Raw genomic sequence first — 57671 nt, 5'->3', positions numbered from 1 at the left:
CAATAGAAATAATCCAAACTGCTAAAAGTGTATATTTTGTAATGTTTCCAATTGATTTCAAGTTTGGAGACAACAATTTAAATCCTAAAAGCGTTAAGAAGAAAAATGGGATTCCAACAGCAAAGAACATTAATAAACCAAATGACCAAAGAGGATATTCTGTAAAGTTTCCTGCTTCAACAAAATTCTGCCAAGGAAAATCAATAAAGATGTTAGTGCCTAAAGTAAAAACCCCAATCAATAACATTATTAAGGTAGAAATTCCTGAAATGATTAGAACAACTCCTAAAAATTTAGCAAAAATTTTAAAAACCGTCATAACAAAGTCTCCAAATGAACTACTTATTCTCCCAGCTCCCGACTTTACTTGGTTTCCCATTTTGTCATAATCTGCATTTTTGAATTTATCAGATAATGATTCAATTTCTTCGCGAACTTTTTTTTCGATGTTCGAAATTGTTACCGGTTCTCCTGTCATCTCTAATTTTTCTGTAGTTGTAACTGCTTCAGGAGTTACAATCCAAAGAACGAAATAAGCTAAAATTCCAGTTCCAAAACCTGCAAAAACGAAGATCAAGAATATGATTTTGATCCAAACAGCTTCAATTCCAAAATAATGTCCTAAACCTGTAGCGACACCACCAATCATACCTTTTTCTTTATCGCGGTATAATTTTTTGTGTTTTCTAGTTCCAAAATCATTATGAGATTGATTGGTGTTTTCCTCGTCTTCAATTCGGTAATCTTCTGGTTGTCCCATCACCGTAATCACTTCGTCAACATCTTTCAGTCCAACAACATGTTTTTCGCTTTTTTGTTTTTCTGTTAATAATTCAGAAACACGCATTTCGATATCTTTAATAATTTCATCTTGTCCAGAAGAGTTGTTTAGAGATCGTTTTATTGCGTCAAAGTAGCGTGTCAATTTTAAGTATGCATCTTCATCGATATGAAAAAACATTCCGCCTAAGTTAATATTTACTGTTTTGTTCATGACTTATTGATTTTGATTGGTGATTAAGTTTACAGCGTCAGACAATTCTGTCCAAGTGCCGCTAAGTTCGTTTAAAAATGTTTGTCCTATTTCGGTTAGCCCATAATATTTTCTTGGCGGCCCAGAGGTCGATTCTTCCCAGCGATAATTGAGTAAACCGTCATTTTTCAGTCTAGTTAACAACGGATAAACGGTTCCTTCTACAACTAGTAATTTTGCGTTTTTTAAAGTGTCTAATATTTCAGATGTATATGCGTCTTTTTCTTTCAATACAGATAAGATGCAAAACTCAAGAACACCTTTGCGCATCTGTGCTTTTGTGTTTTCAATGTTCATAATTTCATTTTGTTTTTTTTTGATTGAACAATTCGTTTTTTGATTGATGATGATGATTGATGATTGATTGCGAAACTATATATTGATTGATGATTTAATGGTTCCGACTATAACTTTTAATTTTTTTTTTATGTCCCACTGAGCGAACTCAATGTCAGGCTGAGCGATCCCGAGGCGTCGGGAGAAGCCCTTTTTTATCACTTTATAAAAGGAATCGTAAGCGGATATTTGTATAATTCTCCGTTTGATGCTTTTATAGAAGCGTAAATCACTAAAAAGAACTCAGCAAATTTTAGTAATCCAAAAAGTATTACTGCTGTGATCCCTACACTCAACATTCCGATGTGTGCATGAAAGTCAAAGTTTCTAATCACAAAATTACGGTCATTAAAAACAGCTTCAACTGGAATATTCTGCAAGAAAACAGTTAAGAAAATTGGTATCGCAATAAGTGCTAAAATCAAAGTATAAAGCAGTAAGCTTAACTGAAAGTTCAAAGTCTGTTTTCCGTGATGATTTACAAATTCAGATTTGTCTTTGTAGTTTGTCCAGATTAATAGTGGAAAAATATAGTTTCCAAACGGAATAATATATTGACTTAAAGTACTCAAATGAGTAAAGGTTGCTGTATTCTTTTCTGATGTGTTTTCCATGATGAGTGGTGTTGTTGTTTCCATGATTAAAAGTATATAGTAATTTCTTATGCAAATATATATCTAAAAAACAGTATCTTGTTTTGCATAGTACCAAATATTAACAAAAAATTAACAAAAATGAAATGTGAAAATTAAACTTAAAACGGTGAAAATCATTCGTAACTATTGATTTTATTGAGGTTTTTTTCATATTTGAAGAAAGTATTGTGCGTGCATAGTTTTTTCGTATTTTTACATAAAAAAATAAATCACATGGCAATTTCGGTATCAAAACTTAATAAGTTCGTCTTTTTCAAACTACCATCTGCATTCTTTTGCGGTGTTCGTGTAAAGGATATAAATGATAATAGTTGTACGGTAACAGTAAAACACAGATGGATTAATCAGAATCCTTTTAATTCTATGTACTTTGCTGTTCAGGCAATGGCGGCTGAATTGACAACTGGGGCTTTGGTGATTTCTCAGATTCAGCAAAGCGGCAAAAGATTTCTATGCTGGTTGCTAATAATAAAGGGAACTTTACCAAAAAAGCAACAGGCCGAATTACTTTTGTCTGCAATGACGGGCATTTAATTGCCGATGCAATCAAGAGAACAATTGAAACTGGGGAAGGACAGACTTTCTGGATGAAATCTATTGGAACAAATGAAGAAGGCATTCAGGTTTCTGAAATGGATTTTGAATGGAGTATTAGAGTGAAATAATTTTTTTATTTTGCCACGAATTTCACGAATTTTCACGAATTATCTTTTACAAATGCATTAAGCAATTCCTAATTCGTGAAATTTGTGGCGAAACAAAACATAAAAAAAGACCTCAAGCAATTGAGGTCTTTCTTTCTTGTTGAAATAAAATTTCAATTATTTTTTAACGCAACAAGACTTTTGATCTTTTTTGTCTGTTGACGTTTTTTTACAGCAGGATTCTTTTTTTGCTTTTTCTTTTTTAGGAGCTGGTTTTGTGTCTTGGGCGCTTACACTAATTGAAAATACAGCGACGGTCAAAAATGTGATTACTTTGGTCATTTGTTTAAAATGTTTTTGTTAGAAAGATTATAATTGGTAAATCAAATATAAACTGATTTCTTGCTTGTAAGAATAGTTTTATTGTTAATGTTTTGGTAAAAGCAACTATTTGTTTTTCATTACTTGCTTGACATAATTTTGATGATCGCTGTAACCATTTCTAGATGGATTATGTAAGTCTAACATTTCGTCTAATGATGTGTCAAAAATCTGCCAATTATGAATCTTTGCCAGTTCAATAATTCTAAATAAAGCTCTTTCATTGTAAAGAGAAACTATTTTATTACTGGTCAATTCATTATCAAAGTAAAAATTAATTTCATCATCGATAGTATCAGCAGATAAAATACTTTCATTTTGTTGATTTACTTTTTTTTCTGAATCTAAGTTTTCAAGTAATATTTTATCAAAGTCTACAGGCAGAAGTTTCTCATCATCTAGATTTTCAATAGAAATTATTTTTTCGGTTGAACTCAAAAGCACGATATCCCAACTCATGATATTTAGTTTTAAAAATTAACAACAAAAATATAAATAAAATACTACATTAAAGATGCTATATCTTCTAATAATTCAAATTAACTCCAAACCCAATTCCCATATCGCTGTCATAATGTGTAGTGATTCCGAAGTTTCTTGCGACGATATATTTTAGACCGGCCATATATTCTTTATCGGTATTCCACATTAAATTCATTCGAAGGCGTCGCGAAAGCGGAATATCTTTTTCTTTCAAATTGCACTCTCACATTTCCATCTGTATATACTTCGACTTGGGCTTTTACCAACATTGGCAGTGTATATTCTAAACCAGCACTAAAAACCGAACGATTGTCTTTAGTATTTGTTTGTCCAAATAAGTTTTGTTCCTGTTCGTCCATTCCCATTTTTCGGTAACGCCAGTCAAATCCAATAAAAGGCATCAGCCATTGATTTTTTTCCAATGTATCTTCCAATATGTGCTTCGGTTTCATAACCATGTTTGTCGCTGTACCCCAATCTCCATTCTGTTCCAATGCTCCAGCGTGTATTGCTGTACATCGCTTCTCCATCATTTCCATTACTCGCAAAATCATTTTCTGCCATAAAATGAAACATTCGATCGTCCATTTTTAACATTTTATAAGCCATTTCAGGATGATGAATTAACGGATTCGGAGCTGAATTTTCATAACTAAAAATACGTCCCATTCCTGCCATCATGTGATATAATATATGACAGTGAAAAAACCAGTCGCCGTCTGCATTGGCCTGAAATTCGATTGTATCGGTTTCCATTGGCATAATATCAATGACATTTTTTAAGGGTGAATATTCGCCGTGTTCGTTCAGAATTCTAAAATCATGTCCGTGTAAATGCATGGGATGGCGCATCATCGAACCGTTGTATAAAATAATTCGAACGTTTTCTCCCTTTTTTATTAAAATTTTATCGGTTTCAGAAACTACTTTATTATCCAAACTCCAGACATAACGATTCATATTTCCAGAAAGCGTAAAACGTAATTCTTTTACAGGAGCGTCTTTTGGAAGCGTTGTTTTAAAGGGCGATTTCAGCATTCCATAATTCAAAGTAACAATTTCGGGAGTTTCAGTACTGTCATTTCCCATCTTCATTTCTTCCATATTATGACCAGAATGATCCATTTTTGGTTTTGAATTTTCATCTTCACCAGAAATTTCAGGATACATTACAGCATTCATGTCCATTTTGTTCAGAGACATATTCATCCCCATATCGTTCATTTCGCCGTTCATTTTCATCATGTCGTTCATCATTTTCATTCCCTCAAAATATTTTAATTTCGAAAGATGATGAATGGGCTGTTTTTCTCCATTTCCTAAAAATAAGGAAGCAGATCCCGTTCTATCTTCGGCTGTAGCCAAAAAAGCAAAAGATTTATTGTCTTCTGGAATCGTAACCACCACGTCGTACGTTTCAGAAACAGCAATAATCAAACGATCGACTTCTACAGGATCAACATCATTTCCGTCGCTGGCCACAACCGTTATTTTTCCGCCTCCATAAGTTAGCCAAAAATAGCTCGAAGCACCGCCGTTGGCAATTCGCAATCGCACCTTTGTTCCTGGTTTAAATTGAGAAAGCTGTTGTTGGTTTTTGCCATTAAGAAGGAATTTTTCATAATAAACATCGCTGACATCCATCGCGTTCATTCTTTTCCATTCGTTGGTCACTTTGGTAGAAAAATGTCCTTGTTTTACAGCTTCGGCATAACTTTGTGTTGTCCCTTTTTTTATCGCAAACCAATCGTTGGCATTGTGCAGCATTCGCTGAATGTTCTCTGGTTTAAGATCAGACCATTCGCTTAAAATAACAGGAAGCGTCGGTAAATCGTCAATTCCTTTTCTAAAATTTGCGTCGTCTTTTTTCTTATTGATGATAAAAAGTCCGTATAAACCAATTTGTTCCTGCAGACCCGAATGGCTGTGATACCAATAGGTTCCGTTTTGAATAATCGGAAAAGTATATTTATGAGTTGTTCCAGGTTCGATTGGCATTTGAGTCAAATATGGAACTCCGTCTTCTTTATTTGGCAGAAACAATCCGTGCCAGTGCATCGAAGTGCTTTCTTTTTTGAGGTCGTTATGGACATAAATTTCTGCAATATCACCTTCTGTAAAAGTCAAAGTCGGCATCGGAATTTGTCCATTAACCGAAATGGCGCGTTTTTCTTTACCCGAAAAATTGACAATCGTATCACGAACATGTAAATCGTAACGTACTATTTTTTGAGCCTTCAGATGAAAAGCAATTAAAAAGAATAGAAATAAGTATTTGATTTTCATTATAAATTATAATTTTAAATTTTTACGTTAAATTGAAAACAATTTATTTTTAACACATAGAGACATAGATTTTTGTCTAAAAAAAGATAATAAAAGAAACTAGTTTCCAAACAAGTTAAACGCCTTTACGCACAATGCAAAACTATGTTTCTATGTGTTGAAAATAATTACGTTCCAACCTACAATTTTAGATTTCGCAATCGCAAAGCATTTACAATTACTGAGACAGAACTCAAACTCATGGCAACTGCGACTAACATCGGCGAAAGCAAAATTCCTAAAAAAGGATATAAAATTCCCAGCGCAATGGGCACGCCCAAAGTATTATAAATAAAAGCAAAAAATAAATTTTGCTTGATATTTGACATTACGGCATGACTAAGATGTTTGGCTTTTACAATTCCGTTTAAATCTCCTTTAACCAAAGTAATTTTAGCACTTTCAATAGCTACATCGGTCCCCGTTCCCATTGCAATTCCAATATTAGATTGTGCTAGAGCAGGCGCATCGTTGATTCCGTCGCCGGCCATTGCCACAATTTTGCCTTGGGCTTGAAGACGTTCAATTTCTTTTAGTTTATCTTCTGGAAGGCAATCGGCCTTAAAAGAACTCAAATGCAAATGATCGGCAACGGCTTTTGCTGTATTATGGTTGTCGCCGGTCATCATAATTACTTCAACTCCCTGATCGATTAATTCTTTAATTGCTTTTGCACTGTTTTCCTTTATCGCATCGGTAATCGCAACATAGCTTAAAACTTCTTTTTCGATAGAAATATACGAAATCGTTTTGCCTAAATTTTGTTCGGCAGTAACTCGTTTTTCAAAATCTTTAGAGATAACAGCGCCTATTTCATCCATCAATTTTTTGTTTCCTAATGCGACTTTTTTGTTTTCGATACTTCCTAAAACACCTTTTCCAGCAACGGTTTCAAAACCTTCAACTTCTTTGAAAAGAATGTTTTTTGCTTTTGCAAAATTGACTACGGCCTGCGCCAAAGGATGTTCGCTGTGCTGATTTAGAGAAGCAATGTTTTGAAGCAGAAAATCTTCGTTGTTATTTGGGGCATAAATTTTTTCTACAGATGGTTTTCCTTCCGTGATTGTTCCCGTTTTATCGGTTATCAAAACATCAATTTTATTCATGTTTTCTAAGGCTTCGGCATTTTTTATCAGGATTCCGTTTTGAGCCCCTTTTCCAACGCCAACCATAACCGACATAGGTGTTGCCAATCCGAGAGCACAAGGACAGGCAATAATTAAAACAGCAATTGCATTAATTAATCCGTAAACATAGGCAGGTTCTGGACCAAATTTTGCCCAAGCAAAAAAGGTTAAAATCGAAATAATAACAACAGTGGGAACAAAATATTTAGAAACACGATCTGCTAATTTCTGAATTGGAGCGCGAGATCTGCTGGCGTCATTTACCATTTGAATAATTTGCGACAGCATCGTTTCTGAACCTACTTTTTCTGCAATCATTACAAATGATTTTGTCCCATTTATGGTTCCAGAAATTACAGCATCTTCCACTTTTTTATCGATTGGAATAGGCTCTCCCGTAATCATCGATTCGTCTATATTGCTTTCGCCAGTAGTTATTTTACCGTCAACAGGAATTTTTTTCTCCGGGTTTAACACGAAGTAAATCACCTTTTTTAATATTGTGAATGGAGATTACTTTATCATTTCCGTTTTCAACTAATGTTGCTTCGGTCGGTGCGAGTTTCAATAATTCTTTTATGGCTCCGTTGGTTTGTCCGTGTGCTTTGGCTTCCAATAATTGTCCTAATAAAACCAAAGTGATAATTACGGTTGCGACTTCAAAATACAAATGAATGGTTCCGTGGTGTGATTTAAATTCCGCCGGAAAAATATCAGGAAAAAACATTCCGACAAGACTAAATAGAAAGGCAACACTGGTTCCAATACCGATTAAAGTAAACATATTAAGATTCCAAGTAACAATTGATTTGTAAGCGCGGACAAAAAACATCCAGCCCGCATAGAATAAAACAGGAATCGAAAATAAAAATTGAACCCAATTCCATTTTTCAACAGACATTAAATTGTAAAGCGGATTATTCGGAATCATTTCTGACATTGAAATGATGAAAATAGGAAGCGTAAACAAAATTGCTATTTTCATTTTTCGCCATAAATCAGAATAGGTTTTGTTATCTTCATTTTCTGAAGCCTGAATCGGAACCAAATCCATGCCGCAAATCGGACAATCGCCTGCCTCGTTTGAAATAATTTCGGGATGCATCGGGCAGGTAAATTGTGTCGCCGAAACGGTAACTTGAGGGACTAAATCCATTCCGCAAACCGGACAATCTCCTGGTTTATTATACGTTTTGTCGCCTTCGCAATGCATTGGACAATAATAAACTCCGTTGGCGCTGTGTTGATGCATTTTTGGAGTTTCTTTTTTATGCTGATCATGATTCTCTTTTTTTATGACCCGAGCAACATGATTTTGCCGCTGTTTCAGAATGATTTTTTGGAGAATCCATTTCAATGGTATAATTTCCAGCGTACTGCTAAAACTTCCTGAAATTTTTCTGTCGGCACATGCTGTTCCATTGTTATGGTTGCCAACGGAGGATTTAAGGTTACTTCTGCCTGAATTCCTTCCACTTCATTCAAAGTTTTTTCGACTTTGGTTCGGCATCCGTTACAAGACATTCCTGAAATTATATATTGATGAGTCATTGTTTTTGTTTTTAGTGTATTACAATGCAAATTTCCGAACTAACGTTTACAACGGTTTGTAGAATTTTGAGAATTATTTGTAATATTTACTAAATTTTATTTAACCGCAAAGGACGCAAGCATTTTTGCTATGCTCGTTTCATATAAAAACGCAAAGTTCGCAAAGCTTTGTCTTAAAAAATCTTTGCGAACCTTGCGTAAATTCTCTGTGTTCTTTGCGGTTAAAAACTATATGTTCTCAATCTGAATACGTTTTTTATCTTTCGATTGTTTGAACGAAGTAGGAGTAAAGCCAGTAATTTTTTTGAATTGATTACTCAAATGAGCCACATTACTGTATTTATATATCGATGAGTCATTGTTTTTGTTTTTAGTGTATTACAATGCAAATTTCCGACGTTTACAACGGTTTGTAGAATTTTGAGAATGATTTGTAATATTTACTAAATTTTATTTAACCGCAAAGGACGCAAGCATTTTTGCTATGCTCGTTTTATATAAAAACGCAAAGTTCGCAAAGCTTTGTCTTAAAAAATCTTTGCGAACCTTGCGTAAATTCTCTGTGTTCTTTGCGGTTAAAAACTATATATTCTCGATCTGAATACGTTTTTTATCTTTCGATTGTTTGAACGAAGTAGGAGTAAAGCCAGTAATTTTTTTGAATTGATTACTCAAATGAGCCACATTGCTGTAATTTAAAATATCGGCAATTTCGCTTAACGAAAGCTCATTATAAACCAATAATTCTTTTACCTTTTCGATTTTCTGACTTATAAAATATTTCTCGATTGTGGTGTTTTCAACTTCAGAAAATAGATTGCTCAACGAATTGTAATCCTGATTGAGATTTTCTGCCAGATAATCTGATAAATTGATTTTGAGATCATTGTTTTTATGATGCACCAAATCTATGATCAGGTTTTTTATTCTCTCAACCGTTTTTGTTTTTTTATCATCGATTAAGTCAAAACCTAAAGCTTGGAGATTTTCCAATAAAACTTCTTTATGCTTATCGCTGATTTCTTCGTTTAGCTCAACTTCTCCTAATTCGACAGCAATAGTTTGAAGTCCGAGTTTTTCGAGCTCAGACTTCACAACCATTTTGCATCGGTCGCACACCATATTCTTGATGTAAAGCTTCATATTATTTAATCGTTTCTACTACGTTGCCGCAAGTCAGCATTGAAGAACCGTAATACGGGTTTTTAACTGCTTTTTCTTTGCTTAACCAATCAGCATCTGCCATTGGGCAGTATTGTTTGTAAATTGGCTGTTCTGGATTTGAAACTTTTATAAGATCATAAGTGTTTTTTGATAATGATTTAAAAGTCTCACGTTGTTTTTTAAGATCTGTTGTTGCAGAAATACCTTTTGCATCGGCAGTTAATTTTTTTACCACTTTCATCCAAACCGTATGTTCGTTACTTTTTAGTTTGTCCATTTTAACTGCGGTAATGGCATTCAATAAATCTTTGGCTTTCGCCGAAGTTAATTTGCTGTCACTTTTTATAAGTGCATCTTTTACGGTAAAATAAGCATCATAAACGCTTTGTAATTGAGAATCTGCGACTTCAATTTCTGTTATTTCAGATTTAGCTGTGCTAGCTTGAATGTTATTTGCAGAAAATAATAATGTGATTATTGCTGTTACAGCTATTATAGATTTTTTCATTGTGTTTTGATTTGATAAAGAAATTTGAAATTCCTTTAAAATTATTAAAAATTATTCGTGTCAAAAAGACCCAATATGGGCTGTCAAAAATGCGAAACTTATATTTTCGGCTTTAGCCAGATTGAAGTAAATCCAGAAGAAATAGTAACTTCAGGATAATAAGAAAAAGTGCTTTTTAAAGAAAAATTAAATACATCATTTTCCAAATCAAAATTGTTTGAATTTAAAATAATGGATTGAAAAGTTGAGGTATTACAGCCCGAATGACTGCATTTTCCGTTGCAATTGTGTTTTTCTTTTTTGGAATGTTTATTTTCACAGCATTTTTTAGAACAGCTGTTTTTCTCTTTAGAAGTAATTTCTGTCTGATGACCATTATTGCATGCGTAAGAGCTCGGACTCAAAAATAAGCTGAGCGTAAGGAAAAGCATGAATATGTGGATTTTTCTAGACAAGGAAATTGTTTTTCAAATACAAATTTAACTAAAAATGTTCGAGGATATTGTTTTTTAAGATTTCAATAACTACAGTTTTTTAAAATCAGTTGGTTTCATGTTTTTTCGCTTTTTAAAATAATTGCTCAAATGACTTTCATCGGTGAAACCAAATTCATACGCAATCTGTTTAATAGGCAATTGATTGTTGTGAAACCTTTTTTCGATTAAAGTAGTTCTCAAATTATGAATGTACTCGCGATAGCTAATACTGAATGTTCTTTTAAAATAAGCGCTAAAGTACGTTTGCGCAATATTAAAATGATCTGCTATTACTTTAACCTGAACCAATTTTGGCTGGTAAATATTCTGATGAATATAATTTGCGATTTGTTCGTTATCCAAATGTGTCGATTTCATCTGTAGATTCATACAACGGATCGTTTCTTTAATTAAACCGAAAATCGAAAGAATCTGGTAAAAAACGATTGGAGAAGAAGTAACATCAATATATTGGCCATAAGTTACAATGTTTTCAACCGTGTTTCTCAGAATTGTTTTGCAAGGTTCATCAAACTTCAAAACAGTTTCTTTCAAAATTTTATCTCGCATGAAGCTTTCTGGCGTGTTCACAAGAAATTCGTCGCAGGTAAGATTTTGTTTCGAATTGAAATAATTATCTGTGAATTTGATAAAAGTAAACTTTGTGCTTTTCTTTATATCAAAATAATGTTTATCGTCTGGAGAAATCACAAATAAATCTCCTGCTTTGTAAGGTAATAGATTGTTGTTCAAGTGATGAATGCTCAGCTCCCTTTTTTAATATAAATGATTTCATAATAGGTGTGCGTATGCGGCGGAAGATGAAATTTCTCTTCTTCAAACTCATCCAGCACAAGTGTTTTAAATTGATTTAATTTCGGCATAACTTAAATATACAATTTTATATCACAAATATACAACTTCTATTATTCGAAATGGTGTTAATTTTGCATCGTAGAAATTTATTCCTTTCTACTCTTAATGAAATGAAAAAAAGTCTTATTGCTCTCTCTTTAGGAGGGTTAACTATTGGAATTACAGAATTTGTAATGATGGGCTTACTGCCTGATATTGCTTCAGATATGAAAGTTTCAATTCCTGTGGCGGGTTATTTAATTTCCGCTTATGCACTTGGAGTTGTAATTGGAGCACCTTTATTAGTAATTGCAGGCAGGAATTTTGCACCAAAGAAAATGCTTTTAATATTAGCTTTAATGCTGGCCGTTTTCAATGCATTGTCAATTATCGCACCAGGTTATAATATTTTATTTGCGTCTCGATTTCTTTCTGGTTTACCGCACGGAGCATTTTTTGGAGTGGGAGCGGTAGTTGCAAGCCGTTTGGCAGATAAAGGAAAAGAAGCACAGGCAATTTCTATTATGTTCTCTGGTTTAACTATTGCAAACTTAATAGGTGTGCCAATTGGAACATATATAGGTCACCACTTTATTTGGCGCTATACCTTTGTATTAATTGCCATCGTAGGACTTTTTACATTTTTAGCGATTTATTTATGGATGCCAAATCTAGAAAAAGGCGAAAGTGTCAATATGAAAACACAGCTTCAATTTTTTAAGAAAACAGAAGCCTGGTTAATTATCGGAATTACGGCAGTTGGTTTTGGCGGCTTGTTTGCGTGGATCAGTTACATTGCACCTTTACTAACTAATGTGTCTAAATTTTCGCCAGAAGATGTGTCGTATATTTTGATCTTGGCAGGATTAGGAATGGTTGTTGGGAATTTTGCAGGAGGAAAATTGGCAGATAAATTTTCACCGGCGCCTACAACATTAGCCTTATTACTTGTAATGTCTATCGATTTGGTTTTGGTTTACTTTTTCTCCTTTAATCAATATGTATCTTTATTTCTGACTTTCTTAACTGGAGCTATTTCATTTTCTGTTATTGCGCCAATTCAGATGTTGATGATTCGTTCTGCAAAAGGAGCAGAGATGATCGCTTCGGCATCCTTGCAGGGAAGTTTTAATATTGGTAATGCTTTAGGAGCATTTCTAGGTGGATTGCCTTTGGCGACAGGACTTAGTTACTCATCTCCAAATTTAATTGGCGTTGGAATGTCAATTATCGGAATGATTATAACATTCATTTTGATGAAGTTACATCGCAAGCAGTTAGCTGTACAGCCTGTTTAAAAATAATATAATCTTTTTTTGAAGCCCTTAACTTTTGTTTAAGGGCTTTTTTGTGCTTTGTCCGCACTGCCTTTCGGTATGAAATTTTATACTTCTCTTTTCTGAATGCACTTACGTCAGAAAATACATTTTAAATTGTAAGGCCGTTTTCTATTAAAATTAATTTTTTTTTAAGCTTCTTCTGATTTTTAAGTGTAAAAATAACACCTAATAATTTCGTAATTAATATTCATGTAATCGATTGTTTTTTTTGCAAAAATCGAATCAAATGAGCGATAAGTAATAATATATTTAATATTTTATATTGATTAAAATTATATATGTCACATAAAAAATCGGTAATTTTTTTGATATATAATTTTTTTTAGGAATTTTTTAGGAATTTTTATTTTTCGTTTAAAAAAAATATCTATGTTTGTGTAATCGATTACAACAATTTTTTCTAATACACGAAATCGATTAAGTACTCAAGGGCAAAAAAAGATAAACAGTACAGTATTATTGAATGCTGTAAAATTAAATGTTAAAAAAGCACTTATAATAATTATAATAAAATGAATTGAACGTAACCACAAAAAACCACTTAAACTAAAACGAAAAAAAATAATTAACTTAAACAATCAACCATGAACTTTAAAGAATTATTAAACAAAGGAGCAGATTTTTGCTTTAAACTTGTTTTCTTACTGTGCTTATTGATCGGCAGTCAAACATACGCGCAGACCACAATGATAGAGGGAACTGTGAAAGATGCTTGCGGGACTTTCTTTACCAGGCGTAAATGTCTTGGAGAAAGGAACTAAGAACGGGACTTCTACTGACTTCGACGGTCATTACAAATTGAAATTAACCAATCCGAAAGCGGTTTTAAGTTTTTCTTTTATAGGATTTAAAACAACCGACATTTCTACAGAAGGAAAAACGAAAGTAAACGCAACTCTGTCTGAAGATTCTAATAACTTAAATGAGGTTGTAGTAATTGGATACGGAACATCTAAAAAATCTGATTTGACAGGTGCTGTAGCTACATTTTCTGGAAATGAAATGCGAAAAATTCCAACTCCTAATGTAACTGAAGCTTTAACAGGACGTATCGCGGGGGTTCAGGTAACTTCTTCTGAAGGTTCGCCAGATTCAAACGTACAGATTAGAATTCGTGGAAACGGATCTTTAACACAAGATGCTTCTCCATTATACATTGTTGATGGATTTCCTGTAAACAATATCAATGATATTTCTTCATCTGATATTGATACTATGACCATTTTAAAAGACGCTTCGTCTACAGCAATCTACGGTTCTAGAGGTGCTTATGGAGTTGTTATTGTTACGACAAAAAAAGGTAAAGACGGAAAAATCGCTGTAAACTTTAATATGTTTTACGGTATGAAAAAAATGGCCAATACGATTGGTGTTACGGCTCCGGAAGATTACGTAAAATGGCAGTACGAATATGCTTTGCTTAAAGACAATACAGATTTAAGTTCTTACGAAAAGTACTTTGGTTCATGGAAAGATTACGATATGTACAAAGGCATGAAAGGTAATAATTGGCAAAAACAAATTTTTGGACGCACAGGTGAGGTTCAAAGTCGTGATTTATCTATTCGTGGAGGTTCTGATAAAATGAACTATAATTTCAATTATGCTCATTATGATGAAAAAGCAATTATGCTTGGATCAGATTATAACAGAAATAACTTATCTCTTGCTTTAAACAGTAAAGCTTCTGATAAAATTGATTTAAGTTTTACAATGCGTTATTCTGATACTGAAATTAATGGTGGTGGTATGAACGAACAAAATGAGGTTTCTTCTGCAGATTCTCGTTTGAAAAATATTGTTGGTTATGCTCCAATTCCAGTTCCAGGTTTAACAACAGATGATACTGATGAAGCTGTTGCTGATAATTTAACACACCCTTTTGTGGCAATTTCAGATAGTGACCGCCAGCAATTCAGAAAAAACTTTAATATGCTCGGAAGTTTTTCTTGGAAACTAACTTCAGATTTAATATTCAAAACAGAATTAGGTTTAGATAATTATAATTTACAAGATTACCGTTATTTCGGTCGTACAACTTATTATGTAAAAAACAGCCCTGCAGCAGAAAGACAAGGTATGCCGGCTATGATAATGGGAGACAGAAAAGATACTCGTTTTAGAAATGCCAATACGCTTAATTATGATTTGAAAAAAATAGTTGGAGAAAATCATAGTTTAAAATTCCTTTTAGGTGAGGAATCAATTGATTATAAAAGAAATGACGTAAGCTCTGCAATTCAAGGATATCCATTGTCTTTTGATTTAGATCAAGCTAAAAAATTGACGACTCAGGGAACACCAGTTTCTGTTGATAATTTCTATTTCCCAGATGATAAATTACTTTCATTCTTTGGTCGTGTAAATTATGACTATAAAGACCGTTACCTTTTTACTGCAACATATCGTGCCGATGGTTCTAGTAAATTTTCAGGAGATAATAAATGGGGCTTTTTCCCAGCGGCAGGCATGACTTGGAAAATTTCAGGAGAGGAATTTATGAAAAATGCTTCTTGGGTTAATTTACTTAAATTAAGAGTAAGTTATGGTGAAGCAGGTAACAACAATATTCCAACAGGACAAATGGTTCAAAGTTTTATATCTTCTACAACTACATGGATCAACGGAGTAGATAATTTCTGGGCGACTTCTAAAACAATGGCTAATCCAGATTTAAAATGGGAAACTACAGTAACACAAAACTTAGGTTTAGATTTTGACTTATTTAAAAATAAGGTAACAGGATCTGTAGAGGTTTATAAAAATGTTACAAAAGATTTATTAATCAACTTCCCTATTGCTGGAGGAGGATATGATTTTCAATACAGAAACATGGGTGAGGTTCAAAACAGCGGAGTTGAGGCTACGTTAAATTTAAATCTTATCGAAAGAGCTAAATACGGCGTAAGTGTATCTTTTAATGCAGGATTCAATACCAATAGAATCAATTCTCTTGGTGTAATGAGTAATTATGGAGCAAGTTCTGGATGGGCTTCAACTGCAATTGGAAATGATTTCTTAGTAAACGTGGGCCAGCCAATTGGTATCATGTATGGATATAAAAGCGACGGACGTTATGAGGTATCTGATTTTGATTACAATGGAGGAACATATACTTTAAAAACTGGAGTAGCAGACGGTTCAACAATTGTAGGACCAATGAAACCTGGTGCAATGAAATTGAAAGATATTGATGGTGACGGTAAAGTAACTGCAAATGACCTTTCTGTAATTGGAAATTCTAATCCAAAAAGTACGGGTGGTTTTGTGTTGAATGCAAACGCTTACGGTTTCGACCTTTCTGTCGCATTTAACTACAGTATTGGAAATGATGTTTACAATGCCAACAAGATTGAATTTGGTACATCAGTGCCAAATGGACAATACAGAAATTTAAATTCTGAAATGGCTGACGGAACAAGATGGACAAATTTTGATCCTGCAACAGGACAATTGGTTACAGATCCAGTCGCATTGACTGCCTTAAATGCTAATACAACAATGTGGTCTCCTTATATGCCTCGCGCTGTATTTAGTGATTGGGCTGTTGAAGATGGATCATTCTTGAGACTTAATAATTTGACAGTAGGTTATACTTCGCCAGAAGCTTTAACATCAGCTTTGGGTGTTTCTAAGTTGAGATTTTATCTTACAGCTAGTAATGTTTTTGTTTGGACTAAATATTCAGGGCCAGATCCTGAGTCTTCAACAAGAAGAAACACACCTCTTACTCCGGGAGTTGATTACTCAGCTTATCCGAGAAGCAGACAGTTGATTTTTGGTTTAAACCTTAATTTTTAATTCAGTAAAACTTTCACAAGATGAAACATAAAATATTAATAGCAGGAATGTTTGTAGCAAGTCTTTTTTCTTCTTGCTCAGATGATTACTTAGACGCTCCAGCGCAATCGACATTAGACGAATCAGTTATTTTTTCAAGCCCTGGATTGGCAGAAGGAGCAATTGACGGAATTAAAGTTCCTTTTGCAGAAACAAATTCTTATAGAGGTCGTTTTCTTCCGTTCTACGGATTAAATACGGATACAGAATGGTATAACTCTTCACAGACTGTAAGTGATGCTTCTGATTTGTGTACTTATGATGCAAAGCCGAATAATTCTCAAATGAATACAACAAACAATGCTTGGGCAATGATGTACTCAGGTATTGAACGTGCTAATGTTTGTATTCGTGGTTTAAGAACTTATGGGAATCCAACTCCAGGATCACAATTAGGATATTTACTAGGTGAGGCTTTAACATTAAGAGCAATTTATTATGCTGATCTATTAAAAACTTGGGGAGATGTTCCTGCAAGATTTGAACCAGTAAGTAATGCAACTCTTTATATCGAAAAATCTAGTAGAGATATAGTTTACAAACAGATTATTGCAGATTTAGGAGAAGCGACGACATTGGTGCCTTGGCCTGGTGAAACTGCGGCAACAAGCAATGTTGAGAGAATTAACAAAGCTTTTGTAAAAGGATTTCGTGCTCGTTTGGCAATGGCGACCAGCGGTTTCCAGCAATATCCTGACGGAATAAGAAGAAGTACTGATCCTGAATTGTCTGTTGGAAATATGTATGCATTAGCTTTAGCAGAATCTCGTTCTGTTATCGCAAGCGGATCTGCACATTTAGAACCTTCATTTGAAACTTTCTGGAAAAAATACAATCAGGAATATATCACGGCTGGTGGAGAATCTCTTTGGGAACTTCCTTTTGCAGATGGTAGAGGACGTATGTTATTTACTTTTGCTGTTCGTCATACAACAAACGACCAATTCCATGCAAATGGAGCGAGATCGCGGTGGAACTGCAGGACCGCTTCCAACAGTATTTTATGATTACGATCAGGCAGATACTAGAAGAGATGTAACTTGTGTTCCTTACAAATATGGTACAGCTGTAAATAATGTTGCAAAACAAGAATTAGGAGCTTTGAATACTTGGTATTTCGGAAAATACCGTTACGAATGGATGACTCGTTTTGTAACTTCTACAAATGACGATGGTGTAAATAAAATTTATATGAGATATGCAGAAGTTCTTTTAATTGCGGCTGAAGCGGCAAATGAATTAGAAGGTCCTTCGGCGTGACTCCGTACTTAAAAGAAATAAGAAGAAGAGCTTTTCCAGCGAGCAGTTCAGGCGGTGAAAGTTGAGAACTATGTAGACGCTTTGACGAGTAAAGAATCTATGCTTAATGCTTTGGTGGAAGAAAATAAATTTGAATTTACTGGTGAAATGGAGCGTAAACAAGCGCTTATCCGTTGGAATTTATTAAAAGCAAAATTGGATGAAGCTAAAGTAAATATGAAAAATTTAGCTGATCGTACAGGACGATATGCTGATGTTCCAGTCGCTTTGTACTATAAATATAAAGCAGATAATGTAAGTTTAGATATTTATGGTCTTAATCGTGGTGAAACAACAAGCCCGGGTGCAGATTATACGCAATTTGCATGGACATGGACAGGTGCTTGCAACAGATACTAAAATAAATACTTTGTATAAACCAGGAGTTAATCCAGATAATAGACAATTTTGGCCAATCTGGCAGGTGTTTATTGATGGAAGCAACGGAAAATTAACTAATGATTATTCTTACTAACAACTCGCTGAAAATTAATAAAGTATAATTATGAAAACAAAATATATAACAAAAGGATTAATTGCTTCATTAATGCTCATGCTTGCTTTTTCTAGTCGCGAGACGTTTAATGAGCCAGTAATAGAAACTTTAGACGTAAGCAGAGAATTTTCTCCAATTGGTCTTAAAGCAACAATTAGAAATCAAACAACGGTCGAATTAAATTGGACTGTTAAAGCAGATGAAGATGCAGATCATTATGTAGTAGAGTTTAGTGCAGATGATCCAGAATTTAAGACGATTTATAAAACAGTAAATGTTGCTCCAACAGAATTACCTGTACAAGTACCGCTTGAAGGAGAAACAGTTTATTCTATCAGAGTAAAATCAGTAAGTTCTGTAGGGTTAGAAGATTCGAAATGGTCTATAACTACTGCTACTACTTTATCTGAACAATTGATGAATGTTGTTCAAGATGCTGATATTGAAGCAAAACAAGTTACTTTAAGATGGGCTCCAAACAGCAATGTAACACAAATTGTTGTTAATCCAGGAAACATAATTCATGCAGTTACGCCTGCAGAAAAAACTGCTGGAGTAGCTTTGGTTACAGGACTTGTGGGAGAAACAGATTATACCGCTTCTTTGTTTAACGGAACGAAGAAAAGAGGAGAAAGAACTTTTAAAACAGGAATCGACATCGGAACAGGAATTTTAGTTAAGCCTGAAGATGATTTAAATGCAAAAATTACTGAAGCGGCAGCTGGTGCTGTTTTAGTATTAATGCCGGGAGATTATCAAGTATTTAAAGGTGAAATTATTTTGAATAAAACAATTACACTTCGTGGATTGCGTCCAGGTGATAAGCCAAAATTACATGTGAAATTCACTGTAAATGCAGGAACAGCAAATCTGTCTTTAGTTGATTTAGACATTGAAGGCTCTGGCGTTGGCGACAGTAATTTTATTACAATTTCTGGTGCAAGTACAACTTATGGAGATGTCTTAATTAGCGGTTGTTATATTCATGACTACTTACGTGCTTTAATGTATGCAAATGCTTCACTTTCAAAATTGAATTCATTTACGGTAGATAATACTATTGTTAAAAACGTAAATAGCAATGCACAGGCAGATTTCATAGATTTCAGAAATACATATGTATCAAGTATAGTTGTAAAAAACAGTACATTCGATACTTGCTCAATTGGACGTGATTTTGTTAGGGTAGATGCTGTTTTACCTGCAAATGGAGGATTTTCAGGAACAGGCTTAGCTACAAATGTATTAATTGACAGTTGTACATTGTATAAAGTATCGAATACAGCGAGCACCAAAAAGAATTTTGTATTTACGTTTTGGATCAAACACATCAACGGTAAGAAATACATTAATTGTTTCTACGACTGGAATTTATACAAATCAGGCAGGGACTACTTTGCCAACATTTAATAAAAATTACTATTACGAGGCGACAAGTTTTATTGATGCCACTATTCCAAATAATAAAATTGATGCGTCTGCAACTACTGCAAATCCACAATTTGTAAATGTCGCGACTGGAGATTTTACTGTTAAAAATCAAACTATGATTGATAATAGAGTAGGAGATCCGCGTTGGATTAAATAAAATTTCATGGTTAATAAATAGGAAAAGCGGTATGCAAGTAAAATTGTATGCCGCTTTTTTGTTTTAGTCTCGGTTTTCAGTTTTCAGTTTTCAGTCTCAGTTTTCAGTCGCGACTGCGACTGCGACTGCGACTGTGACTGAAAACTGAAAACTGAAAACTGCGACTAAAAACTACTCAATAGCTAAATCAAATTTTTGCAATAAACCTGCTAGTGCGGTGTGTGAAACTTTTGTTCCTTTTATTTTGTTATCTGAAGGATCAAAAGCATAATTTGTGGAAGTCCTAAAATCTGTTTTTTCCAAAATACATTCCACGAAAGTGGCATTAGAGAGATCACAGTTTTTAAAAACAGCCAGAGATAAATCGGTGTTAGAAAAATCAGCTTCTTTTAGAGAACAATCTATAAAATTGGTTTTCTTTAGTTTTTTATAAATGAAAGTAGAATAGTCTAAAATACAATCCTGAAAATTCATCGAAAACAAAAAGCTGTTACTCGCGCTGAAATCTAAACCCATTAATTTACAGCCAATAAATTTTATATTTTTTAGTCCTGTATTTTTAAGAACGGCTAGAGAAAGATTACAATTTTTAAAAGTCGAATCTAAAAAGTCGTTATGACTCAAATCGCTTTTTGAGAAATTACAATTGATGAATTCGCAGTTGACAAATTCGGTATCCGATAAGCGTTGTTCAGAATAATCTACAGTATCAAATGTGCGATTTTGATATAATTTGGTTTCCATATAATTTGGTGAAAAATGTTGAAGTAATTTTATTCTAATTCGACGCAGTCAAAAATGCCATTATTTTGAATTAGATTTGGAATATCTAATTCACTGTCAATTCTTAAAATATTATCGCAGTCTTCAAGATCAAAATTCCACAACACATCTGGCAGTAATTCATGAAGGAGAACAGCGACCGACTCAAATTTTGAAACGCTGTCAACAGAAGTTTTAAATACATAAATCATAATTTGCATAATTTTGAACAGGCAAATTTCTGAAAAAGTAGTGCGTTTTGTTAGGATTCTATAATCAATAATTAGGACTTATCAATCATTTTTCGGTATCGAATTGGTGAAATTCCTTCTGCTTTCTTAAAAAAACGACTAAAGTAAGATTGGTCTTCAAAACCTATTCGTATTGCGATTTCACCTACAGAAAGTGTAGTTTGAAACAGCAGATATTTAGCTTCTAGTAATATGTTTTCGTCAATCCATTTTACAGCAGATTTTCCAGTTACCGATTTTACGCATTTATTCAAATGATTAGGCGTTACATTAAGCGACGAAGCATAATAATTAACTTGATGCTGTGTCTTTATTTGATCATGAATAAGCTCCTTAAATTTTCCTGTTATAACCTCAGCGACCGAAATGCCTTTAGTAGATTTTACAGCATTTTTGTTCATTTCATAAAATAAAGTAATCAGATACGACTGAACAATATTCAAATCAGTAAATGCTGTTTCGGAATACTCCTTTTTTAATCGTTCTAAAATATTGGTAATTGCACTTATATCTTGAGGTGTCAGCGTAATTTTAGGATTTCCAGAAATTTTCAAAAAATCAAAATCATTCAGTAATTCGCGGCTTCCGTATTTTCTAATTAAAATATCAGGATGAAATTGGCAGATATAGCCTTTATGTATACTGTTTACATTGTCGAGTGAGAAAATCTGTCCGGCAGGAACCATGATAATTTCATTATTGGTGGTTGTATATTCCTGATAACCCAATTTCATGACATGCTGGCCTGAAGAAATAAAAATTAAGGTATGACAGGAATGTTTAGAAGGAGGAACAGGATGTTGTATCTGCATTACTTCTTCAATTTCAAGGCAGAAAAAATGATCAGAATTTGATTTGAAAAGCAAATGAATAGGATTGTCTTCTCCTAGAAATTTCTCCCGAAATCCTGTTGGTCCGTAGGTTTTTATTTTTTCCGTGCCTTTTGTTTTCATCCTTAATAATATAATCTGAAATCAAGCAGTTTACACAAATTGTAATGTTTCATATAAAGATCTTCAACCACTTCAATCAAATTGTCGTTTTCCTGATACAAACTAAAGAACGCTTTGTCAATCGTACTGCGACTGGCAATTTTATTATAAGTAGAACCATAACCAGAAATAGCTCTTGCACCCGTTATGTCAAGAAAATACTGTGCTTCATCTTCAGTTAAATCTAAAACTTTAAGATTAGCAAAATGAATAATTTTACCTTTCATTTTACCTTCAAAAAGTTCAGCGATTTCTTCTAAGCTGTAATAATAATTATGAAGACAGATATTATTTTCCTGTCCTGGCATTGCCAGATAAATGATTTCGTAGTCTTTGAAATTATGATCTTCGTAAAGTAAAATATTCAAACTTTCTTCTAAGCCTTCAATAGTATCACAAGTTTTATGGATACTGGCAATTCCTTGGTCAATAGCCAATTCTTCCAGACATTTTACCACATGTGTTGGAGTAAGATCGTCTATATCTGGAACACCTTCTAGGCAGAAAATAAATTTTTCATTATCCATACAGTTGCGCTTTCTGATTTTTAAGGATTGAAATTTCTTTGTTTTTTGATTTTAGCAAAAGTATTTTTTCTGAAACAAAATCTAGCATAGAAAACAGAATTTAACTTGCTTTTTGGAATTTATGCAGATACTTCTTTACATAATTATTTAACCGTATTTTTGTGGACTGAAAATTACAATTACCCATGATACAGATTAATGAAAAGCAGTCGTTTGCTCTTGAAGATATATTATTCTCATTTGCATTGGAATCAGAAGCGGCAGAAGTTTTTAAAAGTCACAATACTTTAATTACAGGAATCGGAAAAGTAAATGCGACTTATGAATTGTCAAAGGCAATCCAAAAGAAAAGACCTTCGATAATTGTGAATCTAGGATCGGCGGGAAGCAGTTGCTTTCAAAAAGGCGAAGTAATCTGCTGTACCAAATTTGTGCGGCGCGATATGGATGTGCGCGGTTTGGGTTTTGCACAATATGAAACGCCGTTGTCGAATTTACCTCCAATTCTGGAATACGGTTTGTTAATGGATAATTTGAATGAAGGAATCTGCGGAACCGGCGACAATTTCGAAATGGGACATTGTTCTGATGCTTATAATGTTGTCGATATGGAAGCCTATGCTTTAGCCATGATCGCCATGAAAGAAAACATACCATTTTTATGTCTTAAATATATTTCTGACGGTGCCGATGATAACGCCGCAGAAGATTGGACGGTTCAGGTTCATAAAGCGACTATTGCTTACGGTAAAATTTTAGGATTGATAAAAGAATCAGAAGCCATTTCTTAGTTGAAATGGCTTTTTTTTATTTTTAAATTCAAGATATGTTTGCTTTAATAGATAGTATATTTTTTATAAAATAGATCTTTTCCATTTTCTTTCCTGTAAACACTAAAAATAGTAGTATTTGATTTTTTTGAAATAGAGTCTCCTATTTTTAGGTCAAAATTATCCTTAAATGTAGAATCAATTCTCAATCCATTTTGCAAATAAAATTCAGTCGTTCTTAATTGCCAAATATTTCGCAGATCAAAAAAAACTGATTTTAAAAATATAAAATCCTATAAATGCTAAACTGATAAGTATTTGATGGGGTGTTTTAAAGAAATGAATGAGTTTGATTTAATACAGCTTTAAAGAAACTTTTTAACTTTATAGTTTTCATTTTTTGAAGAGAGACTCATTAACTATTGAAACCAAAATGATTTTATTATGAAGAAAATTGTCATGTTGTGCTGTACTTTTCTGTTTTTTGGAAAAACAATGGCGCAGGAAATTCCTTTACTATCCAATATTTCATCTCGAAACAATATTACGTTAAACGGAAAATGGAGATATATTGTAGATCCTCTCGAAAACGGATATTATAATTATCGTTTAGAGCCTTTTAAAGACAATGGCTTTTTCGAAAATAAAAAATTCAACACAACAGAACTGAGTGAATATAATTTCGCAACCTCAGCCGTTATTGATATTCCGTCTGATTGGAATTCTAAAGATCAAAGATTGTTTTTTTATGAAGGAACAGTTTGGTTTCAAAAAGACTTCAATTATAAAAAGAATTCTCAAAGTAAAGGGATTCTTCATTTTGGAGCAGTCAATTACGATGCAAAAGTATATGTAAACGGAAAATTGGCAGGAACTCATGTTGGCGGTTATACACCGTTCAATTTTGATGTAACCGATTTATTGGTCGATGGAAATAATTTTGTTGTAGTAAAAGTCGACAACAAACGCCATAAAGATAATGTGCCAACCGTAAATATGGATTGGTGGAACTACGGCGGAATCACAAGAGACGTGACTTTGGCTCAAGTTCCAAATACTTATATCGAAGATTATCTGGTTCAATTGGATAAAAAAGAAAAAGGAAAAATTTCTGGCTGGGTAAAGTTGAACAGCGAAACGGCAAATCAAACCCTTTCAATCGCAATTTCAGAATTAAAAATCAAAAAGAATATTACAACTGATGCAAAAGGAATAGCCTATTTTGAGATTAAGGCCAATCCCGTTTTATGGACACCTGAAAAACCAAAATTATACGACGTAATGGTAAGCAAAGCAGATGAAAATATTGCAGATAAAATTGGTTTTAGAACTATTGAAACAAAAGGTAAAGAAATTCTGTTAAACGGAAAAAAAGTCTTTTTGCGCGGTATCAGCATTCACGAGGAAGCGCCTTTCAGATCTGGCAGAGCTTGGTCGGAGGAAGATGCAGTTACTCTATTAACTTGGGCAAAAGAATTGGGTTGTAATTATGTTCGTCTGGCACATTATCCGCATAACGAAAACATGGTAAAACGAGCCGAAAAAATGGGATTAATGATTTGGTCCGAAGTTCCTGTTTATTGGACTATTTCGTGGACAAATCCAGATACTTACGCCAATGCCGAACGTCAATTGCACGATATGATTTACAGAGATAAAAACCGCTGTGGAATCGTTATTTGGTCCATTGCAAATGAAACACCGCATGGAGACGACAGAGATATTTTCTTAAGTAAACTGGCAAAATACGCGCGTACACAAGACAATTCCCGTTTAATCAGTATGGCGATGGAAGTGACTTCGAGTGCCAATAATGTCAATACACTTCATGATAATATGAATGAATATGTAGATATTGTAAGTTTCAACCAATATTTAGGCTGGTACCGAGGAACGAATGAATCTTGTAAAGACATGAAATGGGTGATTCCGTATAACAAACCTGTTATTGTGAGCGAGTTTGGCGGCGAAGCATTACAAGGTTTGCACGGCGACAAAAAAGAACGCTGGAACGAAGAATATCAGGAAGAATTATACATTCAAAACACGCAGATGTTTAATCGTATCGAAGGTTTAGCGGGAGTTTCTCCTTGGATTTTAGTAGACTTTAGATCGCCGAGAAGACAATTGCCAAATATTCAGGATTTCTTTAATCGCAAAGGTTTAATTTCAGATCAAGGAATTAAAAAGAAAGCTTTTTATGTGATGAAGGGTTGGTATGCGGAGAAAGAAGAGGAATATAAATAAGTTAGTAGTTTAAATAAATTAGTAGTTAAATAAAGTGAAAAAACCCTCAAAATCAAAAACTGATTTTTGAGGGTTTTTTAATATGTTCCGTAGGAACATCTCATCGGTAGAAAAATTAGATAATCATCATTATTTTACGTTCCGTAGGAACGTTTCGTTTTGCTATGATTTTTTTAAATCCGATCAGACGTTCCTGCGGAACGTACTTTATTCTTTATTTGGTTGTTATTTTTTTTCTATCGATGAAACATTCCTACGGAATGATGATTGGGTATAAAAAATGAAAAGCTCTGTTTTATAAAAAATTACTTCACCAAATAATCAACCTGATCCGCTTCGCAAAGTCTAAAGTAACCCATTGCGTAATTATTTACGTTGTTATTATTGATGATATTTCCTCTGATATTTCCAGGAGGAACAGAAAAAGGATTGGAGCTTGAAGCTTCTAAAATTAATTTCATGTAATTGAAAAAGTTTTTAGAAACACCTCTATGTGTAATTTTTACAGTATTTCCCGCCTTCATATCTTCATCAGAAAATCTTGTACTAATTTCATTTCCATTATAAAATTCATCATTTGTGTTTTCATATTCAGGAAAAATTAGAAATTCACTTTGATAATCTGTTAAATAAAAATTCACTTGATCTGCAGGATCTGTATAATAAAAAGTAAGTTCGATTATATCTTCTCCGCCAAAATCGGGAACGAGGGCTTGTTCCACTTTAGTAATTGGAGTTACAGAAGTCAATTTTTCTGCGACTGTAAAACTTTGTCCCTCGGCTTCAACAAATAATTTATAGTCCATATCGATTACTGGAACAAAATTGTTGCATTTATAAACTCCCGGTTCCGTTTCTGTAAAAGTAAAAACGTCACCATTGCTATTTTCAACACGCACCTGCGCGCCCGAAACTTTTGGCGTTGTCTCGTTATAATAAGGAGCAGTTTTACTGATTTTTATAGTTTGTTCGTTTCCCGTAGTTCCTTTTTTTCCAGATAATTTCCGCATCAATTACTAATCTTGTTTCGCCAGTTTCCAAATCAAGATTTACAACATCTTCACAAGAAGTAAAAGACAATGCCAGCAAAAGAGTTAGTAATGCCAATGCTTTATTCATTATTCTATATTTTTTCAATTTATTCATAGCATTAAAATTTAAAATTATAAGAAACTCCAGGTACAATTCCGAAAATAGAAAGTCTTCTCGTTTCATTAGCTCCCGTATCATCATTAGTGGTAAAACTCATAGAAGCGACATTTTTTCTGTTGTAAACATTATAAAGGCTGAATACCCAATAGCTTTGCCATCCTTTCTTTTTGTCTGGTTTTGGAGTGTAAGTTGCGGCAACATCCAAATGGTGGAAAAGAGGCAGTCTGTTTTCGTTTCTTAAAGAATAGTTAGGAACATTGATTCCTCCAAATTCATAATATCCATTAGCATACGTTACCGGCTGACCCGACTGTAAAGTAAAATTACCATTAAAAGACCATTTCGGATTCAATTCGTAACTTCCTACAATGCTTAAATTATGCAATTTATCATATCCAGATAAATACCAGTCGCCATTAGCAATTCCTGGTTCTTCAGCAGTTCTTCCAGCTGTTTTTTGTTCTGCTCTAGATAAGGTATAAGAAACCCATCCCGTAAAATTTCCAGTATTTTTTCTAAACAATAATTCCAATCCATAAGATCTGGCTTTACCATTTAAAATAACCTGTTCGATATTATTGTTGGCCAAAACATCGGCACCGTCAATATAGTCAATACGGTTTTGAACTTTTTTATAAAATAATTCTCCTTCAAAAGAATAATCACCGTCTCTGAAATTTTTAAAATAACCCATCGCATATTGATCCAAAAGTTTGCGGTTTAGTAAAAGGTCCGCTTGGCGTCCAGATACTCATAGGCAGGGGAGACTGTGTATTTGATAAAATATGAATGTACTGCGCCATTCTGTTATAACTTGCCTTTATAGAAGTATCATCATTAAATGAATAAGATAAAGCGGCTCTTGGTTCAAAATTATTGAAAGTACTTATGGCTTGTCCTTTTTTATAATTTATGGTTCCCGTTGGAATTCCTTCTTCATAAATTTTATATAACGGATTGTATACCACTGCCTGACCATTTTCGTAAGTACTGATTTCTTCTCCGCCTAAACGGTAAAACGAACTGTAACGAAGTCCGTAACGGAAATTCAATTTCTCTGTAATTTGATTTTCAAAATCAATATAAGCAGAAGTTTCTAACGCAAATTTTTTATCCAGCTGTTTGTAATTAAACTGAGAATCACTACTTGTTGGCTGTACAACGCCAGGATTAAAATTATAATACAAGCCATCAATTCCGTAATTGATTTTAAATTTTTCTGAAGTTTGATAATTCCAAGCATACTTAAGTCCGTAACTACTGATCTTGCTGTCCCATTCGAAATTTTCTGTAGAAAGTCCCAAATTGAATCTGTAATCGCTGTAAAAAGCAGATAAATTAGAATTTAAGTTGTCAGAAAATTTATGTTTCCAGCTTAAAATTCCCATTGTACTTCCGTATGTGCTCGAAAAACGTTCATTAATATCAAATAAATCATTTCCTAAATAACCAGAAAAAGAAAGAGTATTATTTGGGTTGAAGCGATAATTGAATTTAGCATTCAAATCATAAAACATGGCAGAGTTTTTATTGTCTGCCAGTTTCATGAACAAATGCGCATACGAAGCACGTCCGGAAAGGATGAACGAACTTTTCTCTTTTTGGATCGGTCCTTGAACCAAAAGGCGGCTCGAAATAATTCCGATTCCTCCATTTACTTTATATTCTTCGAAATCTCCAGTCTGCTGTGTTACATCCAGAACAGATGAAACACGTCCTCCAAATTTAGACGGAATACCGCCTTTATATAAATCTAAACCGTTTACAATATCTGCATTAAAAATGGAGAAAAATCCAAACATATGCGAATCTGCATAAACAGGAGCGCCGTCTAAAAGAATCAAATTCTGATCGGTCGCACCGCCTCGGACATTAAAACCCGATGAAGCTTCTCCAGCATTGGTAACTCCAGGCAATGTCAAAATAGATTTTAAAGGATCCGGTTCTCCCATTGCAACTGGGATTTTCTTTATTTCCTGCATCGAAAGTCGGTTCACGCTCATTTGAGTCGTTTTGATATCAACCGCTTTATTGTTCATCACAATAACTTCTCCCAACTGCTGGCTGTCCGATTCTATTTTGAAATTAAGCGTAAGATCATCATTTACGGTGATACGTTTTTCTTCATTTTTAAATCCGATGTAGCTAATGGAAACAGTATAACTTCCGTTTGGAATTTCGATGCTGTATTTTCCATTTTCATCTGTTATGGCACTGGTTCCCAATTCTTGAATAAAAATATTGGCACCAATAACAGGCTGTCTTTCCTCATCAAGGATTTGACCTTTTAGCCTGCTTTTTTTTTAGTCGCTTTCTGAGTTTGAGCTTTCTGTTTTACAAAAATATTATTTCCTGCTATCGAAAATTGTACAGAGGAAATCTTGTTTAATTCATTAATAAGACTCTTGATTTCGGTCTGCTTAAAAGTGCTCTTTTGATTAAAATATTTTTTGCTGGTATCAATTTGATCTGTAAAAGCAAATTTGAAATCCGATTGATTTTCAATTTGCTTGAAGAATTCTTTTAAGGTAACATTTTGATCTACAGTTACTGTAACGCTCTGAGCAGACATACATAAACTGAATAAAAAAAAGCATGCTGAAATTATATGCTTCATGAAATTTTGTATTTTTGAATATTATTAAATGGAATAACTTCGTGTTATCCTGATTATAAGGAGGATGTGTAGTTTCACGGCTTACATCCTTTTTCTTCCTATTGAAAAGTAATCTGTTTTAGATCTTCATTTATTTCAAAGTTTAGGTTATACATTTCTGCTATTAATTGTACAATTGTTTTTAAATCTTCTTTTTTATTGATTCTAATTGTGATTTTTTGGTTTGAATATTCTTGTGGAATAATCACTTTATAACCATAATTATCTTCCATATAAATACCGACAGCTGTTAATTTTTCATTGTCAAAATCTATAAATCGGCTGAATTCGGCAACTGAAGCAGTTTGGTTTCCATAAGTAAATTTCTCACCAGGTTTTAGAATCCATTTTTGATTTTGGCCTTTTACATTCATTTGAACACATCCTTCATAAAGTTCAACTGTTACATCTTCTTTTTCAGATTCTTTTACAATAAAAGAAGTTCCTAAAACTGTCGTAGTGGTTTCATTACAAAAAACCTGAAAAGGATGCTGTTTGTCTTTTTTAACTTTAAAATAAGCCTGACCTTCCATTTCAATTTTTCTGTTTAAGGCAAAATCTTTCCCATAAGAAATTTTAGAATTCGGACTCAATTCTACTTTTGAATTATCGGGTAAAACAACATATTTTATTTTAGTAGTCGTATTTTCAATCACGTTTCCGGCGATAACAGCTTTTTCAGCCAGCGGTTCGTTGTTAAAATAAATCCTAGTTCCGATAAGAACAAAAAGTAAAACAGAATCGTCGCTGCATAATAGCGCCAAGGTTTAAATTTCTTCTTCTTATTGGTAAAAGCTTTTGCTTGGAATTCTTCCCAAGAAGCTTCTTTTATGCTTTCTGAATGTGAAGCTGGAGTTTCGTTCCAAAGCTTTTTAAACTCTTCGTCTAAATTTTCCTTGTCCATTTTTTTTTGGTGTTAGAGTTTCTGGCAATAAAATCCTTGTTTACTAAAAACACCATAAACCATTTCCTTAATGTCTCTGTTGGTTTCGATTCTTAGAATTCTTTCGCGATTTTTGAAATCAAAATATATAATACAATCAGAAATAATGAACTGCAAAAGAACCACAATTAGGCTGGCATCTTTTTTAGTTCTAACATTTGTTTTATACGCTTCAATGTGCATTTTTTGTTCTTGTTTTTATATATAACAAACGAGAACAGAAAAGTTCCTAATGATCTGCGATTTTTTTTCGAATAAATTTACTGGCGAGATAAATATGATTGGCAATGGTCTTTTCAGAAAGATCCGTTATTGCTTTGCAATCTCCTTATAGCTAAGGTTTTCCAGTTTGTGTAAAGTAAATATTTTTTGTTCTTGCTCTGGAAGCTGATTAATGAAGTTTTGAAGTTTTTCTTGTCTTTCTTCAAAAATTCCAGAATCAGATTCCTCTTCGTCTAAGATATCAACTTGAAAAGTGTCAAGTCGCACTATTTTATTTTCTCTATTGACGTGATTGAGAATAATGTTTTTGCAGATTGTAAACAATTGCTTGTCAAACAAAACATCTTCATTAAGTAATTCTCTTTTATTGTAAACTCTCAAAAAGCTTTCCTGAACAAAATCTTCTGGAGTAAGTACGGTGAGATTAAATCTTCTGGCAATGTTTATCAGCTTATCATAGTAATTGAAATAAACCTCTTTGAAGGTTGCTTCATTACCTTTTTTTAAACTTATAATAAACTTTTTATTGTCCATAACGAAAATATCGCGACTAGTTTTTAACTAATCAAAACTCATTGGTCTTAACATTTATTGCATTCAAAAAAAGATTGATTTTAAAAGATGAATGTAATAAGTTACAAAGAACCGTAATTTAATTTTATATTTTGACGCTGTTATTGGAAAATGTTACAAGAAAACGGATGTTTTTTGTTTTGATAATTGATGTTGAATATTTTATTTCAAAAGTAATTTTAATTTGCGGTCTAACTTCCAAAAATGTATTCTATTTTAGAAACAAATTTGCAAAAGCAAAATTAAATGTAAATTCTTACATTTACCGACTCAAAAATTAAACTATGGAGAACTTTATTCTTATTATATTAATTGCATGCGTTATTATTTTGTTTAATAATTTTTCGAAATTAAAAAGAGAAAACGAATTATTAGACTCTCTTTACCAAAATATCAAAGACGATTATAAGTATTTGAAAAAAGAATTAGAAGAAATTAAAAAGCAAATTACAAAACCTGATTTTACTGCCGCCGTTTTACCTCCAAGAATTGATGAAGCGGCGATAATCTCTGATCCAGTTGCAGAAGTTTCTCCTCCAATTATTCCGGATCCAGTTAATACTTTTGAAGATACTCTTCAAAATGAAAATACAATTAATGAAGAAGTTGTAGAGAAACCTGTGTTCAGTTTTGATTCACAAGTTATTCCTGTTTTCGATGCCAATCAAATTGCTGAAGAAAAACAAACTACAGAACCTGTAGAAAATTCTGAAACAGATACAGTTTACCAATTTGAAGAACCAAAAGAACCTCAATATGAAGAAGAGATATTCGTAGAAAGTGCTTTTTCAATTTTAATAAAAAAACTGGAACAACAGTTTATCGAAAATTGGACTGGAATTTTAGGAACCGCAATAATGGTTTTAGGAATTGGTTATCTGAGCATTTATACAGCATTGAAAGTTTCCCCAATGTTCCGAATTTTAATTCTTTGGCTTTATGCAGGAGTTTTAGCCGGTTCTTATTTCTTTTTGAAGGAAAAAGAAAAGTGGTTTAAAACAGGACTTTGGCTTCGCAGTGCTGGAGCAAGTTTATTTTTGTTTGGATGTTTTGGTGCTTCGCAGATTCCAGCGCTCACCTTTATAGATAATATTCCACTGGCATATTCACTCATCGGACTTGGAATTGCAATCAATTTGTCTGTAGGATATATTATAAGACAGCAGACTTTTTTATCGCTTCATGTCATTTTAAGTATTTTAATTTTATGTGTAATTCCAGAGAAACTCTTAATAACATTTTTATTAGCGTCTTTAACGGTCATGCGGCGGGAATCATTTTATCCTATAAAGAGAAATGGGAATATCATTTAATGATTGTTATTTCTGCCTTTATCATATTTGATATTTGGTTTACACAAGGTAGAAATGCGTTAACTGCGTCTCAAAATATTTTTGCGATATTAGGTATTATTCTGGTTTCTGTAAGTTGTATGTACATGCAGTACAGAAGCATTTATACCAATACGCGTTTTGACCGAATAGCTTTTGTGACGCATCTTACCAACTGGATTTTATTTGCTTTAGGTTTAATTTTACATTCAACTGGAAGCAAAATCAAAATATTTGTCTTATTTGCGGCGGGAATTCTTTGTCTTCTCAGCGGCTCTTTTTGCCAGAAAGAAAAAGATTTTTTGGTTGTATCATTTAGACGGAATGGTTTCGTTTATACTTTTCGCTTTAAGTATCATTATGCTTAATGACTGGAAAGTTGGTATTGATATTATTTCGTGCGGATTGTACTTTTTAGTCATTACTTGTTTATTTATCGTTTATAAAAGCAGAGAGGTTTTATTGCATAAAATATTTTTAGGAATCAATCATGTTTTAGGTTTGTTTGTCTTTTTATTTTTTCTTTTGCACATTATGCCGTCTCCAGAGCAGACTCATATTACAAATGTTTTTGTCTTTGCGTTGATTACTGTTACAGTGATGACATTAGCAGTTCCTGTTTTTTGCGTTGTCAAAAAAGAGTTTTTAGAAATAGATTCTTTTATTGTTAAGAAAGATTTGAGTTTAAACGGAATTTTTTCAGTTCTGTTTTCAATCTTATTTTTAATAAGCTGGTATAATACTATCGAATTTTCTTTATATTATCCTCTTGTGTTTCTTGCTTTATTGTGGTGTTTTTTACGTTTCAAATTCAAAACAAATACTTTTGATTTAGGAAGGTTCATTTTTTTAAACACAACTATTGCCGCAGGATTACTGTTAATGCTTTTACAGCCAAAAGCTAGTTTAGATGTGGTTTTGGCTCTGGGAATTGTTTCTGTAATATCATTTAACTGGTTTACGAAATTATTCTATACAGATGAAAATATCATAAAAACGATTGGAATTATTGGTATAAATGCTTTATTGGTTTCGCTTTCGTTTAAATATTTAGCTTCTTATAATATCCCTCAGATTTTTGGCTGGTTTGGTATTGCTTTGCTAAATCACGAATTTCTATGGATACAATTTAAAAGAAAAACACTCACTACAGATAACCAAATTCTGCTTTATCTTTTTTGTCTTGCTTTTTCGATATTTGGAAGCTTTGCGTTTTTATACAATGCCCAATTTTTAAGTAATCCGGAAATTGGATTAATCGCCGTTGGACTTTCTGTTATCGAAATTTATTTTTTATTTGCTGATAAAATCAGAAATAAATCGAATGAAGTTATTTCAGGGTGGAGAAATTTTGATACACTGCATTCTGAATTTATTCTTTTTAATGCTCTAGTTTTTGGTTTTTCGTGTATCCAAATTGATTATATGCCTGTTTATTTAGGAAGCTTAGCATTAATTGTCTTTTTTATTTTTCAAAGAATTCAAAAAATTAAACGGCTGCAACATTTACTCTTTTGCACTAATAATTGGGAGTGTAATTCTAACTCTTTATTTGGCTGTTTTAGAAGAGCACAATGTCGGTGAGAAAACACTTTACGTGATACAAATAATAAGCATTTTATTGTCTGTTGCGTATAGTTATATGCAGATAAAAAGTCCTAAAGAAGAAGGCAGAATGTTTAGCACAATTTTACCTGTTATTCAAAACTTATGGATAATTGCTTTATTATTTATCCAAGTCGAAATAGTTTATCTCGCGTCGCTATTTATGCTTTTGGGAATCTTAAATTTTGTTTTGATTTTGTACAGAAAAATAAACTTAGCTTCAGAATCGGTTTTGGTTATCGGGCTTTTATCAATTTTAACTTCTGTTTTTTACAGTATCAAGGTACTAAACAATTTTACGTTATCAGATTGGCTGTTACAGCTTTCTAGTATTGTTTTATTGATCGTTTTGGTCTTTCTAATTAAGAGGAAGGAATTTATTAAAACATTAAAAATAGATTACCAGATTGTCATAAATGTTTGGCTTTCTATAGTTATGTTTTCACAATTAGAACATAAATGGCTACCCGTATTTTGGGCGACAACTGCGATCGTAAATGTATTGCTTTACTATAAAAAAATTGGCGACAAAAAAGAAATCAGTATTGTTTATTATTTGCTGGCTAATTTTCATTTAGCATTTGTTAGTTTTACTTATTTCGAAGCTAAATTTGAATTTGTGTATCTTATCATATTTGCCTTATTAGCGCTGTATATTTTTATCGTTTATAAATATATTGAAGACTTCAATTTTAAAAATAGTATTATAATTTACCCGGCGACTTTCAGTATTGGATTATTTCTATTTCTTTCATTCGACAAAGGAATCTTAACATTCTTCTGGATTTTAGAATCTTTAGGATTGCTGATACTCGGAATTATTCTGAAAGAAAAGTATTTCCGATATGTCTCGCTTTCTTTAGTAGGAATTTGTGTTATTAGACTAATGTTTTTTGATTTATCAAATGCCGATTTCTTAATTAGAGCATTAGTTTTATTAGGCGTAGGAGTAGTGCTTTTAGTAATGAATACTTTATTTAAAAAATACAAAGAACGATTTGATTAAAAGTTGAATTGCATAAAACGGAAAAGCCACAAATTCAAATGAACGAATTTGTGGCTTTTTTTATTTAAGCTATCACTTTTTTAAATAGTAATTGAGTTATTTTTCTTCGCCTGAATCTTCAACCGCAGAGATTTGATCCAAAATATTAGTTTGATTTGGTGAAATATAGTTTTTTACCTCGCCAGTATTTTCTTTCTTAAAAGAAGATCTAATGCATGATACAGTTTTAATAAAACATCTTTGTCTTCCTTAGCAATGTCTAAAGCCGTATTAAAATTAAAAACATAATTATTCGAATTACGTACTTCTACTTTTATCGTTTTTGATGTGATTTTAAATTTAACTATATCCATTATTGTCTACAATTGCAGTTAGTAAAATGTTATTTTAAAAGTAGTTATATAAAATGTAAACCACAAATTTAGTGTATAATTACAAAGGATTATAAATAAAAAAACATCACTTTATGAAGTGATGTTTTTTTTACCTGGTAGCGAGGACGGGAGTTGAACCCGTGACCTCAGGGTTATGAATCCTGCGCTCTAACCAACTGAGCTACCTCGCCTGGACTGCTATCATTATTCCTGATTGCGGGTGCAAAGATAGAAATAATATTAAAGCGTACAAGTATAAAATGAAGAAAAAAAAATATTTTTAATTATGCATTGTTTTTGGACATATATTCTTATATTTCGAAAAAATTAAAAGTAGCACATGGATTCAAAAATACGTTACGAAATCGAGTTTCCGATCAATTCTTCGTGCGCAATTATTGTATCAATATATATCAACTCCGTCAGGTTTATCAGAATGGTTTGCTGACAATGTTAATTCAAGAGGTGAATTTTTTACTTTCATCTGGAACGATTCGCAGGAAAAAGCACGCTTGGCTTCAAAAAAAACTGGAGAAAAAGTAAAATTTAAATGGGTAGATGATAGCAGTAAGGATACTGAATACTTCTTCGAACTTCATATTTTAGTTGATGAATTAACTAAAGATGTATCGCTTATGGTGGTTGATTTTGCCGATAAAGAAGAAATAGGCGAAGCTAAACAATTGTGGGAGAATCAAATCTCAGATCTAAAACATCTTATAGGCTCTGTTTAGTAAAATTCTATTTTATACCTTATATTTGCCCTGAACAAAATTCAGGGTTTTTTTATGATTAATTTTAACGGAAATATAGCGCAGGAAGATAGTAATATATTAACTCAGAACCGCGCTTTTCTATATGGAGACGGCGTTTTTGAAACAGTAAAAATTGTCAGCGGAAAAATTTTGTTCCTTGAAGATCATTATTTTAGATTAATGGCTTCTATGCGAGTAGTTAGAATGATGATTCCGATGAATTTTACAATGGAATATTTCGAAGAGCAAATCCTTAATTTAGTAAAAGAACAAGGGACATCTTCTTCGGCTAGAGCTAGAATTACCGTTTTTAGAAATGACGGTGGATTGTATCTTCCTAAAACAAACGAAATTTCATTTTTAATCAAAGCATCTGCTCTGGAAAATACTTCTTATGCTTTAAATTCAAACGAATATGAGGTAGATTTATATAAAGATTTCTATGTGACAAAACAATTATTATCGTCTCTTAAAACGACTAATAAGATGATTCATATCACAGGAAGTATTTATGCTCATGAAAATGATCTTGCTAATTGTATTTTGCTAAATGACAGCAAAAATGTAGTAGAAGCACTTCAGGGAAATATTTTCATGGTAACAGGAAAAAAACTAGTTACACCTCCGGTTTCAGAAGGAGCCTTGAACGGAATCATGCGCAAGCAAATTCTAGCATTAGCAAAGAAAATAGAAGGCATAGAAATTTCAGAGGAGATAATTTCACCTTTTGATCTTCAAAAAGCAGATGAATTATTCCTGACAAATGTAATCATGGGAATACAGCCGATAACTAAATATCGAAAAAAGGAGTTTACAACTAATCTGGCGCATTTATTAGTGCAGAAATTGAATGAATCCATTTCTGAAAATTAATTCAGATATGGATTTTCTGGTGCATTAGACCATATAAGGTAATCGCCTCCAAGTTCAATGATCTGCTCTTTCCAAAAGTGGGTGGTAGATTTTCCGATAATTTTATTTTTATAATTATTATCGGCAATAATCCAAGAGTTTCCCTGCATCTCACTTTCAAGCTGATTTTCGTCCCAGCCGGTATAACCTAAGAAAAAACGAATGTTATTTTTATTAATAGATCCGTCGTTTATTAAGTCCTTGGTTGATTCAAAATCGCCTCCCCAATAAATCCCGTTAGAAATCTCCACACTATTTGGGATTAATTCTGGAATGTTGTGAATGAAATAAAGGTTGTCTTGTTCTACAGGGCCTCCGTTATATATCTTGAAATTGGCTTCAATCTCAGGAATTAAATCATTAATAGTGTATTTTAATGGCTTATTAATGATAAAACCTATTGATCCTTCTTTGTTATGGTCTGCTAATAAAATTACCGATCTGTTAAATGATAAATCTCCAATTATTGAAGGCTCGGCAATAAGCAGGTGTCCTTTTTTTAATTTTTCTGAAATCATACGGTTACAATTTTTATTAAATTTAATCATAAAAAAATTAAAATCACAAAAAAAATCGTTAAACCGCATAAAAAAACCTTCCATGAGGAAGGTTTTGATTATATTATAAGTTTAGAGAACTTTCTTACTTAGTTCACTGCACCTTCTAATTCAGCTCCAGCTTTGAATTTTACAACATTCTTAGGCTGCGATTTTGATTGTTTTTCCTGTTTGAGGGTTTCTACCGTCTCTAGCGACTCTAGCAGATACTGACCATGATCCGAAACCTACTAATGAAACTCTTCCACCTTTTTTCAAAGTAGTTCCTACATTACCTAAAAAAGACTCTAAAGCTAATTTCATCGCAGCTTTTGTAATTCCTGCATCAGCGACGATAGCATCGATTAATTCTGATTTGTTCATAATAATTAGTTATTAATTGTTGGTTAAAAAAAATTGTTAATACACAAATTTAGTAGGAAATCCGTTGCGTGCAAGTGTTTTCTTTAATTTTAGCAAAAATTGTTGATAACTTGCTTTTTTTGTTCATAAACAGTGTTATTCATCGATTCAAAGCAAGTCCAAACCCCTGTTTTACTGACCTTAATACACTTTTGCAACATCTGAAAAGCTTACCCCATTTAATAATTCAGAAGCAAGCATTCTCTTTTTTCCTGGAAATTGTAGACTTAATAACTGAATAAAGCCCTCTTTTATTGCAATCTTGATTTCTTTTTTTGAACTAATTACTTTTCCAACTTCATAAGAATGGGGTTCTGAAATCAATTTTGCCTCATATATTTTAATATTTAGTTCATCAGTCTGATCCTTTAAAAAAACACCAAGAAGCTGGATAAGGACTTAAACCTCGAATTAGATTATTGATTTCTTCTCCAGATTTTGTCCAGTCGATTTTGCAATTTTCCTTATTTAATTTGTAAGCAGTTTTGATATCGGAGTTGTCTTGCTGAATAGTTGTTGTAACATTTCCGTTTTCAATAACTTTTAAAGTGTCAATTACGGTTGTGCTTCCTAAATTCATCAATCGATCGTGTAATTGTCCTGCAGTTTCTTCCGGTTCAATTGCGATTTCAGAATTTAAAATCATAGCACCAGTATCAATTTTATCATCAATAAAGAATGTTGTAACTCCAGTTTTGGTTTCTCCATTAATAATTGCCCAGTTTATAGGAGCGGCTATGCGATAATTTGGAAGCAAAGATGCATGAAGATTAAAAGTTCCTAAACTTGGCATTTCCCAAACTACTTTTGGTAACATTCTAAAAGCAACTACTATTTGTAAATTGGCGTTTAAAGCTTTTAATTCGGCTAGAAAATTCTCGTCTTTTAAATTGGTTGGCTGTAATAAACTAAGATTGTTGGCTATTGCATATTCTTTTACAGCCGAATATTTTATTTTTTGTCCGCGTCCTGCTGGTTTGTCTGCGGCAGTAATCACTCCGACAACATCATAGTTGTTTTTAATAATGGTGTCCAAAATGCCTACAGCAAATTCTGGCGTTCCCATAAATATAATTCTCAATTTCTCCATTATAATTTTAAAGTGTATTTATTATTCGCTTGTATGGTAATATGATTATTTTCGAGCAATTCCTGAAGAACCGAAATAATGTCTTTAGTATCCATTTTTATTTGGTTCTCAATTTCTCTCGAAGTCAAAGACGCAGTTTTGAGCAAAGATAAAATCTTGTCAGCAATCGAATCAGCTTCTGTTATTTTTCCTTTTTGTGTAATACAGTACGAACAAATACCGCAGTTTTCGGTGGTTTCTTCACCAAAATAAGCTAAGACCAATCTGTTTTTACAAGTTTTAACGTCTTTTATATAGTGTAAAACAGATAAAAGCTGTTCTTGTTTAATTTGATTTTGTTTTTCTAAATATTTCGAAACCCTATTTATGGTATGATCGTCTTCTCTGACTTCGTTAAATAATATAGTAGCGTCGTTATTTTTAGACTTGTATTCTATAATTTCTTTTTCCTGTAATTTTTCTAAAAGCGCGGTAACCTGTTCTTCAGAATGATTTGATTTTTTTGCAATCAACCCTAGATTAAGATTTGCTTTTACCTCATAAACTCCAGGATAAGTTCTTAGAATTGCTAAAATAATTTCTTCATCATTCGGATTCAAACTCATATATCGAATTACTTCCCTAGATTCGAGCAAAAACTGAATGCTAATTTTTTCTGAGAATTCCTGAGACATTGTAATAATTCCCTGCTGACTCAAAAACTGCAAAGCATTATAAGTTTTTAGAGTAGGGAAGTCGTATTTGTTGCAAAAATGATTCAGTTTAAACGAAAAAGAATCATCCAAACCTTCTCCATAAGCAATTTGAAAATAGTTGCAAAGTTTGATGTACATCGTTTTTAGAAACTTCTTGTCAGGAAGAATACTTAAAAACTGCTGTTCGGTTTGTGTTGCATCAGAATTATTGTAGAGCAAAACAGAAAAAGCCTTTTCGCCATTTCGTCCCGCTCTTCCAGATTCCTGATAGTAATTTTCTAAATTTTCTGGAAGCTGGGTATGAATAACCGTTTTAACATTGTCTTTGTCAATTCCCATTCCAAAAGCATTCGTAGCCACAATAACCTGGGCTTGTTCTGACATCCACAACTGCATGTTTTTGTCTTTTTCTTTTGCCGAAAGTCCGCCGTGATAATATGTTGCTGAAAAACCTAAAGACTGTAACTGCGAAGAAATGTTTAGACAAGACTTACGATTTCGAACATATATAATAGAAGGTCAGCGGATTTTTTTTAAGAATTTGTTCCGTACGATATAGTTTATCTTCCACTTCAAAAACCATATAAGCGATATTTTTTCGCTCAAACGACTGCTGAAAATGTTTCGGATTTTTCAATTCCAATTGCGTTCTGATATCTTCAATAACCCTTGGAGTTGCTGTCGCCGTCAAAGCTAAAAATGGAATCTTCGGAAAAAATTTCTTTAGTTCAGAGATTTTGAGATATGCCGGCCTAAAATCATGTCCCCACTGCGAAACACAATGCGCTTCATCAATAGCAATTAAATTTATAGGAAGATTTTTGATACGCTCTAAAATCCAATCGGATTGCAAACGTTCTGGAGAGAGATAAAGAAATTTATAATTTCCAAATTGGCAGTTATCCAAAAGATCAATAATTTCTTCCGTATGAATACCGCCTGTAAGAGCAATTGCTTTAATTTCTCTTTTCTGCAAATTCATTACCTGATCTTTCATCAAAGCAATCAAGGGAGAAATTACCAGACAAATTCCTTCCTGCATCATCGCGGGCACCTGAAAACAAATTGATTTTCCGCCCCCAGTCGGAAGTACTGCAAAAGTATCCTGTCCATCAAGAACAGAATCAATAATTTCTTTTTGCAGCCGGTCTAAAACTGTCGTGTTTCCAGTATTTTAGAAGAATATCCTGTGCTCCGAGCATTGCTTTAGTTTTAAAGTTAAAAATTCAGAAAACAGTTCTAGTCTCACAACTTTAAACCCGTCGCTAAATTTTATCTAAGATATAAAGAATTCTGTTTTCAACCGTGTCTTTTGGAACTTCAATCAGTTCATAACCGTATTTTTTATACGTTTCAATAAGATGTTCCTGAATTTTAACTGCCTGCTCAAAATTTTCATAACGCTCCGTATCGCTTTGGTAAATCTCTTCCCACGGCGGCAGAATAAAAGTTTTAGAGTATTTATAATCTTCACACGCCTTTGTAAAACGCTCCGGATATTCGTCACCAATATAATCCATATAAGCCACAACATCAGGAATTCCTCTATCAATAAAAACCACATTATCAGGTTCTTCAAGAGCATTTTGATATTGTTCAATACGCCCTTCCAAAAGCATTTCGCTAAATAAAAGAGGCTGTTCCAAAAACAGTTGTTCAATACCTTCCTGCTGCGCTTTCATGGTTACCTGTCTAGAGATTTCAGGATAGCAGCAAAAGCCACGAGCTACCAATTCGTTAATAAGAGTCGATTTTCCAGTACCAGGTCCGCCAAGCAAGACTATAATTTCTTTTTGCACTATTCTAAAAATAAAGCGCAAATTTACCTAAACTTATTCGTAATTAAAAAGAATATTTACTAGAAGCGAAAGATTTGGCATTTTTAGGATAAATGGTTCCTGCTTTCGGCTCAATCTTTTTTGGTCTCGTAGAAAAAAACGAGACCAAAAAAGGATACCGCCTCAATCAGGGCTAAGAGGGAAATATTGGTTTTGTTTTTGGAATTATTTTAATGTTACCTTTCCTGCAAGGTTTCCAAAACCTTCTAGGTATCTTTAGTTTAAGCTAATCTAAAGCTGTAAATCACGCAATCATGAAATACCTACAAGGTTTTGGAAACCTTGCAGGAGTTGAGGTCTAAATATTTTTTATTGAATAATTAGCGGTTTCAATCTTTTTATTAAAAGTCCCATCGGGACGAAATATTTATAGAAAATTTTATGCACATAAATATAAAACCCCAGCGGGGTGAAATGTTGTCGCTCCGTTGGAGCTTTTGATATCTGAAAATTTAATTCTCTATAAATATTTTGCTTCTCCGAAGCTTTTTGTTAAAAAGGGTAAAAAAATAAATACCTACAAGGTTTTGGAAACCTTGCAGGAGTTGAGGTCTAAATATTTTTTATTGAATAACTAGCGGTTTCAATCGTTTTATTAAAAGTCCCATCGGGACGAAATATTTATAGAAAATTTTACACCCCAAATATAAAACCCCAGCGGGGTGAAACGCTTGTATAATTCAGATGTCGCTCCTCTGGAGCTTTTGATATCTGAAAATTGAATTCTCTATAAATATTTTGCTTCTCCGAAGCTTTTTGTTAAAAAGGGTAAAAAATAAATACCTACAAGGTTTTGGAAACCTTGCAGGAGTTGAAGTCTAAATATTTTTTATTGAATAACTAGCGGTTTCAATCGTTTTATTAAAAGTCCCATCGGGACGAAATATTTATAGGAAATTTTATGCATATAAATACAAAACCCCATCGGGGTGAAATGTTGTCGCTCCTCTGGAGCTTTTGATATCTGAAAATTGAATTCTCTATAAATATTTTGCTTCTCCGAAGCTTTTTCTCAAGATGGGTAAAAAATAAATACCTACAAGGTTTTGGAAACCTTGCAGGAAGTCAAATTGTAATTTTGAATTGCCGTTGGTTTTAACCAACGGATTTAATGATTTTTAGATTCAGTTTTAACCCAATGCTACACTTTCTCCAAAACAAATTCAAGTTTATAGTCCCATCGGGACGAAATATTTATAGAAAATTTTATGCACATAAATATAAAACCCATCGGGGTGAAATGTTGTCGCTCCTCTGGAGCTTTTGATATCTGAAAATTGAATTCTCTATAAATATTTTGCTTCTCCGAAGCTTTTTCTCAAGATGGGTAAAAAATAAATACCTACAAGGTTTTGGAAACCTTGCAGGAAGCTGACTGATATTTTTAATTGCTATTGGATTTAACCAACGTTTTGAATGATTTATAGATTCAGTTTTAGCCCAATGCTACACTTTCTCCAAAACAAATTCAAGTTTATAGTCCCATCGGGACGAAATATTTATAGAAAATTTTATGCACATAAATATAAAACCCCAGCGGGGTGAAATGTTGTCGCTCCTCTGGAGCTTTTGATATCTGAAAATTGAATTCTCTATAAATATTTTGCTTCTCCGAAGCTTTTTCTCAAGATGGGTAAAAAATAAATACCTACAAGGTTTTGGAAACCTTGCAGGAAGCCAAATTGTAATTTTGAATTCCCGTTGGTTTTAACCAACGGATTTAATGATTTTTAGATTCAGTTTTAACCCAATGCTACACTTTCTCCAAGACAAATTCAAGTTTATAGTCCCATCGGGACGAAATATTTATAGGAAATTTTATGCACATAAATATAAAACCCCATCGGGGTGAAATGTTGTCGCTCCGCTGGAGCTTTTGATATCTGAAAATTGAATTCCCTATAAATATTTCGCTTCTCCGAAGCTTTTTCTCAAGATGGGTAAAAAATAAATACCTACAAGGTTTTAGAAACCTTGCAGGAAGTCAAATTGTAATTTTGAATTGCCGTTGGTTTTAACCAACGGATTTAATGAGTTCTAGATTTCGGCTTTAGCCAAATTAACTACTCACAAAACAAATATCCTCCAGAACCTTTCCCTTTTTTAGAAGGAACTATCAAATGCGATTCGAATTTCTTTCCTTTCAAAACATCATTTACAAAATCTAAAACATATTGTTGTCCTTCATGAAAAAGATAACCAGAGAACTCATGTCCACCACCGCAAAAAGTAATCAGTTCAATATCTTTGTGTAAGGCGTTCATGTGATTGTAAACCGCATAAGAACCAAATAGAATCAACCAGCCCGAAGCGTTCGTCGGGCAGGAGCGATGCGAACCTGCATTGTAAGGAACTGTATCGTCATTATTTCCGTGAGCCAGCAACATCGGAATTGCTTTTTCTTTCGTAATCAAATTAATGTCCTGAATTGCGCCAGAACCGCCAATAAAACCTTTGTATTTGAAATTTTCTGGCAGATTGCTTTTGTATAAATTCATCAATTTATAATCCCAGAAAGAAGCTTGAAAACCAATTTCCGCTCCAGCACTGATTCCCGAAATAAAGAATTTCGAAGTGTCAAGATTATATTTAGTCGCGTTTTCGATTAAATACGAAGTTGCCTGCCACATATCGCTCACGCCAATCTGAATCGCTTTTATTTTTTCGGTTAAAATGCTCGCCACATCCAAAATCTTTTCCTTTCATATATAAATTGTATGAAATACTGGCTACTGCATAACCGTTTTGCGCCATAAATTTCCCGAAGTCTTTTTCGCTTGTACGTTCACCGCCAGAAAATCCGCCGCCAAAAGCAAAGAGAATTAACGGGATTTTTTCACCCGCTTTTTCTTCGGCAGGTATAAATCTAAATCCAGCTTTAAGGTGTCGTTTTGGAAATAAGTCAGCGTTTTAATTTCTTGTGCCTGAAGTGAATTTAGTGTAAGAATGATAAAAAGTAAAAGAAGTTTTTTCATTGTACTATTTTTTAATCTCGCAAAGTCGAAGAGACGCAAAGTAATTTCTTAAAAGCTTAATTAATAAAAAAACTATGCGTCTCTGCGACTTTGCGAGAGATTTCTGCGGATTATTTTCTCAAATATAAGCGTAAAATTTACAATGAAATAATCCTGTATTAAATTTTTCTCTGCACCTTTGTCCTCGATCCCGAAGCGTCGGGACGGGATTGTAACTTTGTCTCTTTAAAACAAAGTTTTAAGTCCGAAAAAAATCTAAAATCTAAACTCAAAAATCTAAACTCAAAACCGTATATTTGCGTTTATTTTTAATTACGAATGGAGAACGATAAAGAAAAGAATACCGCCGAATTTTACGAAAGATTAAAAGTCGAGCTAGATAACGCAAACACTTGGCCAGCAGAATATTTGTATAAATTTATTGTGCCATCTGTAGCAGATAATGTGGAGCGTGTCGAAAAAGCTTTTGACAGCATGGGAGCGGTTATTAAAACAACAAAATCTAAAACGGGTAAATTTACCAGCGTTTCTGTAGATGTTACTATGAACAGTTCAGATGATGTGATTAGTAAATACAAAGAAGTTTCTACAATAGAAGGTATAGTTTCATTATAACTTATGGTCGAAAAATATAAAAAAGAAGTCGCAAATGACGTTGTTTTTAACTTAGAATACAATTCTGAAAGACAGCGTTTGATTATTCCGGAATATGGTCGTCATTTACAAAAACTGATCGATCAGGCTACCGCAATAGAAGATGATGAAGCACGCAACAAAGCGGCGAAATACATCATTCAGGTTATGGGAAGTTTAAATCCGCATTTGCGTGATGTGCCAGATTTTCAGCATAAACTTTGGGATCAGCTTTTCATAATGTCTGATTTTAAATTGAATGTAGAATCGCCATATCCAATTCCGTCAAGAGAAGTTTTGGAGTTAAAGCCAGATGTTTTGCAATATCCGCAGAACTTTCCAAAATACAGATTTTATGGGAATAACATCAAATACATGATTGATGTTGCCAATAAATGGGATGATGGAGAAATGAAAACTGCATTGGTGATGGTGATTGCCAACCACATGAAAAAATCTTTCTTAAGCTGGAACAAAGACACTGTAAAAGACGATGTGATTTTTGAACATTTATTTGAATTGTCTGGAGGAAAAATAAATTTACTTCACAGTACAGAAGAGCTGTTAAATACAACAGATTTAATGCGTACCAATAAACGTATGTCTAATAAAACAGCAGTTGTCGGACAGCCAAAAATTCAAAACAACAACAAAAACAACAACAAAGGAGGTCAGAAAAAGACGTTCCAGAAAAATAATAATCAGAAGTAAAAAAAAGGAGCTAAGATGCTAAGGGACTAAGAGGCTAAGACTTTTGGAGCCTCAAAATATCAGAGCCTTATAACCTAAAAATAACAATCAAAAATAGAAGAAGTTGCTAAGATCCTAAGTAACTAAGATGCTAAGATTTTAGCTTAACCTTAGAACCTCAGAATCTCAGAACCTTAGAACCTTAAAAAAAATCTATGGGAATTTTTAAAATCGAAGGAGGAATTCCTTTAAAAGGAGAAATCACTCCGCAAGGAGCAAAAAACGAGGCATTACAAATTTTATGTGCCGTGCTTCTAACGGGGGATAAAGTAAAAATTAATAATATTCCCGATATTATTGACATCAACAAATTAATCACTTTGTTGGGTAATTTAGGAGTGAAAATTCAACGCAATGAACCGGGTTCGATTACGTTTCAGGCCGATGAGGTTAATGTTGGATATTTAGAAACAGAAGCTTTCAAAAAAGAAGGTGGAGCACTTCGTGGTTCTATAATGATTGTTGGGTCGCTTTTGGCTCGTTTTGGAAAAGGATATATCCCGAAACCAGGAGGAGATAAAATTGGACGTCGTAGATTAGATACACACTTTGAAGGTTTTATTAACCTTGGAGCAAAATTCAGATATAACAGAGAAGATCACTTTTACGGAGTTGAATCTCCAGAAGAGGGATTACAAGGAACAGATATGCTTCTTGACGAAGCTTCTGTAACTGGAACGGCAAATATTGTAATGGTCGCTGTTTTAGCAAAAGGAACAACAACTGTTTACAACGTCGCCTGCGAACCATATTTACAACAATTGTGTAAAATGCTGAATTCTATGGGAGCAAAAATCACAGGAGTTGGATCTAACTTATTAACTATCGAAGGTGTTGAAAGCCTTGGCGGTTGTGAGCACACGATTTTGCCTGATATGATCGAAATTGGTTCTTGGATTGGTCTTGCGGCTATGACAAAAAGCGAAATCACGATCAAAAATGTAAGCTGGGAGAATTTAGGTTTGATTCCGAATACATTTAGAAAATTAGGTATTACAATTGAAAAACGCGGCGACGATATTTACATTCCGGCTCATAAAGATGGTTACGAAGTAAAAACAGATATCGACGGTTCGATCTTAACTATTGCCGATGCACCTTGGCCAGGATTTACACCTGACTTATTGAGTATCGTTTTGGTTGTGGCAACGCAAGCAAAAGGCGATGTTTTGATTCACCAAAAGATGTTCGAAAGCCGTTTGTTCTTCGTGGATAAATTGATCGATATGGGAGCAAAAATTATGTTATGTGATCCGCACAGAGCTGTGGTTATGGGACATAATTTCGAATCTCAATTGAAAGCAACAACAATGTCTTCTCCAGATATTCGTGCGGGAATTTCATTGTTGATCGCGGCGCTTTCTGCAAAAGGAACAAGTACAATTCAAAATATCGAACAAATCGATCGTGGATACGAGCGTATCGACGAACGTTTAAGAGCAATCGGTGCAAAAATCGTGAGAGCTTAAATAAGTTAGTTGCGAATTCCACTAATTTTTATAATTCGTGAATTCCCGGCGAAAAAAATAGTCTAAATGACAAATGAACAAAAAGCTATAAAAGCTACTATATTTAGTATAGCTGGAAATACCTGCCTGGCCCTTGTAAAAGGTCTCGCAGGTTTTTTTGGCAATTCATACGCCCTGATTGCAGATGCGATCGAATCTACGACGGATATATTTTCTTCCTGTCTGGTCTTATTCGGAATTAAGTATTCGAATAAGCCTGCTGATGAAAATCACCCTTACGGCCACGGTCGTGCAGAACCTTTGATTACGTTTTTGGTTGTTGGTTTTTTAATTACTTCTGCAACAATTATTGGATACGAAAGCATTGCCAATATTGGGACTTCGCACAATTTGCCAAAATCTTGGACTCTATATGTTTTAGGTGCAATTATTATCTGGAAAGAATATTCATTTCGATTGGTAATGAAACGCAGTAAGCAGACTAATAGTTCAGCTTTAGCGGCAGATGCGTGGCATCATAGAAGTGATGCGATAACTTCTGTTGCGGCGTTTATCGGAATTTCGATTGCTCTGATTATGGGAAAAGGTTACGAGTCAGCAGACGACTGGGCTGCACTTTTTGCCGCATTTTTTATTTTATATAACAGCTATAAAATTTTCCGACCTGCACTGGGCGAAATCATGGATGAAAACCTAAACGATGACTTAGTGGAAGAAATTCGAGTAAAATCATTAACGGTGCCGGGAATTCTTGGAACCGAAAAATGTTTTATTAGAAAAGCTGGAATGCGTTATCATGTAGATCTTCATGCGATTGTTTCGGCTAAAATTTCGGTAAAAGAAGGACACGATTTATCCCATAAACTGCAAGACACTTTAAAAGAACTAATTCCTCAATTAGGGAATGTTTTGATTCATATCGAACCAGATGATTATCATTGCTAAGTCTCTTTGAGATGCTAAGATTCTAAGTTGCTAAGATTCTAAGGTTTTACTTTGTGATATATCTCTTTGTCAAAGTTTTAAACTTTGACAAAGATTAATTTAAAAACCGTTTATTCTTTAAATAGAGTAAACGGTTTTTTATATTACATTTTGTCAGTTTGCGCTAAGTCGAGAACCATTCAATTATTTCCTTAGCATCTTAGAATTTTTGTCCCTTTGAACCTTTCCTCCTAATCCAACGCATTTAAAATTTTCAATCCAAAAACAACTCCATTTTGTTGAGTGCCTCCTTGATAAGAATGTATATAATCGACTCTGAATAGTTTAAATTTACCAAAACCTAAATTATCCAAACCAAGAGTAAATTCAGTATACGGTTTTCGGTCGGGGATTGCCAGTGAATGAAATCCGATATTCATAGTAGATTTCAAAAGATTCAACAACGGAATTTTATTCATAATAAACCCAGTGTCGTTATGTTCCAAATGCATTTCAAAATAACTGTCATTTGTACTGTTGTCATAATAGGGCATCAAATTGAAAACATTTAAATAACGACCGCTTGTACCAATATGAGTTTGATTTCCGTTAAAATGTCTGTAATCTATAAAAGCAATATTTTCAGCATTGAAGAATTTTCCCGCTCTGAAATTAGTTCCCAGCGTACCTTTGTTTCCAAGTTGTAAATCGTATTGCACAGAAGCTCCAATTCTCTCAAATTCATATTTCTTTTCGCTTCCAGCAAATGCTTTTTCAAAACCTAAAATTACAGTTGGATACCTATCGTCTTTAAAATTATATCTTCCGTCAGGTCTTGAAATGTATTTGTTTCCAAAGTTAATTCGGGCATTTATTCCGGCTTTAAATAAATGATGCTGTTCAAACGGAGCTGTTGTAAAATCATTTGGGGCCAGTGGATTATTAGAAGAATACAAATCATCTCTTTTAAAGAAAGAATAATCAGTTGTATTAAAAAGAGGTTTTCGCCTGCTCATAAGCCACTTTTGCGAACAAATTAACGCCATTTAAAACATCTTGTGAATAATTGATTTGAGCATATTCTAAATTGTACAACTTCATATAATTATCTTTAAAAAATAAAGAACTTACAGAGTTGACCAATTTAGTAATAGGTTCAGCACTATTAAACTGCGCTACCTTTGTTCCTCCCGAAACGCCAATTGTGGCAAAATTTATATTGTTGAATTTATGAGTGAATTGTCCCGTAACTCTAAAACGTTCATCTGAAAAACCATAATTAAAAGTCGTTCCAATAGTAGTTGTTTTTCCTTTCTCTTCATTTTCTGTTTTAAATGAAAAACCAGAATCCAAATTAAATCCTTGTACAGTATTGAAACTTAAGGAGGCGATATTCAATAAGCCTTGGTAATTAAATGAATATTTTTTGAATGTATTCTTATAATCATAACCCATTAAAATATCCCAAACTTTAAACTTGTTGTTTTTAGCATCAATAGAATCAGTATATTTTTTGGAAGTTCGAACAGTCTGCAGGCTGTCTTTTTTATTATAATCATTACTTTCCTCTATTGTCAAAGGAATTGGGCGGATTTCGTTCCAAAAAGCATCATCTTTTTTATTGGCATTTGCTTCAAAAGAAACAATTTCATTTCCAAAAGTCTTCTTTTCAAATGAAGAAGGAAATTCATAATTAGAGTACACGTAGTTAAAATTTCCAGAGAACTTTATTCCAAAAATACCCGCAGTAAAAGAAAGCGTCTGCGCATTTTTAGACCAGATTTTATTCTTTTTATTATAACTATAACTTTGCGTTAAAGACATTGCCTCCGTAAATTCATTTTTCATTCGGTAGCCTTTGATGTCTAAATCTATGGCATAAATGGCAAAGCTATCGTCTACAATATAGATGTAACCTTCAAAAACGGGTTCTTTATCACGTTTTGGAATGACTTTTATTTTATAAATCTGTTGTTTATTATCATCATAAAATGTTCCTTCAAGTTTATACTTATAGTAACTAAAAGCATTATCTGCAATTGGAGAAATCATTTTAACGTCGAAGTCTAATGCATTATCATAAAAATCATAAGTAGATAAAGCGGCAGTATTGTAACTGTAACCTCTGTTGTTTCCTGAGATTTTTGAGGCAATAATTTTCTCTTTTAAATTGGCAGGTTTTTCAAAAGTAATTTTCGAAACGGTTTCAGATAAGTATAAAATCCCTGTTCCTGTAGAATCTAAATTCGATGCCATATCAGCACCAAGATCTACTTTTTGGCCGAGGATTTTTTTCGGAAGATCTTTTACCTTAAACATTCCCTTTGAATAAAAATCGGCTGTGTAACGACCAGTTTTGTCGGAGTTGTCTTTTTTGTTTGCAATAGCATTTTTAATAATGGCATTTGCAGGATTGTTTTTGGGGTCAATAACAACTTCATTTAAGGAGAAACTTTCTTCCTGCATTTTTACATCCAAAGTTATGGTTTGTGAATCTGCCGAAACTGAGATTTTCTGCGTTTTAAAACCTAAGTACTGAAAGACAATTTGGTTTTTACCAATTTCTTTTACTTGAAGCTGATATTTTCCCTGCTCATTTGAAGTAGTTCCTCTATAAGTTCCATCTTCAAAAATGGAAACAAAAGGAAGCGGATTTCCCTCTTCATCGGTTACAGTCCCTTTTATTTGGGCAAAATTGGAAATTGAAAAAATTAAAAAAGCAATTAGCGTAAAGTTTTTCATGTAAGTGGTTTTCCCTTACAAAAATAAAAGAACTTAAAAGCGAGCCTATTAATAATATGTTAAATTACAGAGAGTCAATGTTCTTTAAGCTGTCATGCTGAGCACAGTCGAAGCGCCTCTCCCGTAGCAGACAGGGTTCCGATCATATTTAGTCGAAAGTTATAAAAACGACTGAATCGCCAATTCGTAACTTTTTAGCCCAAATCCTAAGATAACACCTTTTGCATTTCCAGATAAATACGATTGATGTCTAAAACTTTCGCGTGCATAAGTGTTAGAAATATGAACCTCTATAACTGCTGTTGTGACTGCTTTCATCGCATCGCCTAAACCAATTGAAGTGTGGGTATAAGCGCCCGCATTCAAAATGATTCCATCATATGAAAATCCAACTTCCTGGATTTTTCCAATTAGTTCGCCTTCAATATTACTTTGATAATATGAAAGTTCGATGTTTGGAAATTTCTCTTTCAACGTTTCAAAATAATCTTCAAAAGTCTGGCTTCCGTAAACTTCTGGTTCGCGTTTTCCTAAAAGATTCAAATTGGGTCCGTTGATAATGCAGATTTTCATGTTTAATTATTTATGTTGAGGTACTATGATTTTTATTGATTTTTGCAATTGCCATTGAAATTGAATTTTTGCAATTGCCATAGAACTGTGTAAAAATAAAAAAACCGCACTAATAAATAGAGCGGTTTTTGTAAAAGTATGTGATATTCTTTTAGAACATGTATCCAGCAGAAAGTTGGAATACAGAGTTTTTAAAGTCAGCTTCTTTTGAAACTTCTGTCAAACCTATTCCGTAACGAGCTTGAACAAAAAGACCTCCAACAACTTTTAATCCTAAACCTGCATTAAGAGAGAAGTCAAATGTTTTTGGATCAGCGAGCATCAAATTCCTTTTTATTACTTACAAGGAATGAAGCTTGTGGACCAAGTTCTAAACTAAGTGATTTAGTCATGTAAATTTTTGCCATTACTGGAATAGCGATATAACCCATTTCGTTTTTAAATTCCGTAAGAGCATTTTTATAAGTTGCACCTTGAGTAGTATACAAAAGCTCTGGCTGGATTGAAAATTTTTCTAATAATTTAAGTTCTGCTACAAGACCTGCATGGTAACTTGTGATACCTTCTTTGTCAACTGAAATTCCATTAAAATCAGAACCTCCAGTTTGGTTAGCAAAGTTAACACCTGCTTTAACCCCAATTTGTACAAATTGTGCATTCATCGTTGCTGATGTTGCTAGGAACAATACAGCGGCTACAATTATTTTTTTCATAAAATGTTTTTTAAAATTTGGTATTTAAATGTTATTTAAAAGTCAAAACTACATATTTAGCATTTTATTGCCTTATAATTTGGATTAAATAATTAATAAAATTCCCACTCAAACATGTTTTTTAGTATCAAAATGCATAGGTTTTTCTTTTATAATGCTGATTATCAGATTTATTTTTAGTCGTTTTTTTCTGTCTTATTTTAATACTTTTTAAACTTTTAGTGGATACTTATTTGTAGGTCTAATCTTAGTTTTGCCTTGTAATTAAAAATATAAATCATGAAAAAAATTATTTTAGTCGCTATTGCAGTAATGGGATTTAGCGCCGCTAATGCACAAACAACAGGATTCTCTAAAGGTGATGCATTTATTTCTGGAGCGTTTAATGTAGGGACAGAAAAAACAGGAGATGCTAAATCAAATGATTTTACGCTTGTTCCAAGTGTAGGTTATTTTGTTTCTGAAAATGTTGCTCTTGGAGCAAAATTAGGTTTTGGCTCTAGTAAAGAGAATGATGTAAAACAAAATGCATTTACAGTTGGTGCTTTCGGTAGATACTACTTTACTCCTGCTTCTCAATTTTCAGTTTATGGTCAAGCTGGATTAGATTTTACCAACTACAAAGCTGGAGATTTTAAATCTAATGAACTTGGTGTAAATGTAGGATTAGGTTTAAGCTATTTCTTATCTAACCATTTTGCTATTGAAGCTACTTGGGCTGGTTTAGGATATAGTGTAAATAATAACGGGGGAGACGGAGCTGATAAAACTAATAGATTTGGTCTTGGTACTGATTTAAGAGATGTTAGCTTTGGAGTTATCTACAAATTCTAAATAAAAAAAATTTAGTTAGTTTTTTTGAAAGGTCTTCCTCATAATGAGGAAGGCTTTTTTGTTTTATATTAATAAATTTAAAACAATTAAAGTATCATATAACAGTTTATACATATATTACTATTTTATTTGTTAAATTCCAAATCATTTTTTATGAAGAATATTTTTATATTTGATTAATTAAAATTTAACCCAAAACAAATAGTATGAAGAAAATTATTTTAACTGCTATAGCGGTAATGGCATTTGGTTTTGCAAATGCACAACAAACAAGATTTGGAATAAAAGGAGGTCTTAACCTTTCAACAATAGTTGGAGGAGATGTTGAAGATACTAAGACTTTAGTCGGTTTTCATGTTGGAGGCTTTGCTGAAATTAATATTGTAGAGAAGTTTTTTATTCAGCCTGAGCTTTTGTTTTCGACTCAAGGAGCAAAAGTGGATGGAGGTTTCGGAGGAGATGTTGATTTTAAATTAAATTACTTGAATATCCCTGTACTTGCAAAATACTATATTGTAGATAATAAATTTAGTGTAGAAGCGGGTCCTCAATTAGGAGTTTTATTATCAGCTAAAGCAGAAGATAATGATATTAAAGATTTTACAAGATCGGTAGATTTTGGTTTTAACATTGGAGCTGGATATAATTTTACAGATAATCTTTCAGTAGGTCTTCGATATACTATTGGTTTATCTCCTTTAACCGATGAAGATGTGGATAATGCAGATGATTATTATGATAGTGCTAAAAATAGTAACCTTGCCATATCTTTAGCATACAAATTCTAAATTTTTTTAAAGAAAAATAATATAAAACCTTCCTTATTCAGGAAGGTTTTTTTATGGCTTTTTTATTGTTAAAACATAAATTGGTTTATATTTGGCGAAACAAATTTAATCCGAACTATAAATGAATAAAATTATTTTAACTGCTATTGCAGTGATGGCATTTGGATTTACTAACGCCCAACAAACAAGATATGGAGTAAAAGGAGGTCTTAACCTTACCAACTTTACTGGAGATGTTAATACTGATCTAAAAGCTGGTTTTCACGTTGGCGGTTTCGCAGAAATTAAAATTATCGAAAAATTATCCATTCAGCCTGAAGTTTTGTTTTCTGAGCAGGGAGCGAGATATAATGTTGATGGAGGTAATAATGGTGGGGCATATAAGTTGAATTATATTAACATTCCAGTTTTGGCTAAATTTTATGTTACTCAACAATTTACCGTAGAGGCAGGACCTCAAATAGGTTTTTTAGCTTCAGCTAAAGATAGAAGAGACGATGCAAAAGATTTCTACAAATCAACAGACTTCGGATTTAATTTTGGAGCTGGATACAATTTCACGGATAATATTTCTGTAGGATTACGTTATACAGTAGGTTTGTCTGGGGTTATTGATAGAGATTATGAGGATGTTTACGATTATTACGACAGCTCAAAAAATAGTGTTTTAGCATTGTCTTTAGCGTATAAATTTTAATATTCCCATTTAGAATATTTAAAAAGGCCTTCCTCAATATGGAAGGTTTTTTTATGCAGAAAAATGACTTACTTTGTAAATATGAATTGGAGTAGATATATAAAAGATTATCAATCGTATTTGAGGATAGAAAGAGGATTGTCTAAAAATACTATTGAAAATTATGGTTTTGACATTGAGCGTTTATGTTTGTTCTTAGAAGCCAATCAAATTGACATTTCTCCAATTAAAATTTCGGACGAAACCTTACAGCAATTTATTTATGCAGTAGCAAAAGAAGTTAATCCAAGATCTCAGGCAAGGATTATTTCTGGTTTAAAAAGCTTTTTTAATTATCTGGTTTTTGAAGATTATAGAAATGATAATCCGCTGGAATTAATTGAAGCGCCCAAAACGGGACGTAAATTACCTGATACACTGTCGCTTGAAGAAATAGATAATCTCATAGAGGCAATAGATTTAAGTACAAATGAAGGTGAAAGAAACAGGGCAATGCTCGAAACTTTATACGGTCATGCGGACTTCGGGTTTCTGAATTGGTTTCGCTCAAAATTTCCGATTTGTTTTTTGATGAAGGTTTTGTTAAAATAACGGGAAAAGGAAACAAAGAGCGATTTGTTCCAATTGGCCCGCTAACCCAAAAATATATTGATATTTATAAAAATGCCATTCGCTCTAATTTGAATATTAAAAAAGGTGCCGAAGATACTTTGTTTTTAAATAGAAGAGGAAATCATTTAACGAGGGCAATGGTTTTTACGATCATCAAAGATCTGGCGCAAAAAGTTGGGTTAAAAAAAGAATATAAGTCCGCATACGCCGCGTCATTCTTTTGCAACGCATCTGTTAGAAAACGGTGCAGATTTAAGATCAATTCAATTAATGTTAGGTCACGAATCTATTACAACAACGGAAATTTATGTTCATTTAGATCGCAGTTTTTTAAAAGAAGTAATGCATAGTTTTCATCCAAGAAAATAATTTTATCATTCTTGCGTTTATCTTCTCGTAAAAATTAATATATTGTGTTAAATTTTTGTTTTAATAAAAACAAAAAAAGAATTAATTTGTGATTTTATTTTATTTTTTAGAATAAATGTTACGAATGTTTTATTTACATAAAAAAGTGTTATATGGTTTTTGATTTATATGGAAATGACGATTGCTTAGAGGTAAATAATTTTTATAAAAAATTGTTGGCCGAAATGCCTGACGTGCTTTTTCAATTTATTATTGATGCAGATAATAATTATTCATTTCCACTTGTAAGTAAATCAGCAGATGAAATATTTGAACTTTCTGCGGCAGATTTTACTAATGATATAAAGTTTATAATTTTCGACCGAATAGTGCCAAATGATCGTGAGCGTTTTTTTCATTCTCTAGTCGAAGCTAAAAGAAAAGTTAAGCCGTGGGAAATTGAATTTAGAGCGGTTCTTCCTAATAAAGGAACTCGCTGGTTTAGAATTACTTCAAAAACGGAATCGACTTTAGGAGGTAAAGTGGTTTTTTACGGCCACGTTGCGGATATAACAGAATTAAAAGACAAAGAAGAAAAACTTAGAATATCTGAAGAACGTTTCCAATTTGCTCTTGATGCTTCTACTGCTGGTGTCTGGGATTGGGATATGGTAACAAATAGTGTTTTTTACTCTTCGCTTTCCCTTAAGATTTTAGAATTAGAATCTTCTGATATTTTTGATGATCCAGAGCGTTGGGATAAAATTGTGCATCCTGACGATCTTCCAAAATATTACTCTGATATTCAGGAACATTTTGATAATAAAATTCCATACTACGAAAATTACCATCGTGTAATGACATCGAGCGGTAATTACAAATGGATTTTGGACCGTGGGAAAGTAATTAAACGTGATGAAAACGGAAAACCTCTGCGCGTAATTGGTACGCATACGGATGTTTCTGCTCAAAAAGAAAAGGAATTGGAGCTTTTAAAAACGATGAAATTGTACAGCGATCAAAACAGTCGTTTGTTGAATTTTTCGCATATCGTTTCGCATAATTTAAATACTCAGGCGGGAAATATAAAATCGATTCTGGATTTTATTGATGCCGATGTGAATAAGCAGACCGTCGAAGAAATGCTGGAACATCTGCGAACAGTTTCTAATGATCTAAATGAAACAATTTCAAATCTGACGCAGATTGTAAAAACGCAGAGCAATATCAATATCGCTGTTGTTCCGTTGAAGTTGTGTGAGTATATCGAAAAAACTATATCGACGATTAAAGGGTATGATAAACAGCGTAACGTGACGATTATAAACAATGTTCCAAGATATCTAACGATTAATTTTAATCCGGCCTATATGGAAAGCGTTTTGTTGAACTTTACCACAAACGCAATAAAATATGCGCATCCGGATCGAGATCCTGTGATTGTTTTTGATTTTGCGATAGAGCCCGAAGATTTTAAGTCGCTTAAGATAACTGATAATGGTCTGGGGATCGATCTAAAAGTTTATGGAGATTTGTTATTCGGAATGTATAAAACTTTTCACAAACACGAAGAAGCCCGCGGAATTGGATTGTATATTACAAGAAATCAAATTGAAGCGATGAAAGGAACAGTTTTGGTAGAAAGTGAAGTAGGAGTAGGAACCAGCTTTAAAATTGTTTTTAATGATATGTAAAGCTTAGATTAGAGATAAAAAGAAAGGCTGTCGAAATAAATCGACAGCCTTTCTTTTTATACAAAATACCTAGATTATTTAGCAATATTAACAGCTCTAGTTTCTCTAATAACTGTCACTTTTACTTGACCAGGATAAGTCATTTCTGTTTGAATTT

General features: G+C 33.2%; 54 protein-coding genes, 1 tRNA gene and 10 pseudogenes (2 of these 65 running past the window's edge). 26 read left to right on the top strand and 39 right to left on the bottom strand.

The genetic code is table 11. The features are described from left to right. From ACZZ95_RS00930 to ACZZ95_RS00920, 3 genes are all read right to left on the bottom strand, one after another. A protein-coding gene (locus ACZZ95_RS00930) for a PspC domain-containing protein (RefSeq protein WP_463467676.1) crosses the window boundary here: on the bottom strand, positions 1 to 994 show its 5' portion. 749 nt of this gene lie to the left of the window's left edge; 994 of the gene's 1743 nt are visible here — the first part of the coding sequence; it begins with the start codon at positions 992 to 994; its stop codon lies off the left edge, out of view. A 3-nt stretch (positions 995 to 997) separates the two neighbouring features. Next, positions 998 to 1330, bottom strand: coding sequence for a PadR family transcriptional regulator (locus ACZZ95_RS00925; RefSeq protein ID WP_008464689.1), 333 nt, complete (start codon positions 1328 to 1330; stop codon positions 998 to 1000). A gap of 197 nt (positions 1331 to 1527) precedes the next feature. Beyond that, positions 1528 to 1983: a DUF4870 domain-containing protein gene (locus tag ACZZ95_RS00920; protein WP_095952433.1), complete on the bottom strand. Its 456-nt coding sequence runs from the start codon at positions 1981 to 1983 to the stop codon at positions 1528 to 1530. A 255-nt stretch (positions 1984 to 2238) separates the two neighbouring features. Between ACZZ95_RS00920 and ACZZ95_RS00915 the strand changes: the two are divergent. After that, a pseudogene (locus ACZZ95_RS00915) lies at positions 2239 to 2690 on the top strand (DUF4442 domain-containing protein). A 426-nt stretch (positions 2691 to 3116) separates the two neighbouring features. Here the strand turns inward: ACZZ95_RS00915 and ACZZ95_RS00910 are convergent. The 8 genes and pseudogenes from ACZZ95_RS00910 to ACZZ95_RS00875 all read right to left on the bottom strand — a co-directional run bounded on the left by ACZZ95_RS00910 (position 3117) and on the right by ACZZ95_RS00875 (position 11437). After that, a complete protein-coding gene (locus ACZZ95_RS00910) occupies positions 3117 to 3509 on the bottom strand; it encodes a hypothetical protein (RefSeq protein ID WP_463467675.1) in 393 nt (130 codons plus the stop codon). Between the two features lie 67 nt (positions 3510 to 3576). Beyond that, a pseudogene (locus ACZZ95_RS00905) lies at positions 3577 to 5819 on the bottom strand (multicopper oxidase family protein). A 179-nt stretch (positions 5820 to 5998) separates the two neighbouring features. Beyond that, positions 5999 to 8536: pseudogene (locus ACZZ95_RS00900) on the bottom strand (heavy metal translocating P-type ATPase). A 228-nt stretch (positions 8537 to 8764) separates the two neighbouring features. Further along, a pseudogene (locus tag ACZZ95_RS00895) lies at positions 8765 to 8875 on the bottom strand (AraC family transcriptional regulator); the annotation flags it as partial. A gap of 243 nt (positions 8876 to 9118) precedes the next feature. Beyond that, complete coding sequence (locus ACZZ95_RS00890) at positions 9119 to 9679, bottom strand: helix-turn-helix domain-containing protein (RefSeq protein ID WP_463467674.1); 561 nt, start codon at positions 9677 to 9679, stop codon at positions 9119 to 9121. A 1-nt stretch (position 9680) separates the two neighbouring features. After that, the gene (locus ACZZ95_RS00885) at positions 9681 to 10208 is read right to left on the bottom strand and encodes a DUF3347 domain-containing protein (protein WP_463467673.1); all 528 of its coding nucleotides are present in this window, start codon (positions 10206 to 10208) and stop codon (positions 9681 to 9683) included. A gap of 98 nt (positions 10209 to 10306) precedes the next feature. Beyond that, complete coding sequence (locus ACZZ95_RS00880) at positions 10307 to 10639, bottom strand: hypothetical protein (protein ID WP_463467672.1); 333 nt, start codon at positions 10637 to 10639, stop codon at positions 10307 to 10309. Between the two features lie 93 nt (positions 10640 to 10732). After that, entirely contained in the window at positions 10733 to 11437 is a 705-nt protein-coding gene (locus ACZZ95_RS00875) for a helix-turn-helix domain-containing protein (protein WP_463467671.1), read from the bottom strand. 233 nt (positions 11438 to 11670) lie between these two features. Here ACZZ95_RS00875 and ACZZ95_RS00870 point away from each other — a divergent pair, with 233 nt between their 5' ends. The 8 genes from ACZZ95_RS00870 (at position 11671) to ACZZ95_RS00835 (ending at position 20102) form a co-directional block, all read left to right on the top strand. Further along, the gene (locus tag ACZZ95_RS00870; RefSeq protein WP_463467670.1) at positions 11671 to 12837 is read left to right on the top strand and encodes an MFS transporter; all 1167 of its coding nucleotides are present in this window, start codon (positions 11671 to 11673) and stop codon (positions 12835 to 12837) included. A gap of 750 nt (positions 12838 to 13587) precedes the next feature. Then, the gene (locus ACZZ95_RS00865) at positions 13588 to 16680 is read left to right on the top strand and encodes a SusC/RagA family TonB-linked outer membrane protein (protein ID WP_463467669.1); all 3093 of its coding nucleotides are present in this window, start codon (positions 13588 to 13590) and stop codon (positions 16678 to 16680) included. A gap of 20 nt (positions 16681 to 16700) precedes the next feature. Beyond that, positions 16701 to 17726: a RagB/SusD family nutrient uptake outer membrane protein gene (locus tag ACZZ95_RS00860; protein WP_463467668.1), complete on the top strand. Its 1026-nt coding sequence runs from the start codon at positions 16701 to 16703 to the stop codon at positions 17724 to 17726. Then, entirely contained in the window at positions 17674 to 17979 is a 306-nt protein-coding gene (locus tag ACZZ95_RS00855; protein ID WP_463467667.1) for a RagB/SusD family nutrient uptake outer membrane protein, read from the top strand. Before ACZZ95_RS00860 ends, ACZZ95_RS00855 begins: the two co-directional genes overlap by 53 nt. 54 nt (positions 17980 to 18033) lie before the next feature. Then, entirely contained in the window at positions 18034 to 18378 is a 345-nt protein-coding gene (locus tag ACZZ95_RS00850) for a hypothetical protein (protein WP_463467666.1), read from the top strand. Continuing rightward, a complete protein-coding gene (locus tag ACZZ95_RS00845) occupies positions 18359 to 18493 on the top strand; it encodes a hypothetical protein (RefSeq protein WP_463467665.1) in 135 nt (44 codons plus the stop codon). Before ACZZ95_RS00850 ends, ACZZ95_RS00845 begins: the two co-directional genes overlap by 20 nt. Before the next feature lie 30 nt (positions 18494 to 18523). Continuing rightward, a complete protein-coding gene (locus tag ACZZ95_RS00840; protein WP_463467664.1) occupies positions 18524 to 19924 on the top strand; it encodes a DUF4957 domain-containing protein in 1401 nt (466 codons plus the stop codon). After that, entirely contained in the window at positions 19818 to 20102 is a 285-nt protein-coding gene (locus tag ACZZ95_RS00835) for a DUF5123 domain-containing protein (protein WP_463467663.1), read from the top strand. Before ACZZ95_RS00840 ends, ACZZ95_RS00835 begins: the two co-directional genes overlap by 107 nt. Positions 20103 to 20273: 171 nt before the next feature. On the opposite strand, the gene ACZZ95_RS00830 is transcribed toward ACZZ95_RS00835, so the two are convergent. The 4 genes from ACZZ95_RS00830 to ACZZ95_RS00815 all read right to left on the bottom strand — a co-directional run bounded on the left by ACZZ95_RS00830 (position 20274) and on the right by ACZZ95_RS00815 (position 22634). After that, a complete protein-coding gene (locus ACZZ95_RS00830; RefSeq protein WP_463467662.1) occupies positions 20274 to 20846 on the bottom strand; it encodes a pentapeptide repeat-containing protein in 573 nt (190 codons plus the stop codon). Between the two features lie 29 nt (positions 20847 to 20875). Then, positions 20876 to 21076 carry a hypothetical protein gene (locus ACZZ95_RS00825; protein WP_463467661.1) on the bottom strand — a complete coding sequence of 67 codons (201 nt, stop codon included), beginning with the start codon at positions 21074 to 21076 and terminating at the stop codon, positions 20876 to 20878. 71 nt (positions 21077 to 21147) lie between these two features. After that, positions 21148 to 22068, bottom strand: coding sequence for a helix-turn-helix domain-containing protein (locus tag ACZZ95_RS00820; protein ID WP_463467660.1), 921 nt, complete (start codon positions 22066 to 22068; stop codon positions 21148 to 21150). A gap of 2 nt (positions 22069 to 22070) precedes the next feature. Beyond that, positions 22071 to 22634: a DUF6642 family protein gene (locus ACZZ95_RS00815; RefSeq protein WP_463467659.1), complete on the bottom strand. Its 564-nt coding sequence runs from the start codon at positions 22632 to 22634 to the stop codon at positions 22071 to 22073. Between the two features lie 185 nt (positions 22635 to 22819). Between ACZZ95_RS00815 and ACZZ95_RS00810 the strand changes: the two genes are divergently transcribed. After that, a complete protein-coding gene (locus ACZZ95_RS00810; protein ID WP_463467658.1) occupies positions 22820 to 23425 on the top strand; it encodes a 5'-methylthioadenosine/S-adenosylhomocysteine nucleosidase family protein in 606 nt (201 codons plus the stop codon). Between the two features lie 423 nt (positions 23426 to 23848). Next, complete coding sequence (locus ACZZ95_RS00805) at positions 23849 to 25651, top strand: glycoside hydrolase family 2 protein (RefSeq protein WP_463467657.1); 1803 nt, start codon at positions 23849 to 23851, stop codon at positions 25649 to 25651. Between the two features lie 305 nt (positions 25652 to 25956). Here the strand turns inward: ACZZ95_RS00805 and ACZZ95_RS00800 are convergent, their stop codons facing one another. From ACZZ95_RS00800 to ACZZ95_RS00760, 9 genes are all read right to left on the bottom strand, one after another. Then, the gene (locus ACZZ95_RS00800; RefSeq protein ID WP_463467656.1) at positions 25957 to 26661 is read right to left on the bottom strand and encodes a DUF4249 family protein; all 705 of its coding nucleotides are present in this window, start codon (positions 26659 to 26661) and stop codon (positions 25957 to 25959) included. After that, entirely contained in the window at positions 26600 to 26797 is a 198-nt protein-coding gene (locus ACZZ95_RS00795) for a hypothetical protein (RefSeq protein WP_463467655.1), read from the bottom strand. Before ACZZ95_RS00795 ends, ACZZ95_RS00800 begins: the two co-directional genes overlap by 62 nt. Positions 26798 to 26801: 4 nt before the next feature. Then, positions 26802 to 27512 carry a hypothetical protein gene (locus ACZZ95_RS00790; protein ID WP_463467654.1) on the bottom strand — a complete coding sequence of 237 codons (711 nt, stop codon included), beginning with the start codon at positions 27510 to 27512 and terminating at the stop codon, positions 26802 to 26804. Then, complete coding sequence (locus ACZZ95_RS00785; protein ID WP_463471603.1) at positions 27484 to 29037, bottom strand: TonB-dependent receptor; 1554 nt, start codon at positions 29035 to 29037, stop codon at positions 27484 to 27486. The genes ACZZ95_RS00790 and ACZZ95_RS00785 overlap by 29 nt, the downstream gene beginning before the upstream one ends. Before the next feature lie 53 nt (positions 29038 to 29090). After that, a complete protein-coding gene (locus ACZZ95_RS00780; protein ID WP_463467653.1) occupies positions 29091 to 29375 on the bottom strand; it encodes a hypothetical protein in 285 nt (94 codons plus the stop codon). A 143-nt stretch (positions 29376 to 29518) separates the two neighbouring features. Next, positions 29519 to 30115, bottom strand: a complete 597-nt coding sequence (locus ACZZ95_RS00775; protein WP_463467652.1) for a FecR family protein — start codon at positions 30113 to 30115, stop codon at positions 29519 to 29521. Next, positions 30112 to 30363 carry a hypothetical protein gene (locus ACZZ95_RS00770; protein WP_463467651.1) on the bottom strand — a complete coding sequence of 84 codons (252 nt, stop codon included), beginning with the start codon at positions 30361 to 30363 and terminating at the stop codon, positions 30112 to 30114. Before ACZZ95_RS00770 ends, ACZZ95_RS00775 begins: the two co-directional genes overlap by 4 nt. 12 nt (positions 30364 to 30375) lie before the next feature. Continuing rightward, positions 30376 to 30585, bottom strand: coding sequence for a hypothetical protein (locus tag ACZZ95_RS00765; RefSeq protein WP_463467650.1), 210 nt, complete (start codon positions 30583 to 30585; stop codon positions 30376 to 30378). A 126-nt stretch (positions 30586 to 30711) separates the two neighbouring features. Further along, positions 30712 to 31158 (bottom strand): RNA polymerase sigma factor, encoded by a 447-nt coding sequence (locus ACZZ95_RS00760; protein WP_463467649.1) that lies wholly within the window; start codon positions 31156 to 31158, stop codon positions 30712 to 30714. Between the two features lie 323 nt (positions 31159 to 31481). On the opposite strand from ACZZ95_RS00760, the gene ACZZ95_RS00755 reads away from it, so the two are divergent. From ACZZ95_RS00755 to ACZZ95_RS00740, 4 genes are read left to right on the top strand one after another with little or no spacing between them, the layout of a single operon-like run. After that, on the top strand, positions 31482 to 32510 hold the full coding sequence (locus ACZZ95_RS00755; protein WP_463467648.1) for a hypothetical protein: 1029 nt from the start codon (positions 31482 to 31484) through the stop codon (positions 32508 to 32510). Further along, positions 32510 to 32896 carry a hypothetical protein gene (locus tag ACZZ95_RS00750; protein ID WP_463467647.1) on the top strand — a complete coding sequence of 129 codons (387 nt, stop codon included), beginning with the start codon at positions 32510 to 32512 and terminating at the stop codon, positions 32894 to 32896. Before ACZZ95_RS00755 ends, ACZZ95_RS00750 begins: the two co-directional genes overlap by 1 nt. Beyond that, positions 32835 to 34112: a hypothetical protein gene (locus ACZZ95_RS00745; protein ID WP_463467646.1), complete on the top strand. Its 1278-nt coding sequence runs from the start codon at positions 32835 to 32837 to the stop codon at positions 34110 to 34112. Before ACZZ95_RS00750 ends, ACZZ95_RS00745 begins: the two co-directional genes overlap by 62 nt. A 13-nt stretch (positions 34113 to 34125) precedes the next feature. Further along, a complete protein-coding gene (locus tag ACZZ95_RS00740) occupies positions 34126 to 35139 on the top strand; it encodes a DUF2339 domain-containing protein (RefSeq protein ID WP_463467645.1) in 1014 nt (337 codons plus the stop codon). 173 nt (positions 35140 to 35312) lie between these two features. On the opposite strand, the gene ACZZ95_RS00735 is transcribed toward ACZZ95_RS00740, so the two are convergent. Further along, positions 35313 to 35492, bottom strand: coding sequence for a hypothetical protein (locus ACZZ95_RS00735; RefSeq protein WP_463467644.1), 180 nt, complete (start codon positions 35490 to 35492; stop codon positions 35313 to 35315). A 135-nt stretch (positions 35493 to 35627) separates the two neighbouring features. Continuing rightward, positions 35628 to 35704: transfer RNA gene (locus tag ACZZ95_RS00730), tRNA-Met, on the bottom strand. A gap of 149 nt (positions 35705 to 35853) precedes the next feature. Here ACZZ95_RS00730 and ACZZ95_RS00725 point away from each other — a divergent pair. Continuing rightward, a pseudogene (locus ACZZ95_RS00725) lies at positions 35854 to 36247 on the top strand (START-like domain-containing protein). A gap of 54 nt (positions 36248 to 36301) precedes the next feature. Further along, positions 36302 to 37141 carry an aminotransferase class IV gene (locus tag ACZZ95_RS00720; protein ID WP_463467643.1) on the top strand — a complete coding sequence of 280 codons (840 nt, stop codon included), beginning with the start codon at positions 36302 to 36304 and terminating at the stop codon, positions 37139 to 37141. Here the strand turns inward: ACZZ95_RS00720 and ACZZ95_RS00715 are convergent. From ACZZ95_RS00715 to ACZZ95_RS00680, 8 genes and pseudogenes are all read right to left on the bottom strand, one after another. Beyond that, a complete protein-coding gene (locus tag ACZZ95_RS00715) occupies positions 37138 to 37698 on the bottom strand; it encodes a YqgE/AlgH family protein (RefSeq protein ID WP_095952431.1) in 561 nt (186 codons plus the stop codon). The two genes, ACZZ95_RS00720 and ACZZ95_RS00715, sit on opposite strands and share 4 nt — an antisense overlap. A 128-nt stretch (positions 37699 to 37826) precedes the next feature. Continuing rightward, positions 37827 to 38100: pseudogene (locus tag ACZZ95_RS00710) on the bottom strand (HU family DNA-binding protein). A gap of 180 nt (positions 38101 to 38280) precedes the next feature. Next, a pseudogene (gene fmt / locus ACZZ95_RS00705) lies at positions 38281 to 39229 on the bottom strand (methionyl-tRNA formyltransferase). Beyond that, positions 39229 to 41126, bottom strand: a pseudogene (locus ACZZ95_RS00700) (RecQ family ATP-dependent DNA helicase). Before ACZZ95_RS00700 ends, fmt begins: the two co-directional pseudogenes overlap by 1 nt. Positions 41127 to 41189: 63 nt before the next feature. Further along, on the bottom strand, positions 41190 to 41723 hold the full coding sequence (locus ACZZ95_RS00695; protein ID WP_057117736.1) for an AAA family ATPase: 534 nt from the start codon (positions 41721 to 41723) through the stop codon (positions 41190 to 41192). A gap of 2102 nt (positions 41724 to 43825) precedes the next feature. Further along, entirely contained in the window at positions 43826 to 44446 is a 621-nt protein-coding gene (locus ACZZ95_RS00690) for an alpha/beta hydrolase family protein (RefSeq protein ID WP_463467642.1), read from the bottom strand. Then, positions 44352 to 44585: a hypothetical protein gene (locus ACZZ95_RS00685; RefSeq protein ID WP_463471602.1), complete on the bottom strand. Its 234-nt coding sequence runs from the start codon at positions 44583 to 44585 to the stop codon at positions 44352 to 44354. Before ACZZ95_RS00685 ends, ACZZ95_RS00690 begins: the two co-directional genes overlap by 95 nt. Then, a complete protein-coding gene (locus ACZZ95_RS00680) occupies positions 44585 to 44737 on the bottom strand; it encodes a hypothetical protein (RefSeq protein WP_463467641.1) in 153 nt (50 codons plus the stop codon). The genes ACZZ95_RS00685 and ACZZ95_RS00680 overlap by 1 nt, the downstream gene beginning before the upstream one ends. A gap of 318 nt (positions 44738 to 45055) precedes the next feature. Here ACZZ95_RS00680 and ACZZ95_RS00675 point away from each other — a divergent pair, with 318 nt between their 5' ends. From ACZZ95_RS00675 to ACZZ95_RS00660, 4 genes are all read left to right on the top strand, one after another. Continuing rightward, the gene (locus ACZZ95_RS00675) at positions 45056 to 45352 is read left to right on the top strand and encodes a DUF493 family protein (RefSeq protein ID WP_095952177.1); all 297 of its coding nucleotides are present in this window, start codon (positions 45056 to 45058) and stop codon (positions 45350 to 45352) included. Between the two features lie 3 nt (positions 45353 to 45355). Beyond that, entirely contained in the window at positions 45356 to 46081 is a 726-nt protein-coding gene (locus ACZZ95_RS00670; RefSeq protein WP_095952176.1) for a DUF4290 domain-containing protein, read from the top strand. Positions 46082 to 46275: 194 nt separating this feature from the next. Beyond that, positions 46276 to 47589, top strand: coding sequence for a UDP-N-acetylglucosamine 1-carboxyvinyltransferase (gene murA, locus ACZZ95_RS00665; protein ID WP_463467640.1), 1314 nt, complete (start codon positions 46276 to 46278; stop codon positions 47587 to 47589). A gap of 66 nt (positions 47590 to 47655) precedes the next feature. Next, positions 47656 to 48534 carry a cation diffusion facilitator family transporter gene (locus ACZZ95_RS00660; RefSeq protein ID WP_095952174.1) on the top strand — a complete coding sequence of 293 codons (879 nt, stop codon included), beginning with the start codon at positions 47656 to 47658 and terminating at the stop codon, positions 48532 to 48534. Positions 48535 to 48764: 230 nt separating this feature from the next. On the opposite strand, the gene ACZZ95_RS00655 is transcribed toward ACZZ95_RS00660, so the two are convergent. From ACZZ95_RS00655 to ACZZ95_RS00640, 4 genes and pseudogenes are all read right to left on the bottom strand, one after another. Beyond that, complete coding sequence (locus ACZZ95_RS00655) at positions 48765 to 49529, bottom strand: DUF5686 family protein (RefSeq protein ID WP_463467639.1); 765 nt, start codon at positions 49527 to 49529, stop codon at positions 48765 to 48767. Further along, the gene (locus ACZZ95_RS00650) at positions 49504 to 51255 is read right to left on the bottom strand and encodes a DUF5686 and carboxypeptidase regulatory-like domain-containing protein (protein WP_463467638.1); all 1752 of its coding nucleotides are present in this window, start codon (positions 51253 to 51255) and stop codon (positions 49504 to 49506) included. The genes ACZZ95_RS00655 and ACZZ95_RS00650 overlap by 26 nt, the downstream gene beginning before the upstream one ends. Positions 51256 to 51414: 159 nt before the next feature. Beyond that, the gene (gene aroQ / locus ACZZ95_RS00645) at positions 51415 to 51828 is read right to left on the bottom strand and encodes a type II 3-dehydroquinate dehydratase (protein ID WP_463467637.1); all 414 of its coding nucleotides are present in this window, start codon (positions 51826 to 51828) and stop codon (positions 51415 to 51417) included. Positions 51829 to 51979: 151 nt separating this feature from the next. Beyond that, positions 51980 to 52541 (bottom strand): annotated as a pseudogene (locus ACZZ95_RS00640) (porin family protein). A gap of 279 nt (positions 52542 to 52820) precedes the next feature. Between ACZZ95_RS00640 and ACZZ95_RS00635 the strand changes: the two are divergent. The 5 genes and pseudogenes from ACZZ95_RS00635 to ACZZ95_RS00615 all read left to right on the top strand — a co-directional run bounded on the left by ACZZ95_RS00635 (position 52821) and on the right by ACZZ95_RS00615 (position 57514). Beyond that, positions 52821 to 53375 carry an outer membrane beta-barrel protein gene (locus ACZZ95_RS00635; RefSeq protein ID WP_463467636.1) on the top strand — a complete coding sequence of 185 codons (555 nt, stop codon included), beginning with the start codon at positions 52821 to 52823 and terminating at the stop codon, positions 53373 to 53375. A 206-nt stretch (positions 53376 to 53581) separates the two neighbouring features. After that, positions 53582 to 54163 carry a porin family protein gene (locus tag ACZZ95_RS00630; protein ID WP_095952169.1) on the top strand — a complete coding sequence of 194 codons (582 nt, stop codon included), beginning with the start codon at positions 53582 to 53584 and terminating at the stop codon, positions 54161 to 54163. Between the two features lie 121 nt (positions 54164 to 54284). Beyond that, positions 54285 to 54860 carry a porin family protein gene (locus ACZZ95_RS00625; protein WP_463467635.1) on the top strand — a complete coding sequence of 192 codons (576 nt, stop codon included), beginning with the start codon at positions 54285 to 54287 and terminating at the stop codon, positions 54858 to 54860. 81 nt (positions 54861 to 54941) lie between these two features. Further along, positions 54942 to 55841 (top strand): annotated as a pseudogene (xerD, locus tag ACZZ95_RS00620) (site-specific tyrosine recombinase XerD). A 152-nt stretch (positions 55842 to 55993) separates the two neighbouring features. Next, complete coding sequence (locus ACZZ95_RS00615) at positions 55994 to 57514, top strand: sensor histidine kinase (RefSeq protein ID WP_463467634.1); 1521 nt, start codon at positions 55994 to 55996, stop codon at positions 57512 to 57514. 74 nt (positions 57515 to 57588) lie between these two features. On the opposite strand, the gene rny is transcribed toward ACZZ95_RS00615, so the two are convergent. Continuing rightward, positions 57589 to 57671: the end of a ribonuclease Y gene (gene rny, locus ACZZ95_RS00610; protein ID WP_463467633.1), read on the bottom strand. Its footprint extends 1477 nt past the window's final position; only the last 83 of its 1560 coding nucleotides appear in the window; its start codon lies beyond the right edge, outside the window; its stop codon occupies positions 57589 to 57591.

It is taken from the genome of Flavobacterium sp. AC267 (genome assembly GCF_979258715.1).
This window is presented reverse-complemented; position numbering and strand designations above follow the sequence as displayed.

Bases quoted from the DNA above. Each gene is read 5' to 3' on its own strand.
- ACZZ95_RS00925 (WP_008464689.1), bottom strand. From the start codon at position 1,330: ATGAACATTGAAAACACAAAAGCACAGATGCGCAAAGGTGTTCTTGAG.
- ACZZ95_RS00920 (WP_095952433.1), bottom strand. From the start codon at position 1,983: ATGGAAAACACATCAGAAAAGAATACAGCAACCTTTACTCATTTGAGT.
- ACZZ95_RS00910 (WP_463467675.1), bottom strand. From the start codon at position 3,509: ATGAGTTGGGATATCGTGCTTTTGAGTTCAACCGAAAAAATAATTTCT.
- ACZZ95_RS00890 (WP_463467674.1), bottom strand. From the start codon at position 9,679: ATGAAGCTTTACATCAAGAATATGGTGTGCGACCGATGCAAAATGGTT.
- ACZZ95_RS00885 (WP_463467673.1), bottom strand. From the start codon at position 10,208: ATGAAAAAATCTATAATAGCTGTAACAGCAATAATCACATTATTATTT.
- ACZZ95_RS00880 (WP_463467672.1), bottom strand. From the start codon at position 10,639: ATGCTTTTCCTTACGCTCAGCTTATTTTTGAGTCCGAGCTCTTACGCA.
- ACZZ95_RS00870 (WP_463467670.1), top strand. From the start codon at position 11,671: ATGAAAAAAAGTCTTATTGCTCTCTCTTTAGGAGGGTTAACTATTGGA.
- ACZZ95_RS00865 (WP_463467669.1), top strand. From the start codon at position 13,588: ATGCTTGCGGGACTTTCTTTACCAGGCGTAAATGTCTTGGAGAAAGGA.
- ACZZ95_RS00860 (WP_463467668.1), top strand. From the start codon at position 16,701: ATGAAACATAAAATATTAATAGCAGGAATGTTTGTAGCAAGTCTTTTT.
- ACZZ95_RS00855 (WP_463467667.1), top strand. From the start codon at position 17,674: ATGGAGCGAGATCGCGGTGGAACTGCAGGACCGCTTCCAACAGTATTT.
- ACZZ95_RS00840 (WP_463467664.1), top strand. From the start codon at position 18,524: ATGAAAACAAAATATATAACAAAAGGATTAATTGCTTCATTAATGCTC.
- ACZZ95_RS00830 (WP_463467662.1), bottom strand. From the start codon at position 20,846: ATGGAAACCAAATTATATCAAAATCGCACATTTGATACTGTAGATTAT.
- ACZZ95_RS00825 (WP_463467661.1), bottom strand. From the start codon at position 21,076: ATGATTTATGTATTTAAAACTTCTGTTGACAGCGTTTCAAAATTTGAG.
- ACZZ95_RS00820 (WP_463467660.1), bottom strand. From the start codon at position 22,068: ATGAAAACAAAAGGCACGGAAAAAATAAAAACCTACGGACCAACAGGA.
- ACZZ95_RS00815 (WP_463467659.1), bottom strand. From the start codon at position 22,634: ATGGATAATGAAAAATTTATTTTCTGCCTAGAAGGTGTTCCAGATATA.
- ACZZ95_RS00810 (WP_463467658.1), top strand. From the start codon at position 22,820: ATGATACAGATTAATGAAAAGCAGTCGTTTGCTCTTGAAGATATATTA.
- ACZZ95_RS00805 (WP_463467657.1), top strand. From the start codon at position 23,849: ATGAAGAAAATTGTCATGTTGTGCTGTACTTTTCTGTTTTTTGGAAAA.
- ACZZ95_RS00800 (WP_463467656.1), bottom strand. From the start codon at position 26,661: ATGCGGAAATTATCTGGAAAAAAAGGAACTACGGGAAACGAACAAACT.
- ACZZ95_RS00795 (WP_463467655.1), bottom strand. From the start codon at position 26,797: ATGAATAAATTGAAAAAATATAGAATAATGAATAAAGCATTGGCATTA.
- ACZZ95_RS00780 (WP_463467653.1), bottom strand. From the start codon at position 29,375: ATGTCTGCTCAGAGCGTTACAGTAACTGTAGATCAAAATGTTACCTTA.
- ACZZ95_RS00770 (WP_463467651.1), bottom strand. From the start codon at position 30,363: ATGGACAAGGAAAATTTAGACGAAGAGTTTAAAAAGCTTTGGAACGAA.
- ACZZ95_RS00765 (WP_463467650.1), bottom strand. From the start codon at position 30,585: ATGCACATTGAAGCGTATAAAACAAATGTTAGAACTAAAAAAGATGCC.
- ACZZ95_RS00760 (WP_463467649.1), bottom strand. From the start codon at position 31,158: ATGGACAATAAAAAGTTTATTATAAGTTTAAAAAAAGGTAATGAAGCA.
- ACZZ95_RS00755 (WP_463467648.1), top strand. From the start codon at position 31,482: ATGGAGAACTTTATTCTTATTATATTAATTGCATGCGTTATTATTTTG.
- ACZZ95_RS00750 (WP_463467647.1), top strand. From the start codon at position 32,510: ATGATTGTTATTTCTGCCTTTATCATATTTGATATTTGGTTTACACAA.
- ACZZ95_RS00735 (WP_463467644.1), bottom strand. From the start codon at position 35,492: ATGGATATAGTTAAATTTAAAATCACATCAAAAACGATAAAAGTAGAA.
- ACZZ95_RS00720 (WP_463467643.1), top strand. From the start codon at position 36,302: ATGATTAATTTTAACGGAAATATAGCGCAGGAAGATAGTAATATATTA.
- ACZZ95_RS00715 (WP_095952431.1), bottom strand. From the start codon at position 37,698: ATGATTTCAGAAAAATTAAAAAAAGGACACCTGCTTATTGCCGAGCCT.
- ACZZ95_RS00680 (WP_463467641.1), bottom strand. From the start codon at position 44,737: ATGAAAAAACTTCTTTTACTTTTTATCATTCTTACACTAAATTCACTT.
- ACZZ95_RS00675 (WP_095952177.1), top strand. From the start codon at position 45,056: ATGGAGAACGATAAAGAAAAGAATACCGCCGAATTTTACGAAAGATTA.
- ACZZ95_RS00670 (WP_095952176.1), top strand. From the start codon at position 45,356: ATGGTCGAAAAATATAAAAAAGAAGTCGCAAATGACGTTGTTTTTAAC.
- murA (WP_463467640.1), top strand. From the start codon at position 46,276: ATGGGAATTTTTAAAATCGAAGGAGGAATTCCTTTAAAAGGAGAAATC.
- ACZZ95_RS00660 (WP_095952174.1), top strand. From the start codon at position 47,656: ATGACAAATGAACAAAAAGCTATAAAAGCTACTATATTTAGTATAGCT.
- ACZZ95_RS00655 (WP_463467639.1), bottom strand. From the start codon at position 49,529: ATGAGCAGGCGAAAACCTCTTTTTAATACAACTGATTATTCTTTCTTT.
- ACZZ95_RS00650 (WP_463467638.1), bottom strand. From the start codon at position 51,255: ATGAAAAACTTTACGCTAATTGCTTTTTTAATTTTTTCAATTTCCAAT.
- aroQ (WP_463467637.1), bottom strand. From the start codon at position 51,828: ATGAAAATCTGCATTATCAACGGACCCAATTTGAATCTTTTAGGAAAA.
- ACZZ95_RS00635 (WP_463467636.1), top strand. From the start codon at position 52,821: ATGAAAAAAATTATTTTAGTCGCTATTGCAGTAATGGGATTTAGCGCC.
- ACZZ95_RS00630 (WP_095952169.1), top strand. From the start codon at position 53,582: ATGAAGAAAATTATTTTAACTGCTATAGCGGTAATGGCATTTGGTTTT.
- ACZZ95_RS00625 (WP_463467635.1), top strand. From the start codon at position 54,285: ATGAATAAAATTATTTTAACTGCTATTGCAGTGATGGCATTTGGATTT.
- ACZZ95_RS00615 (WP_463467634.1), top strand. From the start codon at position 55,994: ATGGTTTTTGATTTATATGGAAATGACGATTGCTTAGAGGTAAATAAT.